The organism is Methanothermobacter thermautotrophicus, assembly GCF_014889545.1.
GTDB lineage: Archaea > Methanobacteriota > Methanobacteria > Methanobacteriales > Methanothermobacteraceae > Methanothermobacter > Methanothermobacter thermautotrophicus_A.
Genome location: NZ_QKOF01000006.1, coordinates 1 through 55,550, shown reverse-complemented (window position 1 = coordinate 55,550; position 55,550 = coordinate 1). Strand labels below are relative to the sequence as shown.

Sequence of the window (55,550 nt, the reverse complement as noted above, 5' to 3'; positions counted from 1 at the left end):
GAAATACCATGACTATAGTGACTATAGCAGCGTTAATTTTACTTGCATTTGATAAAAAAGAGAAGGTGAAATAGCCAACATAAAGTTATCAGCAGGAGATTAAACTTAACTAAATGAAAGTGTTGAACTTGCAGATCCAGCGGGGGAAAAAGATAGACAATTAACACCCCACAATTTCCAAGAGATTTACAGGTTACACTACTGTAATCAACCAATAACCATATAACATTCCGGCCGTGGACAGCGCAGCTCAAACCAGCACTGAAAACAACGAGGAAATGCAGAACATCAAGGGTAAAGGTGCAGATTATTCCTTCAAGATCGAAGTTTTTTCAACTCTTTGTCTTGGGTGTTTCCTTGGCCTTATATTCATCTTCATACGTGACATTAAGAAGAGAGTTCTGAAACCAGGAGACATCGGCTTGTTCATAGCAAACATGCTCATGCTCCTTTTAAGTATTCCTCAAACACATCTAATTGTCTGCTCTGCATGCACCTCTTAAAAAGCTTGAGACAAAAACCTCTGAAAAATTGAAGTGTTATTAAGATGCACAATATTATAACCCAACTTTAGGAAAGGAACCAGACATCACGGATGCTCTCACATGGAACAGTGAGAGACACATGTTACCCCGACCCAAAAATCAAACAATATGGGAGATCCCCAAGTGGATCCCTGATAAAACCAGGCCCCTACCATTTTTCAAGGATTTGAAAAATGAATTACAGGGCCTTTTAAACCATCCTATGGATCACGGAGCAGTATACCATCAAATACCATGACGGCATCCCCCTCCATGTAGGCCCCAAGTTCTGCGCCGTCCTGGTAGACATCTATTTTAAGTTCCCCTCCTGGAAGGTGCACCAGGACACTGTCATCCAGTTTTTCGAGTTTAACACCTGCAATTACACTGGCTGTGGCCCCGGTACCGCAGGCCATGGTGGGTCCGGCGCCCCTCTCCCATGTCACCATGATTATCTCAGAGGGGCTCACGACCTCAACAAAGTGGACATTTATCCTCTCAGGAAAGAGGGGATGGTTCTCTATTGCCGGTCCAAGCCTGTGAAGGTCCACCCCCCGTGCATCGTCAACGAATATTATGGCGTGGGGGTTCCCGACGCTTAGTGCTGTGAGCTTGATGTCCTCGCCCTCAACAGGGAGGAACCTGTCTATGAACTCATACTCCTCAACATCCATGGGTATCTGGTCTGTTTTGAAGGTGGCTGTACCCATATCAACCCTTGAGGAGACCACTGCACCATCCTCGACCTCCAGTTCCACGGTCTTGATACCTGCGAGGGTTTCCACCTCCAGTCTCCTCTTCCTCACTATGGCATTGTCATATACAAACTTTGAGAAGCACCTTATACCATTTCCGCACATCTCTGCCTCGCTTCCATCGGCATTGAATATCCTGAAGCGGATATCACCTTCACCGGATGGAGGCTGGACAAATATAACACCATCAGCGCCCACAGAGAATCCCCTGGTGCATACCTCCCTTACAAACTCTGGCTTCTCCTCCTCGGATATGCACTCCTGGGTGCTCTCATCTATAACCACGTAGTCATTTCCAAGTCCATGCATCTTGGAAAAGAGTATCATCTTCGTCATCAGATCTACCTCTTTAGAAGTCTTGCAGGTACATTCTGTCCCCTTAAGAGGTCAGAGAAGGTCTCCCTCTCCCTGACAACATCAACCTGACCCTCCCTCACAAGGACCTCGGCTGGTCTTGGCCTGGAGTTGTACTGGGAGGACATTGAGAAGGAGTAGGCCCCTGAGTTCATGATGGCCAGGACATCGCCCTCATTAATTTCAGGAAGCGGCCTGTCCCTTGCAAATAGGTCCCCTGATTCACACACGTTTCCAGCCACATCCATCTTCTCAGATGGCTCATCCAGAGGTCTTTCAGCCACAAGTATGTGGTGGTAGGATCCATACATGGCGGGCCTCAGGAGGGTGTTGAAGCCCGCGTCAACACCTGCAAATTTCCTGTAGCTCTCCTTTATGGTGTTGACCCTTGTGAGGAGGTAGGATGCATCCCCAACTATGTACCTGCCGGGTTCCAGGCACATCATGGGTCTTCCAAGACCGTACTCTGAGAGTTTATCCTTGAAGAGTCCTGTTATCTTTGATGCGAATTCATCGATATCCAGGGGTTCCTCCTCAGGTGTGTAGGGTATCCCGAGCCCACCCCCAAAGTCTATGAACTCGAATTCAACCCCTGTGTCCTCATGAACCCTTCCGGCTATGTCCATGAGGGTTTCAACGGCCAGCATGAAGGGCTCAGGGTCCAGTATACCTGAGCCTATATGAGCATGTATCCCCACAGGCTCAAATCCAAGGTCCATGGCCATCCTGTAGACCTCCGGGGCCTCCCTATCCATTATACCGAACTTGCTCATCTCTCCGCCGGTGATGCAGTGCTCGTGGTGCCCTGCCCCCACGAGGGGGTTCACCCTGAAGGATATCCTGAGACCCTCAGGGGCGATCTCTGAAAGCCGGAGGAGCTGTGACCTTGAATCCACGTTTATCCTGACACCTGAATCTACGGCGAACTGCAGTTCATCGTCCCTGACGTTGTTACCTGTGTAGAGTATCCTTTCAGGGTCAAAACCAGCCAGGAGGGCAGTGTAGATCTCTCCAGTGGATACCGCATCAATTCCGCTCCCCTCCTCCTCCAGTATCCTCATGACTGCAAGGTTGGTGTTGGCCTTGCAGGCGTAGAATATCTGGAAACGTGAATATTCACCTGAGAATGCCCTGTGGAGCCTCCGGTAGTTCTCCCTTATCCTCATCTCATCTATTACATACAGTGGGGTGCCGTATTCATCTGCAAGTTCAACTGCATCTGCACCGCCAATCACAAGATGTCCCTTATCGTTAACCTCAATATCAGGAAACATTAGTGGTGATCCTCCTAAATTTAATGATATGTAGACGAGGGGGTTCTAGTAACTCCCTAACTACTAAAGTTTAATCAAATCTTTATCCAAATGACAATATAAGTCCTTAGGGTGTGAAAATATGAAGCCGTTTATTCCAGTTGTAAGGGCCCTTATAAGGGGCGAGAATGGTGTTTTAATGCTCAGGAGGTCCAGAGAATCCGGCACAAACCCATCCCTCTGGGAGCTCCCGGGGGGTAAGGTGAGGGCAGGGGAAACACTTGATGAGGCCCTTTCAAGGGAGGTCCATGAGGAGACGGGTCTCATGGTCAGGCCCCTGCATCTTCTAGGGGCATATGAGCAGATGTTCCCCCAGAAGGTATCAGTGAATATAATATTCTCTGTGGAGGTCAAGGGGGGTGCCCTTGAGCTGAGCATGGAGCATGAGGACTTCTGCTGGTTCAGGTCAGGAGACCTTGAATTTTCTCCCTGGCTGAGTGAATTCAAAGGTGATAGGCCAGACCTCTTCAGGTGCGAGAAGCTGGAGCTATCAGAGATCTGAGATCACATGACCCAGTACATCCACAGCCGCATCAATCTCCTCCTTCTTTATTACCAGGGGCGGCACGATCCTTATGACGTTGCCGGCTGTGCAGTTTATCAGGACCCCCATCTCCCTTGCAGCGTCAACCAGCCCTGAACAGTCACCATCGATCTCAATTCCAATCATGAGGCCGACACCGCGTATCTCCCTGACGGCATCACATCCATGGAGGACCTGCCTGAGCCTTCCAAGGAAGTATGAACCCATCTTAGCTGCCCTCTCAGGTAGCTTCTCGTCCATCAAAACTTCGATGGTGGCTATGGCTGCAGCGCATCCCAGGGGGTTTCCCCCGAAGGTGGATCCATGGTCACCGGGTTCAAATGCCCTTGCAACCCTCTCATTTGCAAGTACAGCTCCTATTGGATAGCCGCCCCCCATGGCCTTTGCCACGGTTGTTATATCTGGCTCTATGCCAAATAACTGGGATGCAAACATTGCCCCGGTCCGTCCAAAGCCTGTCTGGACCTCATCGAGGATCAGGAGCACATCATTCTGCCTTGCAAGTTCCTGAACATCCTTCAGGTAGCCCTTGGGTGGGACTATGACTCCCCCCTCACCCTGCACAGGTTCCAGGATTATGGCTGCTGTTTCATCACCTATAGCATCCGCCATTGCCCCAATGTCGCCGTAGGGGACATGTTTAAAGCCTTCAGGCAGTGGTTTGAAGGGTTCGCTGTACTTCTTCTGACCAGTCGCAGTTACGGTTGCAAGCGTCCTTCCATGGAAGGAGTTCTCAGCTGCTATTATCTCAGATTTGCCCGTGAACTTCCTTGCAAGTTTTATGGCCCCCTCGTTGGCCTCTGCACCACTGTTTGCAAAGAAAACCCTGTCATGTGGGGATATGGCCGTTAGAAGCTTTGCGAGTTCAACCTGCTCCCGGGTATAGTAAATGTTGGATGAATGGATGAGCCTCTGGGCCTGGTGGCAGATGGCGAGGGCGACCTTCGGGTGGGCGTGGCCGATACTGTTAACAGCGACCCCTGCAAAGCAGTCTATGTAGGAGTTGCCCTCAATGTCCCATACAGTTGCCCCCTTTCCATGGGACAGTACAATGGGCTGCCTTGTATATGTCTGCATGATGAATTTACCTTCAAGTTCAATTATTTCCTCTGAATCCATGATATCACCAAAAATTTATAATGGGGAACTGTATTAATGTTGAACCTAAACTGATAATAAATATTTATGTTAAGGTGGTTAAATGAAAAGGGCTGTTATTGAAACCGTTAAGGGTGAGATAGAGCTGATCCTCTTTGAGGAGGATGCCCCAAACACGGTTGCAAACTTTGAAAAGCTTTCAAACAGTGGATTCTATGATGGACTAACCTTCCACAGGGTCATACCCGACTTCGTGATCCAGGGTGGGTGTCCGGTGGGCGATGGGACAGGTGGCCCCGGTTACACCATAAAGTGCGAGATAAATCCAAACAGGCACGTTAAGGGGGCCCTCTCAATGGCACATGCAGGGAGAGACACCGGCGGCAGCCAGTTCTTCATAACATTATCACCCCAGCCCCACCTTGATGGTGTCCACACCGTCTTCGGGAGGGTTGTAAGGGGTATGGATGTTGTGGAATCCATAGAAAGGGGAGACCAGATGCTAAAGGTCAGGGTCTACGACGAATGAATCGTTCCCTGATATCACTCAAGGGGGATTTCGCCCCTCCAGAACCTCCTGAGGACCCCTGCATAGTGTTCTGCAATTTCCTCTGCTATTCTGAGGTGGTTTTCATCGTAGTTTTCTGGTGGATCGGCTGCGACTATCTGGCCGAGTATTCCCTCTGAATCCTTAACAGCCACTGAAAGGAACTTTGAAACCCTCCTGTGCCCATCAGGTATGCCATGGGCTGCCGGGTGCCTGGCAGGGTCGTTTGTGAAGAATGATTCCCCGGTGTCAAGGGAGTAGCCGAGGAGGCCCCCGTACCTGCCGCTGGCTGGAAGTTTAAAGCGTGCCTCCCCCATCTCCTCGTAGTGTCTGCAGTATTCTGTGAGGTGGGAGAATTTTATGCCGACACTGTCCCTGTTCTCGGGGTCAACATAGGCAACGTAGCAGTAACTGCTCCCAGTCCTCCTCTTTATTTCATCAAAAACAATATCTGAGGCTTCCCTTACCGATGCTGCAGACTCAATCCTTTCCTTAAGATCCATTACTATTCCTCCATTTCCTTTATCTCCCTGTAGAGGTGGTGCCTGGGCCCTATCCTCCCAAGCACCCTACCCTCAATTTCATGTATGGGGTGTGCTCCCTGATCTGTTATGATCCTCACTCCCTCAATTCTTTCAACCCTAAGGACATTGGGTCCCAGCAGGACCTCATGGCCTATCCTGATCCCGGATACACTGTCCCGGACAACCAGGTACTCCTGGCGCCTCCTGATTATCTTCAGGTCCCCGGTGCACTCCCTGTCCCTCATCCTCAGGAGCACAAGATCAAGTCGATCCTTCCCAAGGGTTTCGGCCAGGTGGGCCCTGAGTTCCTCCTCAAGGGCTGATCGGAGCCTTATCCATGCATCTGCCTCACGGCACCCTATATTCTCCCTTGTGGACCTCTGGGGGCACTTCCAGCAGTACCTTTCATCGAGGGCCCTCCTCAGGTCCTCAAAGGATTTCCTTGCGGTTCCTTTGAATCTGGCAATTATCTGCTTCATCTGGCTCCTTGCCATATAATTCCCCACCATCCAGCAGGCTGTATGCAATGCTTACCTGAGCCTCTCAAGCAACCCGGATCTTCTGGCATGGTTGAAAAGATAGAGCTGCACATAGCCAGCCATCTCACCGTACTCCCTCTGGGCGAATTCCACCATCGACCTGTCATTGAAGTTCCTGCCAGGGTAGACGTGGTTCATGATCCTCCTGATCCATACATCCACCGGGAAGGCCTCTGTCTTCCTGAAGCCATAGAGTAGTATGCAGTCAGCGACCTTGGGGCCCACACCCGGGAGTTCAAGGAGGAGCTCCCTTGCATCATAATAGTCCATCCCATCGATACTGCTGATATCCATCTCCTCTGCGAGTATCCTTGATGTCTCCCTGATGTATGGTGCCCTGTAGCCGACACCACAGGATCTGAGGCCACTGAACCTGAAGTCAGAGGGGAGGTTATCCTCAGACCTCTGGAGGTCCTCAAGGGAGTCCTCAGCCACGCCTGCCAGTACATGGGGGGATGGGAAGGTGTGGAAGGTCTCACCATTGAAGGTGTGGGCCTCTCCCCAGAGCCTCCTTATGTCCTCTATGGACCTTGTCCATCTCACAACCGAGCAGTTTGCTGATGCTATTGAGGATATCACACACTCAAATGGGTCCTTTGCAAGGAACAGCCGCAGCCCCCTTGATGATTCAAGCGTGTATGATAAATTTTTATCCTCGAGGAATGTGTAGAAATCTTCAATATCAAATTTCAGGTCGAATATGTACTCAATCTTTTCCCTGAGAGGCCTCTGAGGTACATCCACGTAGGGTCTGACCCTGAGCATTTCAGCCTCATCCCTGACCTCAACCGGGCAGGGCCTCCCCTCGATGATGAGAAGTTCCCTGAAGGCGCCCTCAACCTCCCTCCAGGGTGGCTGGGAGGTCTGGCCGCTCCTCTGGGTCATCTCAAGGTCAAAGTCCCCAACATATATCCTCATTGATCCCCCCCCTTACACTACAGTCTTATGGGGACTCCCCTTGCTCTGAGGTACTCCTTCACCACAGGTACAGGGTATTCATTGAAGTGGAATATGCTTGCAGCAAGTGCAGCGTCTGCCATTCCATCCGTGAATGCCTCATAGATGTGTTCAGGTTCCCCTACACCCCCTGATGCGATCACAGGTATGTCAAGGTTCTCGCTCATGGTCCTTGTGAGGGGAATGTCGTAGCCCATCTTTGTACCGTCACGGTCCATTGATGTGAGTAGAATCTCACCTGCACCTCGATCCTGGCATTCCATTGCCCAGTTCACCGCGTCAATACCTGTGAATTCCCTTCCACCGTAGATGCTGCACTCGTACCAGCAGTATCCGTCATCAACCTCTATTATGAACCTTTCATCTGATTCTCTGGGGTTTTCGATGTACCTCCTCTTGGCGTCTATCGCAACGACGCACGCCTGGGACCCCACCAGGTCTGAGGCCTCATTGATGAGTTCCGGGTTCTTTATTGCGGCTGTATTGGTGGAGCACTTGTCCGCCCCTGCCTTCAGCATCTTGACGTAGTCCTCTGGTTCCCTTATACCTCCACCGACACATATTGGTACAAAGACGTTCTCTGTGGTGGCCTCTATCACATGGGTCATGGTCTCCCGTCTCTCATGTGATGCCGTGATGTCAAGGAACACTATCTCATCGGCTCCATCCTCATAGTACCTTGTCGCGAGTTCAACTGGGTCCCCTGCGTATCTTATCTGTTTGAATTCAACTCCCTTCACGACCCGGCCATTTGGAACCTGGAGGTCACAGTCAAGGCATGGTATTATCCTCTTTGCAAGCATTTCAATCGCCATCAACAACTCTGAGGTGTCCGAATCTACGGTGCATATTTATCACGTGAATCCTTATATCAGCATGCTCATATTCTTAATTAAGGGGCATTTCCTATAAAGCTGTCTGCTGTCCCTGTTTTTAGGTCTTCATCTAGATGAGAAAATATTTAAATGGTTAACTTTAAATAGAGATGTGTGTAGGGGGCCCGTAGTCTAGCCTGGAATATGACGTGGGACTTCGGATCCCAAGGTCGGGGGTTCAAATCCCCCCGGGTCCGCTTTTTTTATTAACCTTTAAAACAGGGGATGCAGACGATTCTGCCATTCTTTATTCTTGCACGGTGCTCTGAGACGGGTTCACCGCATTCTGCACATATGACTGATCCATATATCCTTGCCTCCTCGGGGGGTTTCTCTGAAACATTCCTGACCTCAAATAGTTCATGTGGATCCATTTCAAGTATCTTCCCTGTCATTTCAGCCCTGTCTGTAACCCCAAGTTCCTTCATGAGCTGATTCATTGGTTTTTTAAGTGATACCCTGATTCCATGACCTGTTTTCCTGTTGAAGAATGTGTAAACATGTTTCCCGTAGTCCCTGAATATCAGGTTGCCCTTTCCAAAGGTGCATCCTGTCATGAACTGGATGGCGTCGATGCTGCAGCTATCATTCTCAACAACCGCCACTATTTCCTCATCCTCTGACCTTCCGAATCTCTCAGCTACGATCTCACCGACCTTGTATCCGATGGCCGTCCCTGCACAGGAGTGACCGTGGAATCCAACTATATCCTCATAATCCATAACTATCACCACCCTATCTCTGGATTACGATTCAGATATAGGTGATGGCGGTAAAGCATGTTTTGTATTATTACCTTTCATTAAATCAACAGAAAAAATGTAATAATATATCTTTATATTGTAAGAATTAGTTAATACGAGACAAATTAGAGGGAGGTGAAATGGATGAGGAGATTATTCATTGTCTCAGTTCTGTTCCTTCTGGCCATGCTTACGGGTTCAGTGGCAGCTGCAGACAACGCAACCTGCGAGGTTGGTGTCCTTGTCAGCTGCCAGTACAGCGATGACAACGGTAGGATCAATCCGACCCTCGAGATCACGGATTCCGGTACAGGCATAGAATACAACAGGACCTACGACCCCTCCAGTGGTTATACAAAGCTGATATTCCAGCATTCAAACATAAGTGCAGCGAACCTCACACTGACTGTGAGGGCGCCAGGCTACGTTACCGTAGAGAGAAGGTTAAACCTCAAACCGAATCCCATGGACCCCCAGGATAGAAGGTACTATGCAAGCATAAACCTCTTGCTAAATGCAACTGAACCATACAGGATCGGTAGAGAGGTGACAGATAAAGCAGATAAACTCCTGAACTTCACCGGCAAGAAGAGGTCCTTATTATAACAACAGCTGGCCTTGTGAAGTACCGTAATATGACTACAGAGGACGTCATAGAAGGAATACTTAACAGGGGCGGTGGCCTGATAAGCTACGGCAGGGCGAACCTGCTTACCCTTCGAAGAACAGCTAAAGACCCACTGTGCACGGCGTTCATAGTGAAAAATGGTAGAAACCTTCTCATGGCATTCTACAGGAACACCACACTTGTGTACCTTGGAACGGTGTCCCAGAACATGACCCCTGCCCAGTGGAACAATCTCACATCAAAGCTGGGGGATGACGCTTTCCCCTTCGCAAGCCTTGCAAACGCGTGGGCCGTCGGGGCACCAGCAGATCTGCTCAAACAGGCCGCATTCCATGGACACATGTGCCTGGGTACCATTAGTGGATATGCCATGAGCAAAACCATCTACATGTACTATCCGTCCATTCAGGACTGGTCAACCGGTTCACCAATAGAGATCACCAACTATGTCACAGTAGGTGTTCCAGGTGGTTCAGATGATGACGCCCTCATACTTGCACTCGATAACACCCCCGGGAAGAGGTCATACCTCGGCTTCGATACAACCGGTGCCGGTGCAGAGGAGAGTATGGGGGCTTCATAAGGTGGAACTCAAGGACAAACACCGGTACCCTTGTGGTCATGAAGTTTGACCAGCAGGCACTCATAGATACCTACAAAAGGGAGACAGGAGTATCGGCGGTTCAGGAACTCAAATTCAATGCCTGGCTCGTTAAAAAGGTCACAGTGGACTCTGCCTCAATTGTAACAATCGTTAAGGAACTCGACAACCTGACAGCCGACCAGTACTACTACTGGCAGGAAGGGAGGTCAACTACAAGCAGGTTAATGAGACCCATGGACTGGATATGAACTACATAAACAGCCTCAATCTACCAAACGCCACCAGGGCAAATGTGAATGCAACATGGAATCCTGTGAGCTATGCTGAGATCCGTGAGATAGGTAAAAGGGCGGCTGAGATGGCTAAGGAGATATTCCTGGCTGAAAGAGGAATAAAGCTTGAAAGGGATGACCTCAATTTAGCGGTCCTCACATCAGCCGGTTACGTCTACCTCAACGGAACTCCGACCGATGGCTGCTACGACGGAATATTCAGCGTTCTTGGTTCAAGGCTCAGCATGAAAAACCTTCTACCAGCCCACAACCCATTCTACAAACCATTATGGTTCACCTTCGTCTTGAAGGGTGCTGATGGAAAAAACACTGGAGGCCGTGCATATAACCTACAATCCACTGACAGGTGAACTAATTGCCGGAGCAACACCCGGTGGTTTCAGGGTTAATGACATAGGCCCCCGCAGCCCTCAATAATTCGACACGTGATAGCGCCAATTCAAGGATATTCGGTAGTTCCTACTTCAGCATTGAGAGCATAGCCAATGCATGGAAGTACAGTATACCCTATGAGCAGCTGGTAACCTTCCTGTTCCACAACCATGTCTGTCCAGGTGTGCAGCCCGGATTCTTCATCACAGAGTATGCCCTTGAGAACTATCCCCTTGCAGCCGGCCAGCAGTATCAGTGGTTCGGGACCAGAATATACTGCAAGGATGACGCCCTCCTGTACCTCATGGGTGTGAGCCCCGGTACAGGGACCTACTTCGCCAAGAGGGTCCTCCAGGATGAACTCGAATCCCCGATGGTGCCCGGTGGAAGTGAAGAGGGAATACTCATAGTCTGGGATCCAGTTAAGAAGGTTGGTAAGGCTGTGATGATAAGCTTCAAATGGCCAGAGTTCGACCTCAGTGACTGCACCACAAGAAACGCCATGTTCGAGAAGTGGGCTGCTGGCTTCATAATGCTCTGCAGTGGCAAAACACCGTCATATATGACATCCCCAATGGTCCTCACAAAGGAGGTTGAGAAGTGGATAACCGAGGATGAACTCAGGGTGATACAGAGCGGTGCAAACGGTAACCCCCTTGCATACCTGCGTTCAATACCGGCGAGAAACCCTGAAGACCTCATACCGGTGAACAACGGTGGATCACAGAATGGAAACCAGGGCGGTGTTCCTGGTGGTGTTCATGGTGGCTCAAACGGCGGTTCAACCGGTGGTTCATCTGTTACAGGACATGGCGGTCACTCCCCTGGTTTTGAGGCTGCTGCTTCACCGGCCGATGTGAGTGCTGCATCTTCAGTGTCAGAGGAGCCTGCATCAACCCCTGCAAGGGCCTATGAGGTTAAGAATGCTACATCAGGTGCCAGTGGCGGTGACTCCTCATGGTACGTCTATGGTATCGTGGGCGTCCTTGTTGCTGCTGGTCTTGTGGCCTTTGGATTCCTCAGGGGCGGAGCAGGAAAATAATCCCCAATTTTTATTTTTTTAGCTGATATGGTTAAACTCTGCATGGAACTGATTCTTAAAGAATTCTCATGGATGCACAGATAAACTGCATCAGGTTTTATCTGCTGATAAGCTTCAGAGACGTCCTAGTCATTGACTATGGCTTCCTTGAAGAATTCTGGTAATAGTGAACGGTAAAGGGGGCTTCTGAATATCATCTCTATGTTACCATCAAGGATGTAGGTGTAGCAGGAGTCATCATGGGCCCTCATTCCGCGCCCATAGGCCTGCATGAGGGTCATTATGGTCTTGTAGGCGTACCACCTCTGATCCATCCTCTGCCTCCTGTTAACCTGCTTATCACCCAGGTAGGGGAATGGTATCTTGTAGATCACCTGGAAGCGGCACTTGTCATAGGGCAGATCAACACCCTCACTCATGGATGGACTTACAAGTACCAGTGGGTCCCTGGACTCCTCAAAGTACCTCAGCACAGCCTCCCTGTTGGATGCCTTATGATCAATGAGCCTACTGCTGGGTATATTATCCATTATGAACCGCTGGCAGCGATAGTTGTGGGTGTGGATAAGTCCCTTATCGTTTTTATGCCTCTCAAGTATCCTGTTAAGGATGGGTATTGTCTCAGGGGCCGTGTGCCTTATCCTGTTGCGGGACATCTTCCCTGCGATCTTCAGTTCTATGGGTCTCCTGGATGCTGGGAATGGACTGTCAACCCTTACAAAGTATGCCTCCCCCGGATTTATCCCTAACCACTGGCAGAAGAGCCTCTCACTGAGTATGGTTGCGCTCATGAATAGGCGGACCTCAGAGTAGGAGAATAGCCTGTCATGTGCATAGTGATGTACCCTGAGGGGTTTGAAGGAGACTGAGTCATCATCGGCGTCGATGACCCAGTTCTTTGGTTCATCCTCCAGGCTCATCCTGAGCTCTGAGAGCCTCTTTATGGTCCTCTTTATCCTGTCCCTCCTCCTTCTTGACATTGAATCCAGTTCAAGGTCACTGTAGTGGTCCGCTATTGCCTCAATCTGGAGAACCCATTCTGCCGGGTCATCCTCCCTCAGCATCGATGGGGGTATTGTCCTTTTGATATCCTTGCTGAGGCGTTTGTTTGATATGGTCACCTCGAGCCTCTTCATGAGCTTGTCCTCAATGTTGTGGGCCTCATCCAGTATCATGAGGTTTCTCCTGTCAAAGTGGCCCACATAGTTGAGTTCAAGGAAGGCGTAGTCATAGTTCATGAGGGTTATGGGACTGTTTATGGCCTCAGCCTTCTGTTCCCAGTACTGGCAGTGCTCATCGGTCTTGAAGAATACACTGTTACCATAGGAGTCCTGGAATGCCTCCTCCCCCAGGAGTGTCTCACCCCTCACAACACCGTAGGGGCACTGGAACTTATCTGATGAGGGCAGTGTCTGGCATGTTCCCATGTCACAGGTTGATTCCAGGTTGTCGTTGAGGCAGAAGAAGTTATTCCTTCCCTTGACGACGGGGAACCCGAATTCCCTAGCATACTGGTCCTGGAGCTGTTTGGTCATGGTGAGGATGTATGCTGGCTGGTAGATACCTGCAAGGGTGCAGGCTATTGCTGATTTACCTGTCCCTGTGCCTGCCTCAAGTATAACGTGCCTGTAACCTTCCTCGATTGCCTGGTAGATGTCATTTATTATGTCAAGCTGTCCCGGTCTTGGCTGTGGAAATGGGAAGTTCTCTATGATTTCATGGGGTATGTGGGGGTACCTCCTCTTTAGGTCCTCGTTGAGGGTATCTGATTTCTCAGGAGGCTTTATGATGTTCCTGAAGAATGATAGTCTGCCCTTACCCCTGCATGTGCAGTTATCCCTCATCATTCCACAGTCGGGACAGAAGAGTGGGTTTTCCATGGACCTATTTAAGGGGGTGGAAGTATATAAGTTTAGAGAGTGTCACAGAAAAATAATGATTTATAAGGGCGAGGGTCTGGACATTTTCAGTAACAACAACCAGACCCCTATCATCTCTACAGAGTATTAAAGGTGTTCTAATGCATGGAAAACTCATTGGTGTGGGTGTGGGTCCAGGGGACAGCGAACTTCTGACCCTCAGGGCTGTGAATGTACTCAGATCTGTCCCGGTTATATGCGCACCCCGTTCATCATCAGAGAGGGAGAGCATAGCCCTATCAATAGTTGAGGATATCCTCGCTGAACGCATGGATGACTGCAGAATAATTGACCCGGTCTTTCCGATGACCGATGACAGGGATGAACTTGAAAGTCACTGGGATGCTGCGGCCAGAATGGTTGCAGCTGAACTTGGGGATGGCAGGGATGTGGCCTTCATAACACTGGGGGATCCATCCATCTACAGTACCTTCAGTTACCTGCAGCGTCGCATTGAGGATATGGGCTTTGAGACCGAGATGGTGCCGGGGGTCACCTCCTTCACGGCATGTGCAGCCGCTGCTGGTAAAACACTCGTTGAGGGTGATGAGATCCTCCTTGTGGTACCCAGGGTTGATGATCGCTTTGAGAGGGTGCTTGAGGATGTTGATGCCTGTGTTATCATGAAGACGTCACGCCATGGAAGGAGGGCCATGGAGGTTGTTGAGTCTGATCCCCGTGGGAAGGATGTTGTATCGGTGGCCAACTGCAGCATGGATGATGAGGTTGTTGAGAGGGGATTTGCCTCCGGTGGAGGGTACCTTGCAACAACCATTGTGAGGTTCAGGGAGTAATCCTGAAGGAACACCTCTGTATAGAAACCAAAAAAATCAGCTTTCAGGAACAATCCTGAAGGAGCACCTCCCATCACCACGGGCATAACACTCAGTCTCCTCCACAAGGACCTCTCCTTTGAAGTAATGGCTGAATACGGCCTCAAGTATCCCTGAATCCAGGGCACATGCAGATTCACCTATCTGGGGCAGAAGTCCGCACTCAAAGCAGTCGTAGGCTCTTATCACAAGGGGTTCGGTGCTCTCAACCTCAAGGACTCCGAGGCGGTTTATCATCCAGAACCTCCTCAGATTTTCAAGAAGATCCTCAAGGTCCTCTGAGGCTATCCCCTGGTAGATTACCTGCCCAATTCTTCTCCCTGCCTCATGGAGGACAGGGTCGATGTTGATACCCTCCTTTATGAGTTCAACCCTGAGGACATGGAACATCAGTCTGAAGAACTCGAGGGGGTCGCCTCTTCCTGTGAGGTGTTCTGCAAGGAACTCTGTTTTTTGCTCATCCAGTTCATCCATCCTGTTCCTTGTGAGCTTACCAAGGTACCTTGAGTTTATTCCGAAGCGCTTTCTTCTCCTGTCTTCAGGGTCCGGCATCTCAACTATAAGGCCCATCCTCCTGAGGTCAGAGAGGTGTTTCGATACCGTGGACTTTGATCTGCCTGTGATCCTGACTATATCCTGGAAGCTGAGTTCCCCCTTTTTAAGTTCAGAGAGTATGAGCGACTTAACAGGGCTTTCTATTACCTCGATTCCGGTCTCGGTTGAGAATATTGTGAAATTATGCCTCCTCTTCATTGACCCATCCTATGTCTGAAGTAGTATATTACCGTTTCAATACCATGAAACAGAAAAAATTATATAGAAGTTTGTATAGTATAGTACATTCGATGATATACGAACTAAATATATGGTGATACAATGAAGGCAAGGTCAGAGAAGATAGCAGATGGAGTATACTGGGTCGGTGTCCTTGACTGGGACATCAGAAACTACCATGGATACACACTCCATGGGACAACCTACAACGCCTACCTTGTATTTGGAGACGAACACGTGGCACTGATCGACAACTCCTACCCGGGCACCTCTCCGGAACTAATGGCAAGGATGGAGGATGCATTCAAACGTGAGGGAAGGGAGATTAAGGTGGACTACATAGTCCAGAACCACGTTGAAAAGGACCACAGCGGATTGCTGGTTGAACTCCACAGGAGATTCCCTGATGCAGAGATCCACTGCACAGAAGTTGCCGTGGAGGGACTGATCAAGCATTATCCTGCCCTTGAGGGCACAGAGTTCCGCACAGTGAAGACCGGAAATTCCATTGACCTCGGAGGGAAGACCCTCACCTTCCTTGAGGCGCCACTGCTCCACTGGCCAGACAGCATGTTCACCTTCCTTGATACCGGCATACTGTTCTCAAATGACGCCTTCGGGCAGCACCTATGCTATCCACAACGACTCGACACTGAGATACCAGAATACGTCCTCATGGATGCAGCCAAAAAATTCTATGCAAACCTCATAACACCCCTGTCAAAGCTTGTGCTCAGGAAGTTCGATGAGGTCAAGGAACTCGGCCTCCTTGAGAAGATAGAGATGATAGCACCCTCCCACGGTCAGATATGGACCGACCCCATGAAGATAATAGGGGCATACACTGACTGGGCCACCGGTAAAGTGGAGAAGAAGGTCACCGTCATCTACGACACCATGCACCACTCCACAGCCCTCATGGCCCATGCGATAGCCGAGGGTGCAATGAGCGAGGGCGCTGATGTGAGGGTGTATTACCTCCATGAGGACGACCGCAGCGAGATCGTGAAGGACATACTTGACAGCCACGCCATTGCCCTCGGAGCGCCCACAATCTACGATGAACCCTACCCAAGCGTTGGTGACCTCCTCATGTACCTCCGTGGCCTGAAATTCAACAGGACAGGTAAGAGGAGGGCCATGGTATTCGGCTCAATGGGTGGCAGGGGAGGTGCCACCGGGACCATCCGGAAACTCCTCGCGGATGCTGGATTCGATGTTGTGGAGGAGGATGAAGTCTACTATGTCCCGGACCAGGAGGAACTCGATGCATGCTTCGAAGCAGGGAGAAGGCTTGCAGGTGATGTCAATGAATGAAAACATCACAGGTGTCTGCAGGGGCACTGAAATTGAGAAGGTTGTGGATGCAAACTTCAGGGGAGAGTGCAGTGAGGTCGGTATCTACCTTGCAATGGCAAGGCAGGCCCAGCGCGAGGGCCTCCCCGAGGTTGCAGAGGTCTTAAGGAGGATAGCCCTCGAAGAAGCCGAGCATGCAGCCCACTTTGCAGAGCTAAATGGTGTGATCATGGGAAACCTCCGGGAAAACCTTGAGATGATGCTTGAGGGGGAGGAGGCAGCTAACAGGGAGAAACGTGAGGCAGCCCTCAGGGCAAGGGAATGCGGTGTTGATGAGGCACATGACTTCTTTGATGAGAGTTCAAGGGACGAGGGAAGGCATGCGGCCATGCTGAAGGGACTCCTAGAGAGGTACTTCCAGGGATAACCATGAAGATCTGCAGGATATGCGGCTATCAGATCCCTGAGGGTGAATTTGAGCTGCTGGATGATGGATGGGTGTGCCCCTGGTGTGGTGTTGGGAAGGAGGAGTTTGAGGATTCCGCGGAGTCCATGGGGGGTCAGGACCCCCTCATACTCCTGTTCAGGGCCATGACTGTGGGACTATGGAAGGTCCTGGGGAAGGGGTCCCAGGCAGTTACAAGGAAAATGGGGTCCGTGATTGCAGAGAACATCAACCCAGGGGATGATCCCCTGAAATCAGTTACAGAATACTTCATTGAACATGGATTTGCAGCATCAATCAGCCGTGACGCTGAAAACATCCTAAATGTGAAAAACTGCATGTTCTATGGATTCTGCCGCTCCCTGGAGGATGATGGTGTGCTGTTATCAACATGTCCCTATGCAAACACAGCTGCTGCAGCCCTTGAAAGAAGCAGAGGATACAGGTATCGTATAAAAAGAAAGGAAGGGGAGCATGGACACATCATTGAACTTTCACAGATATCAAAAAAATAGGTGCGCTGAGATTCAGAGTGTGGTTTGAGGCAGTGAATCAAAAATCGGCGTAGGGTCTCTCCATGCCAGCACGCTTCAGTATATCCTCCGCATGTCTGAGGGACCCTTCGCTGCCCTCAAGCAGGAGGTGAACGGACCCCTCAGCCCCATGGACGCCTCCAGCTCCAACCGGTTCTGCCTCCACACCGGCCAGAAGCCTCAGGGCGTCCACCTCCGTGAAGACCTCCCCGGGTACAGGTAACAGTCCGGGGCCCCTGGTGCCTGCAGAGTTCATTTTGAGCGCTATAGTGTCAAGTTCACCGTGTATCATCTTTTCAAGCCCCACCGGGACTATAAGTTCTGTTTTTCTGCCCACAGCTGCCTGGAGTGCTGGAAACACGGTGCCTCCCATGGGGTTACCTATGTAGACCGCTGCCCTTCTTGAGCTGTATTCAAGGGCGTTGGCTCCCTTTAGGACCACATCACCCCTTCCAAGTTCATCTGCCACATCAAAGATTGTGATCCCTGGCTCCCATCCACCATTCCTGATCACCACATCACCCTGAAATTCATGGTCGAGACTTTCCCCCCTGAAGTAGGGGGGCCTTATGATTCCCCTGTGAAATCCGCGACGGTCAAAACCGTCCTCTCCCAGCTGTCCAAGGATCTCCTCGGCTATGTAACCATTGGTTGTCCCTGCAATTATGACCAGCGTACCCTTCTCAAGCACCCTCCTGATGGATGGGTGTTCAAGCATCCCCCAGGCTATTAGACGTTTACCCGCCGCTGGAGTCACCAGGAAATGTTTCATCTCAATCAATCCCGTGGTCTGCCATTCACCCTTTTCAGTTTTTCACAGGCATCCTCTGCTGCAAGGATTATGGGATCTATTACCATTGAGACAGGAGGCGCATAGGAGAACTCAGTCTCAGAGAGTTCAGAACATGTGAGTCCCTGGGAGATGGCAAGGGACATGGTATCAACCCTCTCAGCTACCCTCTCCTTTGCAACCATCTGGCATCCGATTATCCTTCCACTGAGGTCACATATCATCTTAACATCTATCCTCTCGGCACCAGGGTAATATCTGGCCTTTGTGAGGGCCCTCTTCTTACCTGATACCACCTTTATACCATTCTGGAGGGCCATGACCTCTGTGAGGCCCACTGCACCGAATTCAAGTTCCCCTATCTTTGATACCATGGCGTTAAGTACTGGCCTGAAACTTGCATCAATACCCACTATGTTCTTTGCAGCCACCCTTGCCTGTCTGACAGCAGTTGAACCCAGGGGTGACTGGGTCCTGAATCCCGTGACTGCATCGTACACCTCAACACAGTCACCAACCGCGTATATGTCAGGCACACTTGTCTGCATCCTCTCATTGACCTTAACAGCCCACTGCCCGATTTCACAGCCAGCCATTCTGGCAAGCTTAGTCTCAGGCCTCACACCTGTGGCCAGGACAACAAGATCCGCCTCAAGGCACTCATCTCCAACCACAACGCCCTCGACCCTCTCATCACCCACTATCCGGTCAAGGGCCTTGCCGAGGATAACCCGGATGCCCTTCTCCTCAAGGTAACCCTGAACTATGGCTGCCATGTCCGGATCCAGGGATCTGGGGACTATCTGGGGGAGCATCTCTGTTACGGTAACCTCAAGGCCCATCCTCAGGAGGCCGTAGGCTATCTCAAGGCCTATGAGTCCGGCACCCACCACCACTGCACTCTTACTTTTTGATGCCCATTCGGTTATCCTTTCACCATCTGTGAGGGTCCTTATGGTGAATACACCCTCAAGGTCTGTGCCCTCGACCGGTGGTATGAATGGTGATCCGCCAGTCGCAAGGACAAGGACGTCGTAGGGTATCTCAGTGACCCCATCCTTTCCCCTGTAGGTTACAGTCCTTTTTTGAGGGTCTATTGACTCGACCTCTGTTTCAGTGAGGATATCTATGTTCCTCTCCCTGTAGTCCTCGGGAGTGTGCATAACTATATCATCAAAGCATTCCACCTCACCGCACATAACGTAGGGTATTGCGCAGGGGGAATATGCCACGTGCTTATCACGGGTTATGACCTTTATATCTGCTTCCTTATCATATTTCCTTATATTTGAGGCCGTTGAAAGTCCTCCAGCCCCACCGCCAACTATAACAACTCTCATCTATCCCTTTCTCCTAGGAGTTATCAAATATACATCTCTTCTTCATTTTATAAATAATTCAGATATATTTATAAATTTGAATACATTAATAGTGGTGTGGTACTTGTAAGGGAGCATCAAACATGAAGATTAAGGTTCTATTCATATGCAGGAATAACTCAGGGAGGTCCCAGATGGCTGAGGGGATACTCAGGGCCATTTACGGTGATCACTATGAGGTTCACAGTGCTGGCAGTGACCCGAAGGAGATCAGCCCCCTGACCATACAGGTCATGAAGGAGATTGGTGTGGACATTACTGGCCACAGACCAAAGAGTCTCAGGGAATTTGAGGGTGAAAAATTTGACATCGTTGCAAGCCTCTGCGATGAGGCATGCCCTGTATTCCTGGGTGGGGAGAGGTACCTTCATGCTAAATTTCCTGACCCCAGGGGTGCAGATATTGATACCCTCAGAAGGGTCCGTGATGAAATCTCTGAGTGGATAAGGAAGGAGTTCAACCCTGAAAAGTGATCTGGAGAGAGGTGATTTCATGCTCAAGGTTGCCATCGTGACAGACGGGCCCTACGGTGAAAGGGCCTATGAGAACATAGCCCGTGAATTCGAAACACTGTTCATTGAACTTGAGTCTCCCTGCGGCATATTTGCAGATGATGTTGATATACCCGCCGATAAACTCAAAGCCATAGTGTCAGCAGATATTGTGATAACCTACATACTCCACCCTGACCTCACCCTGGAACTCGTTGACCGCATTCACAGTGACGTCGACTGGATAATCATAGGGGCCTGGAGGGGTGAGGGATTCAGGAACCAGCTCCTGAGTTACGGGAACGTGACAGCCCCTGAGAACATGTGCGACCTGGAGGAGAACGGTAACCCCTCCTTTGATGAATTCGTGTCAAGGTTTGGAAGGCCCCTGGTTGAGGTGGACCTTGAAGGGGACAGAGTTAAGGAGATAAGGGTCCTTAGATCTTCTCCCTGTGGAGCCACACTCTTCGTTGCAGAGGAACTTACCGGTGCGGATGCCCAGGATCTCCCATTAAAGGCCGGGCTGAAGGTACAGCTCTATCCCTGCCGTGCCCCCAAGATGAGGCTATTTTCAGATGATGAGTGCAAGAAGGAGATGGCTGCCAGGATGCACAGTGAGGCCTTCGAGAGGGCCCTTCGGGATTAATAGATCTTGATTAAGTCTGAAAAGCCTGATGGGAGATAGTATCATCACTGATAAACTATCATTATTATTCATAATAAATTATTTATTTTATGGCCATCAAGATAGAACCATGGAAAAAAAGATCCTCACAATAGTCGTCACAGAGGGGCCCTACCGTTACCAGTATGCAGATATAGCATTTGAGATGGCTGAAAGCGCAATCAAAAATGGTTACGATGTCAGAATATTCCTCTACATGGACGGGACGCATATACCGAAAAGGAACCAGGCCCCCCAGTCATTCCCTAATACTGCAGAGAGACTCAGGTCACTTGTAATGGACGGGGTCCAAGTAATATCTTGCATAAGATGTTCCACTGCAAGGGGGTACACATGCTCAGAAAGGCCTTACATAAAGGGCGTTGAAATAAAAAGCGTTTATGATCTTGGAGAATGGATAAAGGAGAGTCACCGAGTTATAACCCTGGGATGTTAGCATGAAATCCGCCCTCATAATAATCGACAGAGCCCCCTATGGATGCGAAAACGCGTTCAGTGGCCTCTATATTGTCATAGCCTGTCTTAACAGTTCACTGGATGCTGATGTCCTCCTGATGGAGGATGGTGTCTATGCTGCAGTGGCTGATCAGGTCTCAGAGGCCATTGGATACCCAAATGTTGAGGAACTCACCTACCTTATATTCCCCGAGGGGAGTGTCTTTGTGCATGAAAGATCCCTCAAGGAGAGGGGTCTTGAAGAGGAGGACCTTGTAGAGGCTGCAGAGATAATAAATGACGAAGAACTTCATGAAATACTATCTGCAAAATCTGAAACCGCAATTCTTAAAATATGAGGTGTCCTGATGGATATGGAGGAAATCAAAAAGGAAGTCCTGCCCGATGGATCCCTTGTGAGGGAGGTTATCCTTAAACAGGTAAAGCCCTGCGTGGCGAGTGAGGGTAAAATAAGGGTTCTCATGGAACTTAACGCTGATATCGGGGATGTGATACCCATAATTGCAAACATGTACCCTCCAGGTGCAGTGAATTATGTTAAAAAGAAGAACATACTCACCCTCACAATCTATGATAGACTCATAAGTCTTTACCCCTCAGGAAAGGTGAGCATGAACAAGACACAGGACGTTGATGAGGCCTTTGATATCATAGAGGAGATTATGAAAAAGATAAACGATGCCTATGAGGCCTATAAGGAGGGGGTGCGCGGAAGGGATCTAAGCCGCATCGGCCCCATGGATGTACACAGATGCCTGCCAGGCAGCAACTGCGGTGACTGCGGTGAATCCACGTGCATGGCATTTGCAATGAAGTTGCTAAACGGTGAACAGAAGCTTGACAGCTGCCTGCCACTTAAGGAGCCCTGGATGCAGGAGAAGGTCCATTGCCTCGAGGAGGTGCTCGGCGAACATCTTATGGAGACCCTTGGCTGGAGCGGTTACTGATGGGATCTGTGGGTTTTCTCGTGACAAAGAGCCCCTCGGAGCTCAGCTTCAAAACCTTTCTGGACCTCCTGGATATCTGGGATGAAGATGACCTGAAGGTTTACCTGATAGCCAACGGAGTATACGCTGCAATGGAAGGAAACAAGTACTCCCACACCATCAGGGAGATTTTGAGGGCCGGGGACGTTTTTGCAAGGAAGGAAGACCTCATGGCGAGGGGTATAACCCAGGGTATGCTCATAGATGGTGTTGAAGTGCTTGAAGGCTTTGACAGGGTCGTTATTGATATAATGGAAGACCTTGAGATGGTATTCACATTTTAAAGCTGCCTAATCTTTGGCCTTCTTCGCACCCCTTATACCTCCACGGGATACCATTTGATCACCTCCATAATGGTTAATTGATGAATGCATCCGGTTCAGTAGCCCAGCAAAGTCCCGGCAGTGTATATGATGAAGGATGCTGTCCAGGCCACGAACACTGAGTATAACACTGAGAAGAGGGCCCACCTTGTGCCTGCCTCCTCCTTTATAACGGCCAGTGTCGCCAGGCAGGGTGTATAGAACAGCACAAATACCATGAATGATAGGGCTTCAAGTGGTGTGAAGGCTCCCTGTATGGTTGCTGTGATATTACCTGCACCGTAAACTGTTCCAAAGGCGCTTATAACAAGCTCCTTTGCTGCAAAGCCAGATATTATGGCTATTGATGACTGCCAGTCCCCGAATCCGAGTGGATGGAAGATGGGCGCCACCATGGAGCCAAGTCTTCCCAGCAGGGATGATGAAACATCTGCCCCTGGAAAGCCTGAAAGGAACCATATGAACACCGAACCTGCAAGTATTATGGTTCCAGCCTTCTTTATGAACTGGATGGTCCTCTGGTATGTGTGAATCAGGAGCGTCCTGGGCCTTGGGATCCTGTAGGGTGGAAGCTCCATAAGGAATAGTGACCCTTCACCCATGACCAGTTCACCCAGCAGGCGTGCGGTTATTATGGCCACTGCAATGCCCATGATATAAAGGGAAAATATGACCCATCCCCGGTAGATGACAGGAAAGAGTGCTGATGTGAAGAGCACGTAGACCGGGAGCCTGGCACTGCATGACATGAAGGGTATCATGAGGCTTGTGAGAATCCTCTCCCTCTCAGAACCTATTGTCCTTGTTGCCATTACCCCGGGGACACAGCATCCGAAGCCAAGCATCATGGGGATGAATGACCTGCCGCTCAGACCCGCCAGTGAATTCATTACACGATCCATGACAAAGGCTGCCCTTGCCAGGTATCCTGAATCCTCAAGGAAGGTGAGGAGGAGGAAGAGTATGAATATGTTCGGTGTGAATACAAGGACTGAACCGACACCCCCGATCACGCCATCGGATAGCATTGACAGCACAAACTGGTCCCCGGGGGCTCCCTGAACTGCCTCTGCAAGGTGGGATACACCAGTATCAATCAGTTCTGTGAGTGGAGCCCCTGCAGTGAATGTGAGCTGGAAGATCAACCACATCACCCCCAGGAGAATCGGGAGCCCCAGGTACCTGTTGAGGACAACACGATCTATAATTTCAGAGACCGTTACCCTGTCAATGGGGGGTCTTCTGAGGGACCTCTCCAGGAGACCCTCTATGAGGCCATGCCTTGCATCTGAGACCATGATGTCGGCATCAGCAGATTGCTCCTCCTCAAGGATCCGGCGAATCCCTTCAAATCTCCCAAGTATATCCTCCCCAACCATTGAGGCCACCTTTTTATCACCTTCAAGAAGTTTTATTAGGACCCATTCAGCTGGAACATCCAGCTCAATATCTTCAAGGAGTTTAATGAATTCCTTAATGTTATCTGACCTCAAAAACTCGTATCTGATCTGTGGAGGGGTACCTTTCACCTGTTTTATGGCTGCTTCAAGTAATTCATCCTGGTTACCCTCGGTGGCCTCAATCTTTATGACCGGCACACCCAGCAGTTCCTCAAGTTTATTCTCATCAAGGCTGTATCCCCTCTTCTCTGATTCACTGTTAAAATTCACTGCTATGATGGTGTTGAGGCCGAACTCAAGTATCTGAAGTGTGAGGTAGAGGTTCCTCTCAATATTGGATGCATCAACCACGCTGATTATGAGGTCCGGTTTCTCATTAAGGAGATAATCAATGACCACCTCCTCCTCTGGGGATCCTGCTGTGAGACTGTAGGTCCCTGGGAGATCTGTAATTTCAATATCATTTCCCCTGAAGTTCAGGTATCCTGTTTTTTTCTCAACTGTCTTCCCTGGCCAGTTTCCAACGTGCTGATTGAGCCCCGTAAGGTTATTGAAGAGGGTGCTCTTTCCAACATTCGGGTTTCCTGCAAGGGCTATTCTTAGCATTTTTAATCCCTTACCCCTATCCTCGATGCTTCCCCCTTACGGATGGAAAAGGCGTGGCCCTTCACCCTCACCTTGAGGGGGTCTCGCAGGGGTGCGGAGTTCTCAACCGTGACCAGCGCCCCCCTCCGTATTCCCATAACCATTAATCTGTGCCTTACATCAATGGGAAGGTTAACTGATGTCACAGTCACCCTTTTACCTTCCTTTATTCTGTCGAGTGTTGTTTCCATGATACCACCTTTAGGAAATCCTAAAATTTAGTTACAACTAAATCATATATAAATTTTTAGGTTTGACTAAAACCTGTGGATTAAAAAATAAAATAATGGGATTCAGGATCTTCCCTGGTGGAAGTAACCAAGCCCAAGGAGGCACACAAGACCTATAACACCAATTATTGCGTAGATAGGTGTCTGATTGCTTGAAGAAGCACTGTTGCTTGAAGCTGCCACCTCATAGGCCTTCCCAGACCCTTCAGATGTTCCTGACTGTTCTGAAACTTCTGATGACTCCCCAGCAGCATCTGATGATGAACTGGATGCACTGCCTTCATTTCCGGCGGAACCTGAATCCGGTTTACCTGTCTCGCCGACCCCATTACCCTCATTTACTGATCCTGGCTGTGAAACATCAGAACCAGGGACATCAATGGACTTCCCTGTGGCTGCAGCCATTGAAGCTGCAAATTTCTTAAGGGCCGCCTGGTTGAGGGATGATAGCTTCACCACCCAGCTATTGAAGACAAGGTTTGCGCAGGTGTGGTGACAGCATACAACACCATACTCATTAACCGCCACGATGTACTCATCGGCAAGCCTCTGCAGTGTAGCTGAATCCGTACTCCAGAGGCCCCTCCGGTTGGCCTCCAGTAGCCAGGCCACTGTTGAGGCATAGGAGTAGGGTTGAAGACTCTTAAATCTGCTGCTTACCTGGGGATCAAGTACATAGGTCTCTGCAACCTTCTGCCACATCCAGTCCTGGACCAGATCAGGTGTGACTGCACTCCATCCGAAGAGATGCCCTATCTCCTTTGATATCTGATGAGCACCTGAGAATCCCTGATTCAGCATCCCTTCGATCCATTTAGGGTTGTAGGTTCTTGTCCTGAGCTCCGCTGCAATGAAGTCTGCCAGTGTCTCTATTCTTGGTGTGAACCTTGTATTGGCGATGTATGATGCAATACTTCTTCCTGACATCGCCCCTGCAGCCATCGTGAGACCTCCAAGGTACTGATAAACGTCGTCATTGTCAAGAACACCGTAGACACTGTCCCTCACCTGCACCGTTGCATCCACATTGGATAGCTGCTTCATGAAGACATCCTTTGCATCAATGGCGTATATGTCCTTTCCATAGATGAATCCCATATGATTCAGATAGGTTTCAAGGAGCTGTGACTGATTGTTCCACTTTGCAGTTGATTCCACCACTTCAGGCAGGCCTGTACCGTAACTTCCAGGGGCACTTCCAAATATCCTTGCACCGGCAAGGGTATCTGCTGCCTGTAACCCCCGGGCAGTATAATTCGCCAGGTCTGCAAGGTAGTGTTTCCTGAGGTAGTTGCTTTCCAGAGGCTCATTCAGTTTCATGACAAGCCTTATTGATTCGTCCATCCTGTCGATGCTGTAGGCGAATGTGTCCCTGAACAGTCCACTGATGGTGACCAGGACATCTATTCTCGGCCTTCCAAGCACCTCAAGTGGAGTTACACTTATACCTGTGAATCTTCCTGATTTATCCCATACCGGTTCAGCTCCAATGAGTCGCAGGACCATTGCTATTGTCTGACCACCTGTCCTCATGGTCTCGATTGCCCAGAGGACCACCCCAACAGATTCAGGGTACCTGCCATTCCTTGAAAGGTAATCTGCAATGAGGTCATCTGCCATCTTCTTACCGATCTCCCAAGCAGCCCTATCAGGTGCAAGTCTGGGGTCAAAGGAGTAGGAGTTCTTTCCAGTGGGCAGGAGGTCCGGTATCCTTATGGGATCAGCCCCCCGACCCGGTTCAACAAACCGACCCTCAAGGGCCCTCAGAAGGTTTGTGATCTCCTGATCACTGGCCAGTTTCTGCCTCACTTCATTCCGGAACTCTGTTGTATTCCTTGATGCAGGATCAAAGCTCACTATTGCCTCCACCATTGCATCAAGGAGCTCTCCATTGAGGGGTTCCCCGAAGACATGTAAACCGTAGGGTATCAGTGTAGATGATAGCTCATCAAGTCTGTGCTCAATTCGATCAAGGGCCTCTTCAAAGGAAGAGTTGAGGTCAAGGTTAAGTTCCCTGTGAAGGTCCAGTTTGACCGTGAGATTTCTGATTTCCTCGGCGATTATCAGCTTTCTCTGGGGGTCCTCGGAGGTATGGTAAAGGTTAATTTTGTGTTCAAGTTCCGAGAGATCCCCATAAAGGTCGCTCACCACCATTGGCGGGATATTATGGTTTATGAGAACCGCGTAGCCACGCCTCTTTGCCTGAGTCCCCTCCCCCGGATTGTTTACGATGTAGGGGTAGATGTGTGGCAGGTCCCCTATCATCACGTCGGGCCAGTCAAGGGATGATAGACCCACTGATTTCCCTGGCAGCCATTCGAGGGTTCCGTGTGTGCCAAGATGTATAACTGCGTTGAAGTTTTTCTGGAGCCAGAGATAGAATGCCAGGTACTGATGGTGTGGTGGGAGTGTTGTTGAATGTATGAGGTCAGCTGCATCCTCCCCGAATCCTCGCATTGGCTGGGGGCCGAGGAATACGTTACCGAGCATGACGCCGGGGATCACTATGCTGCCATTGTAGACCATGACGTTTCCAGGGGCAGGCCCCCATGTCGCTGTTATGTTATTTCTCAGGGTTTCTGGCAGTAGACTGAACCAGGCAAGGTATTCAGATACTGGAAATGTGATTGCGCCGGCCCTGACAACCTTCTCAAGTTCTCCAGGGGCCCAGGAACCCACATTAAGGCCCGGTCCGAGGAGTATGTTTATCACCTCTGCAGTGGATTTTTCCTCAACATTGTAGCCAGAACTCCTTAGCGCCCTCAGTATGTTACTGATACTCTCTGGTACGTTGAGGTAACTGGCACTGATACCATCCTTACCCCCACCAATGTTGTAGTAGATGAGAGCTATCTTCTTCTCTGAATTTGGGAGTTCCCTTAGTTTTATCCAGTTGATAAGCCTCTCTGTGAGTCTCTCTATCCTGTCGGGTATTGGAACATAGTATGTATAACGAAGCCCTGTTTGAGGGTCTGTCTCCTCAACACCGCCGCCGATCATTATTGGCTCTATCCTTCCATCAATCTCTGGAAGTGCTATCTGCCAGTAAACCTCAGATGAAAGTCCTGATATGCTCTCGTTCCATGCCCTGAGATTTGAGGCATAGACAGCGGCGATTGCAGGTAAATCGAGTTCCCTGAGTATGGCCGTGGAGTTCAGGGGATCACCGTTGTACAAATTGAATCCCATGCATGTTATGAGACCGCTGATCCTGGGGGTCCTGTTACCATCCAGGAAGAACTTTTCAATAAGGTTCCTCTTTGTAGCTGTGTCGGCTGCAAAGCCAAGGATCACATTGTAACCCTTCCTCTCCAGGCTCTCGAGTATGGCAGTGTGCATTCTCATGTCACTCCCACGGTAGTATGTATCGAAGGTGATGATACCTACCCATGGTTTTCCTGCCCTGTAGTGGCCGCTCTGAACATACCAGGAGTAGTAGCGATCCCATTGCGTGAACTGTTCCCCTGCGTCAGGGTGGTATACAAATGATTTCACCGCGGGGATGGCTGTTAAATTCTCTCCACTCCTTAGCTGCATTCCAGCATCCCTCAGAAGGAGGAGCATCATTCTCTTGAAGTTCTCGGGGCCTCCCTGATCCCAGATGTACTTCACTGTTGAGTTGTCCACACCCACACGGGGATCGTTCTGGAATGTGTTACCGGTTCCTATGGCAACTATCTTCCTGGCCCCCGTAACATTAAGGATTGGATTAACCTTCACAAGGGTGTTTGGAGAGCTTATCATCTGAATCAGGATAACGTCAGCCCTTCTGCCTGCCTCCAGTGCCGCCATGTCTATCTGCGGATCGTTCCTCAGAAGTTCATCGTTTGTGAACATTGAAAGATTGAATCTGTAGCCGTCCTGTCCTGCAAGTTTATAGCCTTCAACTATTGCCTTTGTACTCGAAGTTGACCCTGTTATTATGAGGATACTGTAATGAGATGAATTTGTTGTAATGTTAGTGCTGCTACTGTTATCAGCCGCTGAAACACCTCCTGCAAGCATGATTGTCATGAGTAAAATCACTGGAATAACTGATCTTCTCAAAAATTTCACCTCCATTATATTTTATTTCAAATCATGTTTGCTTTAATAAAATATAAAATTTTCTTTAATATAAATAACATTTACTTTAATATAAATCCATAAAGTTAAATATACTGATCTATCAATATATTATTCATGATCAGTGAAGCAACAGGAAAAATGATGTCTATCCTGGATCTCAGTTACTCCCCGGTGGGTGTGAAATTCACCGATGAGATACCGGAAAATGCGGTTATACTGAGAAAACACAGGTACTGCCAGGCCCTCATGAAGGCACGGAAGGGTGAAGTGGTTGTTCTCCCGGGCCATGAAATAACATGCCCCGCTGCTGCACGGGCCCTTGGTTTCAGTGAACTCCCTGAGAAACTGAAAAGCGGGAGGGGCCTTGTGGGATTTGGAATTGTTGATAAACCGGATACCGGGGCAAGAATGTTTCAGGACATGCCCAAACTTGAATGGGACGGGCAGAGCATACTCCTTTACCCCCTTGACAGGCAAGATGAAGAACCGGATGTTGTGGTTGTGGAGGACCGGCCAGAGAAACTCATGTGGATAGCCCTGGCATACCTCAACCTCAGGGGAGGGGAGAGAATACAGAGCTCAACGGCGGTTCTCCAGGCTGTCTGTGTGGATGCCACACTCATCCCATATCTGACATCAGAGCTCAACATCAGCCTGGGATGCTACGGATGCAGGGATGCCACAGATATCGAAGCAGAGGATGCGGTGATTGGATTTCCAGGTGATATACTCCTGGAAATCGTTGAGAAACTTGAATATCTGAATGAAAGGGCCATACCCCGTTCAAGGGCAAAGAATGCCCTTAAAAATTTGAGAGGTGATTGAAATGGCATGGTTTGCTGGATACCCACGTGAGAAGATAGAATGGTACCCAACCATTGATCCTGAAAAATGCGTTAAATGCGGTATGTGCATGAACTGTGGACAAAAGGTATACAAGTGGACAAAGGAGGGTCCTGTGGTTGCACAGCCCTACAAATGCGTTGTGGGATGCACAACATGCGCAACCCTCTGTCAGGGAAATGCCATAACATTCCCGGACAAGAATAAACTGAGGGAACTCTACAAGAAAGAGGGCATATGGGCAAAGGTTAAAAGGGAACTCATCAAGGAGGGTAAACTGGAACCCGAGGAATGAGGGATCAGATGAAACTCACATACATACCCTCAGCATACATCACCCACACCGGTAAGATGTATGAGATCATGGTTGAAGTTCCGGGTGTGAAGAAGGGTGATATTCACCTTGAAATGACAGAGCAGGGTTTCTGTCTAAATGCTGAAGGTGAAAGGTTTAAGTACAGTGGTTGCTGGTCACTTGCACACCGTGTGAAGCCAGAAACTGCTTCTGCAGGTTTCTCAGATGGTCTGCTAAGAATAACTGTTGAACTTGCAGAGGACGTTAAGGGCCTTGAGATCCCCGTGAACTGAACCTTATAAATTTATTTCTTTTTTATATCCACATGGGACTGTAAACAGGATATAACCGGGGACTGCACATATTACTGATTATGAGAAAAAAGATGGTTGGGATCCGCTGCCAGTGCAGTGACCCTGTGGTGAAGAGGAGGGGTTCCGGTATGAGGACCGTGATGTGCCCCCTCTGTGGCAGGATATACCTTACAGACCGTGCGGACCCTGTCTGCTTCAGCTGCAGGAAGGGCAGGTCCTGATAGATGGCCAATAAAATCAGAACATCAAAAAAATAAAGGTCCTGATGGGAAGGAGAGGCAATCAGAACATCATAAGAAGTCCCCGCCCGGTTCCCCAGATTATACTCACCGCTATGATGAGTATAACAAATATGGATACGTAGCTAACAGCAGGCTTCACGACCCTTTCAGGTAACCTGTACCTCAGGAGCTCCTCGAACATGAGGCCCCCGTCCAGGGGCTTCGCAGGAAGGAGGTTCACCGTACCAACCGCAAAGTTGAGGAAGAATATCCAGAAGAAGAGCTCCTCAAGATATGTAAGGGCAAAGGGGACACTGTCCCCGAATACTGAAGCAACAGAGTCCCTCACCCTGAGGTGGTTGCTGGTCCTGATACCCATGTAGGCCCTGCTTGAGTTGTTGGGATTCCTCCCGGTCTTCAGGTGAAATGTCCCCTGATCCGTGGTTATGTTGATAACCTCTCCAACTCTTATCGTTTTGAGTGCCGCGCTGTAGGTTGTCAGGTTATTTGTTGGCATGCCATTGATGCTCTCAATCACAAGCCCTTGGGTCAGGACCTTGCTCGCCGGGCTTCCAGGTACAACACTGTCTATCTGGACACCGTCTGGCTGGAATGCCGCTGGCATGGCATATGTTGAAATCCCGAAGAAGAGGGTAAAGCATATACCTGCAAGTATAAGATTTGCCACAGATCCGGCAGCATATATCCTCAGCTTAGAGATGGGCCTGATCTTTTTGATGTCGTCCTCGTCAGGTTCAACGAATGCGCCTGGAAGTATTGCGAGGAGAAGTAGGCCTATGGATTTTATGCGGACACCCTCCACCCTTGCAAGTATACCATGGGCAAACTCATGGACCACGATGACCGTTGCAAGTCCAATTATACCATAACCTAGGGGCACGTAGACCGGTGACCCGGGTATGTCAACACCCGGCACTATTAGTGACGCCTGTGGAGTCACAAAGATGTTCTGGAGAGACATTATAAGCATGTAGAGCATGTAGAACATGAAGAAGAAGGCCACGGGTATCCCTGCATTCAGGATCCATCGCCATAGTCGTGGATGTCCTGCTGCAATGTCATCTATGAATCCCCTGAGCCTCCTGGTCCTCCTCATAAGCAGGGGCCCATGTACCTCAATCTTAAGCCTGTCCCTGAATAGGATGGCCATTGTCCAGATTAGAATAAATGCGATTAGATAAAACCATAAAGCGTTCATATCCGATAACACCCTCTTACTTTAATGGTTGTTGCAGCACCCATATAAATCCATCACAGCCTTGGTGTGCATTTCCTCAAGATCATAGGATCATCATATTACCATTGAATCAAACAGGAGCACTTCACACTCCTCTCCAGCTGATATACCCTCAAGGTTCTCATCTATGACTATGTATGCGTTTGAATCCACCATTGATCTTATTATACCTGATCCTCTGCTCTGCACAGGTTCAACCTTCTCATCATCCGCCCTCGCCCTCAGGTATTCTGTCCTTCCAGGCCCAGAGGCAACCTTGGCCGTGCACCTCCTTTTAACTGTCCTATGCCTGTAATCAAGGTGCTGCATCCTCAGAAGGTAGTACCTTGCAAATACATCGAACTGTACCATGGCTGCAACAGGGTAACCTGAGAGCATGAATACCGGTGTTTCAGAGACCACACCAAATGCAACCGGTTTACCTGGTCTCAGGGCCACCCCATGGAATAAAACCTCACCCAGGCCATCTACAGCATCCACAACCACATCCCCGCGGCTTATGGCTGTTCCCCCTGTTGTTACTATAACATCATATTCAGCAGCAGCGGATTCTATCTCCTTCCCGACGATGTCGATATCATCCGGAAGGTGCACAGGGTCTGCAGACCCCCCTGCACTTTCAACCAGTGCATTTAATGTGTAAAGGTTGGAATTGGGTATCTTACCGGGCTCAAGGTCATCGGATGGATCCACCAGCTCATTCCCTGTGACTATAACCCTGACTGACGGCCTTCTGAAAACCTTAACCTTACTGTGACCTGCTGATGCTGCCATTGCGATTTCCTGTGGCCTTAGAAGGGTTCCCTCACTCAGTACTGCAGTCCCACACCTCACATCCTCGCCTGCCGGTGCCACATTCTCAGAAGGAGCCACAGGCCTCACAACCATGATCTCTGATCCATCCTGAATGGTGTACTCCTCCATTACAACAGCATCAGCACCCAAAGGGATCGGGGCTCCTGTAGCGATCCTTACAGCCTCACCGGGACCAACCTGGACCTTTGAAACCTCGCCGGCGCCTATTGAGTCCCTGACCCTTAAGGTGGATGGGGTACCTGGAGATGAACCGAAGGTGTCCTCAGCCCTCACAGCATAGCCGTCCATGGCGGACCTGTCAAAGGGTGGCGAGTCAAACCTTGACACCAGGTCCTCTGCAAGGACCCTGTGGTAGGCATCGAGAAGATCCACTCTTTCGGGTCCCGTGAACCTCTGGTTCTCATCAAGAATCCTGAATGCATCCCTTACCGGTAAGAGTTCTGATAGGAACATGTGATAATCACCGCTTAACTACTCTCTCATACCTATATATAACGGACCCTGATATATTAATTCAATGAATTGATGTGCTTGGTAGAGAACATGATATCGGTGCGATGGACTTGCGGGGAGGCTCCATGATAGAGGTTGAATCTGTGAGTAAAAGTTTCGGGAGGATAAGGGCCCTTGATAACCTTAGCTTCAGTGTGGGTGAGGGTGAACTCATGGGTATCATCGGCCACAACGGGGCCGGTAAGACCACCGCAATACGTATAATAGCTGGTATACTCCATCCTGACTCCGGGACCGTCAGGGTGGGCGACCATGACGTTACAGAGGACCCCCTCAGTGTTAAGTCCATGATAGGTTACCTGCCAGAGGAGCCCAACCTCTATGAGCGCTTCAGGGCATGGGACCTCCTCAGGTACTTCGGTGAGCTATACGGTGTCTCCAGGGATGTGCTTGATGACAGGATAGCTGAGCTGCTTGAACTGGTTGGTATGAGCGAGAGGGCCATGGACCCCATCAACACCTTCTCCAAGGGCCTCCGGCAGAGGATAAGTATAGCCAGGGCCCTCATACATGACCCTCCCCTCATAATATTCGATGAACCAACCATGGGTCTTGATCCGGCAACTGCATTCTCAATAAGGGAGTTCATACGGGACCTTAAGGGATCAAAGACCATGATACTCTGCACCCACTACATGGAGGAGGCTGAGTACCTCTGTGACAGGGTTGCAATAATAAACCAGGGCAGGATACTGGACATTGGGACACCTGATGAACTCAAATCAAAGGTCCGGGGGGACCTTGTCCTTGAGGTGAAGGTCAGGGACATCTCCCCTGTAATTGAGGATGATCTTATGATGATCCCTGGTGTAAGATCCGTTGAAATTGATGGCAGAACAGTCACGGTATCCCTTGAAAACCGTAGGGCCATATCAGGTGTTATAATGGAACTCGGGGACAACGTTTCAGGGGTTAACACCAGGGAGGCCACACTCAACGATGTTTTTATAGAGAGCCTGAGGGAGTCAGGATGAGTCTACTTAAGGTGGCGAAATGGGAACTGAGGAGCACCCTTAGAAGCCGGAAGTTCCTCTTCATATTCCTGTTCCAGATAGCTGTCCTGATTTTAACACTGTTCATGTTCAGTGGATTCACCAATATAGTTGAGAAGGGCGAAAGCCTCACACCATCCCTAAGTGGATTTGCAGAGCTCGGTGTCATTGATCCCTCCGGCCTGATCAAGGGACAGCTTAACCCTGACGTCCTTGATATTCATGAGGGATGGGATGCCGGATCCGTGCTCGTCGTTAACAGCTTCACAGGCATACCCCTCAATGCAACCCTCTACCTTGACTACTCGGATCCCAGGAGGAGCGTGGTGCGGGATGAAGTTGAAGCCGCTGTTGAACGGGCCTCCAGCCTGATATCAGAGGAGTTTGTGAAGTCCCCTGCTCCTGCCCCCGAGGTCAGGGAGGAGACCCATGGGGAGCCGCTCCCGGTTCAGCTTGTGACAAGGGTGATGGTTTCAATCCTCCTCTTCCTCCCGGTTTTCCTGTTCGGTAACCTTGTTGTGGACAGTATTGTGGGTGAGAAGGAGAGGAAGACCGGGGAGGCTCTTCTTGCCATGCCAGTGAGGCGTTCAGAGATCATCCTCGGTAAGTGCCTCTCGGTGATCACTGTACTTGCCCTCCAGATCGGTATATGGATGGTCATCATCCTGGCCTCAGGGTTCCATATTGTCAACCCCCTGGGCGCCTATGTCACAGTCGTTGCCTCCTCGGCTCCCGTTGTAGGGCTCACCGCCCTCATATCCGTCTATGCAGGGAACTACCGTGAGGCCGGTATAGGGATAACCTTAGCCTACATCATATCAGCTGCCTACCTCATTGCCCCTGCCCTGGCATACATGGCAGGTTCATCAGGTTCAGTTTCACCCATGACACTCACAATAAAGATGATATCAGGTCAGGCACTGGGGGCTGCCGACATCATTCCTCCAGCCATCTCAATCATGGTACTCAGCATAATATTCTACGGCCTTGCAGTCAGGCTCTTTGGGAGGGATGATGTGGTATTCGGTCCCAGACCAGGTATACTGAGGTTAATGGTGAAACCATGAAACTGAAGGCCCTGACACTTAAGGAGGCCCGTGATATATTCTCCAACAGGATCTACATGCTTCTAGTCCTTGTTCAGGTTATAATAGTACTGGGGGCCTATGGACTCGCCATTGTGAGCTCGGTTGCTGCCGATCCCCAGCTGATGGAGAGGTGGGGTGGTTCAGGGTTTTTGAAGGTGGGGGTGGTTGATGGTAACAGGCTCCTCACTGAGGGCCTTGAAAGGGAGGGTCTCAGTGTAAGGGAATTCAGTGACATTGAGAGCGCCAGGGAGAACCTTGGATCAGGGGTTGCGGCCATCGTCTACCTGAGTGGAGGGGAGGTGAGGATAGAGGCCGACACCTCCAGTGTGTTCTACACCATCATGAGTGAAAGGCTTCAGGGCGCAGCTTCATGGTATATCAGTCAGAAAAGGTTCAGGGAGTCTGGACTCCCATCCAGGACAATCCAGGCCCTTGAGGAGCCCGTGAAGCTCAGTGTTGTCCCCGTGAACAGGGAGGCCTACAGGCCCCTTGCCCTTGAGAGCTCCTACTTCGTGGAGATAATGTACGGCTTCATCCTCCCCTTCGTTGTCTTCCTGCCCTTCTTCCTGGGGAGCAACATGGTAACTGACAGTGTCGTGGGGGAGAAGGAGCGGAAGACCTTCGAGGTGCTGCTCATGGTACCCCTATCCGAGACCATGATAATCCTCGGTAAGATCCTCCCGTCACTGGCATTCTCATTTATCCAGAGCCTCCTCTGGCTTGGGCTCCTGGTTCTCCTGGGGGTCCCAGTGTATAACATGCCATTACTGGCCCTTCTCCTCCTCATCACAGGCCTTGCATTCATCGGTGTGGGACTATTTATATCAATCCTTGCAGACAGCACAAAGGAGGCCAACTCAGCAATTACCGTCGCCCTGTTCTTTGCAACCTTTATCCTCTTTGTGCCACTATTTATGGATATGGGTGCCCTTACCCCCTTAATAAGGTTCATACCCAGTCTCATAATTGTTAAAATCTCATCAGGGCCCCATCTGAACCCCGGGATTATCCATGATATGGTTCCATCTGCAGTCTTCTCGGTGCTCATCTTCCTGGCAGCTGTTGTCTCCTTCAGAAGGGAAGGTGTTATAAGACTCTGAACAGGAAATATGATCAGAGGCTATAAAAATCTAGTTTTCCAGGACTCCCTAAAGGGGGTGTAAACCCATGTAAAGCATCAGAGCAACCCCGGTCGCCAGGGGGATGACTATATTGTCCTCCACCGGCGTGTAGGCCTCCACCAGCATGCCTGTGAGGGCGCCTGTGAAGGCATAGACCGGTTCAAGAAAGAAAAGTGATCCAATGAATCCAGCTGCAAGGAATGCTGCTGAACCCTCAATGCTCTTATCTGGTTTAAGGGGTAGGGGGTGTTTCCCGTACTCCCTGCCGATTATTGTTGACAGTGAATCTCCGAGTGTTAGTATGATGATGGATGCATTTGCCACAGCCAGGTTGGATCCAAAGAGGGAATAGGTGAGGGCCATGCCAATGAAATAGTAAATGAAGCCCCTCTCAGTATCGTCCCTTCTGCAGCCCCTCAGGATTCCGGAAAAGAATGGGATGTAGAATCTCCTGTCGAGCTGGAATATGATCTCCCCGCATATGGCTGCCCCAAGGGAGATGATTATCATGGAGGGGGTGTCCAGGTATCCTGCGAGGACCACGAAGACTATCCCGGTTGCATGTATCAGCTGCCTGAAGAATTCCCTCCGGTACCTCAAAGGAACACCTATGTGGACATGTATGCCTCAATCACGCCATGGTAGGCATCATCAAGTTCGGAGATGTCCAGGGCCACATCGCCGAATTCAAGGGTGCTGCCGCCGGTGGTTCCGATAACAGCCCATGGGACATCCAGGTCAGCCAGGACGTCCCCGGCTGATCCCCTGAGGGTGAGTATGTATCTTCCGTTGGACTCTGAGAAGAGGGCCTCATGGACATTCCTGAAGCTGCCCGGGATCTTCATGGGGTCTATCCTGGCCCCGATGCCGCACTTTATGGCCATCTCAGCCAGCGCCACCCCTATTCCTCCAGCTGAACAGTCATGGACCGCGGTGACCTTATCACCGTGCTCATGGATTATCTTCTTAACTGCCCTTGCAGCTTCAAACTCTGCCTTAAGATCTGTTGCAGGTGGTTTTCCATCCACGATGCCGTGAACTGTCCTCAGGTACTCTGATGCACCCAGTTCCGGCCCTGTTTCCCCGATGACCACTATCTCATCCCCCTCATCCTTGAAGTCCATGGTCTTTATGCTGTCAAGGGAGAGCTTACCAGCCACGCCCACCACAGGGGATGGGTTCACGGTGACGCCCTCTGTCTCATTGTAGAAGCTCACGTTACCACTTATAACGGGGGTGCTGAAGGTTTCTGCCATATCAGCCATGCCCCTCACGCACTCCCTGAACTGCCAGAAGACCTCGGGCTTCTCTGGGTTGCCGAAGTTGAGGCAATCAACTATGCAGACAGGCCAGGCGCCCATGGATACAACGTTCCTTATGGCCTCCCCAACCGAGGCCGCGCCTCCACCATAGGGGTCGAGCTTCGTGTGGATGCTGTTGCAGTCGACGGTGAGTGCAACCCCTGTTTTGTCATCAACCCTCAGGACTGCTGCATCGTCCCCTGGTTTTACAACGGTCCTTATCTGAACCTCGTGGTCGTACTGCCTGTAAACCCAGCGCTTGCTTGCAATGTTAGGTGATGATAGGAGCTTCATGACCGCATCCTTAAGTGGGGGGTGTTTAACCTCCACCTGCCCCTCGGGTAGCCGGGGCTTCCTTGCCTCCCGCTCAACAACTGGAGGGTCAGCCAGGAGCTTTGCTGGTAGATCAGCTATAACTTCGCCCCCACTCTCGACTATCATCCTCCCGGTGTCTGTAACCTCCCCTATAACAGCTGCGGGTAACTCATATTTCCTGCAGATGTCCATTGCAGCCTCAACATCATCCGGTCCCATCACGAAGATCATGCGCTCCTGTGACTCTGAGAGCATGATCTCATAGGGGGTCATCCCCTCCTCCCGCAGGGGTATGGCTTCGAGTTTAACCCTTGCGCCGTTGTCACACTTGGCAACCAGTTCGGAGATGCAGCAGGTAAGGCCTCCCCCTCCAAGGTCCTTCACCCCTGAGACCTCTATCTCATCCATTATCTCGAAGCTTGCCTCCATGACCATCTTCTTTGTGAAGGGGTCCCCAACCTGGACGGCGGGGCGGTCCTCGAGTTCAGAGGAACTTGTGAGCTCCTCAGATGCGAAGGTGACCCCATGTATCCCGTCCCTTCCTGTCCTTCCACCCATCAGGAGGAAGACATCTCCGGGATTGGGGGCGATTCCACGCTTTATCTCATCCCTAGGTACAAGTCCAGCGCACATCACATTGACGAGGGGGTTCAGCTGGAAGTTTTCATCGAATTCAACCTCACCTGCGACTGTTGGTACACCCACACGGTTTCCGTAGTCTGATATCCCCCTGACAACGTGCTCAAAGAGGTACCTTGACTTCTGGTCCTCAAGGTATCCGAAACGGAGTGAGTCAAGGAGAGCAACAGGCATTGCCCCCATTGATATTATGTCCCTGAGTATTCCGCCTATGCCTGTACCTGCGCCACCATAGGGTTCTATGGCAGAGGGGTGGTTGTGACTTTCAATTCCAATGGCCAGTGCCAGTTCATCCGTTATTTCCACAACACCTGCATCATCACCGGGGCCGATTATGACACCTTCGCCCTCTGTAGGGAAGAGGCCCAGGACCGGCCGGCTGCTCTTGTAGGAACAGTGCTCCGAGAACATAACATCCAGCATCCCGTACTCGAGGGGGTTAGGGTCCCTTCCAAGCTCCTTCCTTATAAATTCCATTTCAGAATCGGTTAAAACCATTTTCACACCTTACTTGCAGGTTTTATTGATATTATAAGGTTTTCATCTGATATCTTCCATTCCTTGGTGTATTCGAGTTCAGAGTAGTCAAAGGAGAGTGTGGCTGCCCTTACCTCGTTCTCTATGAACTCCCTCTGGGGTTCCGTGAGTTCCCTGAATTCTTCGCTGCATTTAACTGAGACCTCTATGGTGGCCTCAACGTCCAGGTCAAGGTCCTTCCTCATATCCTGGATTCTCCTTACAAGTTCACGGGCCATTGCCTCGCTCAGGATCTCAGGTGTGAGTTCTGTGTCGATGAACACACTTCCCCCATCGAACTGGGCGCTCACTATGTTCTCTGGAAGCTCTGTTTCAAATATTATATCCTCAGATGTGAGTTTGAATTTCTTACCATTAGCTTCAACCGTGAACTCGCCATCAGATTCCAGTGCAGCCTTCACTGCTGATCCGTCTGCAGCTTCAAGTTCCCTCATCACCAGGGGCATGTCCTGCCTCAGCCTGGGACCCAGGGTTGCAGGGTTTGGTCTGGCGATTATCTTCATGTCAGGGAACTCAGTTGCTGTTTTGATGGACTTTGCATTGGCTTGCTCCGCTATAACACCCTTAAGGGCCTCTGCAGCCCTCAGAGCCTCTTCATCCTCAGACACGACCACAATCTCCCTGACAGGCCATCTGAGCTTGTACCTTGCGGTGTCCCTGGCCCTTGCGCAGGCCTCTATTATCTCCCTGACGGTATCCATATCGGCCTCAAGCTGGATGTCAACTGCCCCCTCATCCATGGTCCAGTCAAGCATGTGTATGCTCTCTGGTGAATCCGGTTCGGCTCCCCTGACAAGGTTCTGGTAGATGTCCTCGCATACGTGGGGTGCCACCGGTGACAGGGTGATTATGAGTGTCTTGAGGACAGTGTAGAGGGTGTGGTAGGCTGCGAGTTTATCGGGGTCATCCCTTTCTATCCAGGTTCGACTCCTTATCAGCCTTATGTACCAGCGGCTGAGGTCCTCGACTATGAAGTCATGGATTTCACGGGTGGCCCTGTGGAAGTGGAGGTTTTCAATGGCCTCTGTGACCTTAAGTGTCACGGAGTTGATCCTTGAGAGGATCCAGCGGTCCTCATCCCTGAAGCTAAGATCCTCAACCCTGTGGTCCCCTGGCTGGAACCTGTCAAGGGACATGTAGGTCGTTGCGAATACATATACGTTCCACAGGATGTTGAACATCTTGTTGACGTTCCTGAGCTCATCCCATACAAATTTGAGGTCCTCCCATGGCTTGTTTGCCCAGAGGAGATAGAACCTCAGGACGTCGGCTCCATACTTCTCTATGACATCCTCGGGTTCAACAACGTTTCCCAGGGATTTGCTCATCTTACGGCCCTCTTCATCCAGGGTGAATCCGTGCATGAGGACCCTCCTGTAGGGGACCTCGTCCAGGGCGATGACACCGCATCCCAGCTGTGAGTAGAACCATCCGCGGGTCTGGTCATGGCCCTCGGTTATGAAGTCGTAGGGGAACCATTCCCGGAAGAGTTCCTTATCAGAGGGGTAGTGGAGGGCTGCCCACCCAGCCACCCCTGAGTCTATCCAGACATCCAGGACGTCGGGTGTCCTCTTCATCCTCCCGCCGCATTCACCGCATTCAAGGACTATCCTGTCCACGTGGGGCCTGTGGATGAAGTCCCCCTCGAGTTCTCCCTCAACTGCCAGCTCCCTGAGTTCATCTATGGATCCAACCACGTGTATGCTGTCACATTCCTCACATATCCATATTGGTATGGGTATTCCCCAGTACCTCTGCCTTGAGATGGTCCAGTCGCGTGCATTCTCTATCCAGTTCCTGAACCTGCTCTCCCCTGCCCATGATGGGACCCACTGGACCCTGTCAAGTTCCCTCAGCATCTTATCCTTTATCTCGGTTATCTTGAGGAACCACTGCTCTGTTGCAAGGTATATTATGGGTGTTTTGCACCTCCAGCAGAACCCGTACCTGTGGCTTATGGTCCCGGCCCTCAGGAGAAGACCCTTCGATCTGAGGTCCTCTATTATGTCTGCGTCGGCATCCTTGACAAATTTGCCCTCATATTTCCCTGCCTCATCTGTGAAGACACCGGCCTCGTCCACTGGACATACTATCCTGAGTCCATAAACTTTACCTATCTCGAAGTCCTCTGGACCATGGCCCGGTGCTGTGTGGACGCACCCTGTACCCTCTGTCAGGGTCACGTGGTCCCCCAGGATCACCCTGTGTTCGATCTCCCTGTGTATTGGCACCTCATCATCCAGGGGGTGCCTGTAGGTTAAACCTTCAAGTTCAGCCCCCCTGACCTTCTTTATGATCTCAGCCTCTTCACCAAGCACCTTCTCAACCAGTGCCTCTGCCATTATGTAGGTTTCTCCATCAAGGCGTGCATGGGCGTATTCAAAATCAGGGTGAACCGCCACCGCCATGTTCGCAGGGAGGGTCCAGGGGGTGGTTGTCCATACCAGTATGTGGGTGTCCCCTGAGACAGGGAACTTCACGTAGATCGATGGGTCCTCCTTATCATGGTAGTCTATCTCTGCCAGGGCCAGGGCTGTTTCACATCGGGGGCACCAGGTTATAACCCTCAGATCCCTCACAAGGAGGTCCTTCTCATGGGCCCTTTTGAGGGTCCACCAGCAGGATTCCATGTAGGCAGGGTCAAAGGTGACATAGGGGTCATCCCAGTCCATCCATACCCCGAGGCGCTGGAACTGGCCTGTCATGACGGCCTTATTCTCCACGGCAAATTCCCTGCATTTATTGACGAATTCCTCGATTCCGATCTTATCCTCAATGTCCTTCTTGCTCCTGACACCCAGGAGTCCCTCGACCTTGTGTTCGATGGGGAGGCCATGGGTGTCCCATCCAGGTTGCCTCCTGACATTGAACCCCTTCATCGACTTGAAACGGAGGTATGTATCCTTCATTATCTTGTTCCATGCTGTTCCAAGGTGAATCCTTCCACTGCAGTAGGGTGGACCGTCAAGGAATGAATAGCGTGGCCTGTCCTCCCTCAGTTCCTTCACCCGTTCATAGATGTCCCTTTCTTCCCAGAAACTCTGTACCTTTTCCTCGATCCTTTGGGGTCTGTAGGATTTTTCGGCTTCCTGGATTGGCATGTGCTTCTCCCTCAGCTGGATATTAGAAGGTCCTGAGCTGTCCCTTCACTAGCATCTCGGTTATGCTGGGTATGTCCTCCAGCCAGGCGTCCATGACGCCTGAAACCTTCCCTGTGACTTCTTCCATTCTGTACCCGTCCTCAAGAATCAGCTGGGCCGTTGCAGCCTTGGGGTGGTCAATGGGTTTTCCTATCTGGCTCAGTATCATTATGTGGACCTGTTTAACACCCTCAACACTTTCAACTATATCCCCTGCCATCTGGTTTGATAGGAGGTTGTAGATCTTACCCACATGGTTTATGGGGTTCTTACCTGAGGTCGCCTCCATCGACATGGGCCTGTTGGGTGTTATGAGTCCATTGGCCCTGTTACCCCTTCCAACTGATCCATCGTCACCCATCTCTGCTGATGTTCCGGTTACGGTGATGTAGACTGAGGGTTCATCATCCTCACAGCGGTCTGCAGTGTTCACAAAGACCTCAAGGTTCCTGTCTGTGAGTTTTGAGGCTATTTTGAAGACCTCATCCTTCACAATATTCTTGACCTCCAGGTACTCCTCAAGGTCTGAGACGTACCTGTCAACCATTGCACAGGCGACTGTGAGTGTTATGTTGTCATTCTCCCTCAGACCCATGACCTTTATGTCCTCACCAACTGCAGGGTGCTTCTTCTTGAATTCAGGGGAGTTAAGGAGGTTCTCTGCCTCCATGACTATCCTCTCTGTCTCTGAGAATGGGGCGAATCCGACCCCAAAGGAGGTGTCGTTTGATAGGGGTGCTCTACCCTTCCTTGCAAATACATCCCGGAGGTCCCCTGACCCGTGGCCGATCTTGCACTCAACCACGGTGCATGTTTCAACGTCAAGGTTCAGTATGTTCTCCTTGAGGTACTCCTTGGCAGCTGATATGGCTATCCTGTCGAGGCCTATCTTCTCACCATCAACCTCTGCTATACCCCTTCCTGTGAGGAGTATCTCCATGGGTTTTATGACCTCTCCGCCTCCAAACTGGGGAGCTGACTCGCCGGCTGTTATCTGGACCTCGTCTGTGTTGTGGTGCATTATTGCGCCGAACCTGTCAAGGTAGGCGTTGCATAGGGCCCGGCTCACTGACTCAGCAATCCCATCACTTATACTGTCAGGGTGCCCTATGCCCTTCCTTTCAACTATCTCCACCTTCTGGTCCTCGATTGGTGTCTGGTTAAGGGGTTCAACGATAATATTTCTCACAATGATAACCTCCTGATGAATATCCACAATAATGGTTTATGGTTTTGAGATGATGATATAAATAAATATAGACATCCTGTTCATGGAGAAATTTATGAGGGGGAGAAATTATGATGAAAACAGAGGTCATTAATAAGACGCGGGGCACCACTCTGGGCGCCGTCAGATTTGCCAGAACATTCATGTCACGTTTCAGGGGATTGATGCTCCGCAGGGACGTTGAAACAGGACTGGTACTGGAGATACCTGAGGGTAGGGGTCGGTACGGATCAGGGATACACATGTTCTTCATGCTTGTCCCCCTTGACATCCTGTTCCTTGATGGGGATATGAGGGTGGTTGACACTGCAACCCTCAGGCCGTGGCAGCTATACAATCCTGCAGAACCTGCAAAGTATGTTATAGAACTCAGAGAGGGGAGTATCAGGGAATCAAAAACCGAGGTGGGGGATGTACTGGAATTCAGGGCCCTTTAATCCTGAAAGGACCGGTCCAACCCCCCTCAAGACAGCGGCAAATCAAGAGCAGATTTAGAACTAGCCGGCACGTTTCATTATCTCAGAAATGGCTACCTCAGCCACCCGCCTTACCATCGGGCTCTCATCATCAAGGAGCACCTCAAGGTCAGGGATTGAGTCCTCATCACCAAGTATCCCGAGTGCCAGGGCACATGCATACCTGACTCCAGCTTTATCATCCGAGAGGTGCCTCCTGATGGGTTCAACCGCCCTGGGATCATCAAAGGTTGCAAGGGCTAGTGCTGCAGCCTCCCTCACATGGTAGTCCTCATCATCAAGGGCTTCAATGAGTGGACCAACGGCACGCGGGTCAGCCACCTCTGCAAGGAGTTCCACTGCATCCTCACGCACCACCCAGTCAGGGTCCTTGAGTTCCTCCAGAAGAAAGTCTATTCTCTTAACCTCCAAATAAACACCCCCATACCTTTCTATGACTTTAAAATAAATTAAGTTTTTGGCAGGGGACTATGAGATTTTAGTGAATTGGAAGGGATGTTTTTTCTGGAAAAGGTGGCAGTATCACTGAATGGATGGTATGTTACCTGGAATGTCCTCCGGTCTCTCAAAAACCTTTATGCCATCCATTGAAGCGAGTCTTGCCGTATTCCTTATATCAACTTCCCTCATGTGTATGGTTATGATCCTGCCCCCTGAGACAGCTCCGTGGGGACAGGCCCTTCTGCATGCACCGCAGCCCCTGCAGCTGAGTAGTCTTATCTCAACACCGGGGACTATGGCGTCCTCAGGGCATGCTGCAGCCGCAAGGCATGGTTCGCATCCCCTGCAGAGCTCAAGTTCAAGTTTTGATGGGAGCACTGTCTCAACGTCGCCCTCCTCAAGGTCAACAGGTACGCAGTAAACCGGCACCCCCCCCTTGCCTGCCTGGGCCACCGCATTGGTGACAAGGGTGTCTGCTATGCCGTGGACGATCTTGGCCACGGTGTTGGATGTTACAGGTGAGGCCACCAGGAGGTCATATCTGCCCATGGAGAGCCTCCCTGTTATGGGGAAACTGTAGCCCTCCTCCCCTTCGGTGATCAGTTCCCTGTAGTAACCTCCTGAAAGTCTTTTAACCCTTTCAAAGAGGCCGTACATCTTCAGGACCTCCTCCGCTGCACCAGAGAGCAGTATGGTCACATCGTGTCCCCCTTTAACTGTGGCCTCCAGTGCCTCGACGCTTTCCAGGAGGAGGTGACCGGCCCCTGTGAATGCCCAGGCAATCCTCATCTACTGGATCTCCATGTACTTGTAGGCCTCCGACTCCTCAAAGGCGTAGTGGACACGGGTATATGATGACATGAACTCTGCAACCTCATCCCTGACATCCTTTCCGTCCATTACAACCCTCTTGATGTACTCTGCAACCTCTGACATCTCTGACTCCTTCATACCCCTCCTTGTTATCTCCTGTGTACCTATGCGTATCCCTGATGGGTCGTCTGACCTGTTCACATCATCCCATGGGAGCAGGTTCTTGTTGAGTATTATATTGTTGGCCTCGAGCCTCTTTGAGATCTCGGCTGCCCTTCCAATGTCAGAGACATCCATCACCACCTGGTGGGACTCTGTGAAGTCAAGGTGCTCACATAGCACGTTGAATCCAAGTTCATGAAGGTTCTCGGCAAGTTTCCTGGCATTCTTAATTGTCTGGGCTGCATATTCAGCACCGAATTCCAGCATCTCTGCCGTTGCTATGCCAAGGCCTGCCACGTGGTGGAGGTGGTGGTTGCTCACAAGGCCCGGGAACACCGCCTCATCTATGTCAGCTGCAAGTTCCTCCCTGCAGAGGATTATACCGCCCTGTGGGCCCGGGAAGGTCTTGTGGGTGCTTCCAACAAGCATGTCGGCGCCCTCACGTAGTGGGTCCTGGAAGTAGCCCCCTGCAATGAGGCCCAGGACATGGGCACCATCGTACATTATCCTTGCCCCCACCTCCTCGGCGGCCTCAAGAGCCTCCTCCACAGGGTGAGGGAAGAGGAAGAGGCTTCCGCCGAAGAGTATTATCCTTGGTTTAACCTCCAGTATCTTCTTCTTCATTGCATCGGCGTCTATGTTCATGTTCTCAAAGTCAAAGGGGTGTGTGTATATCTGGAAACCCCTTACACCGGCTGCGCTGACCTTGGCATGGGATATGTGGCCGCCATAGGGGACCTCCATGGCCATTATTGGGTCGCCGACGTCGGCTGTGGCGAAGAAACAGGCAAGGTTTGCCACCACGCCTGATGTTGGCTGGACGTTCGCATGTTCCGCCCTGAAGAGCCTCTTTGATAGTTCAATTGTTAACTCCTCAATCTCATCGATGTACCTGCAGCCCTCATAGAGCCTTTCACCGGGGAGGCCCTCTGCGTATCGGTGGGATAGATCCGATAGGAGGGCCTCCTTCACCCTTGAACTTGTTATGTTTTCACTTGCTATGAGGTTGATGCTTGACTCCATCCAGCTGTTATGGTCCTTCATAAGCTGTCTGATCTTCTCGGTGTAATCCTGATTTGTGACCATGAAAATCATCTCCATTAGGAAATAGTTGCAATGACAATATAAAAATTGGTGTTAAATTCCATGCCCCGCTGCAATGACAATATAAATAACTGGTTTTTGGTGGGGATTCAGAAACAGATCCTTTTCAGGATATCGTGTCAGTTTAGAAAAATAAAATGAGTTGATGGGGTGAACCCATCTATTTTGCCTGTTCGTTGAGTGCAGCTTCGATCTGGGCCATGATCTGCTTGGTCCTGAAGTGCTGCTGGTCCATGGCACCTGATGGGCATGCTGCCACACAGGTTCCGCATCCCTTACAGAGGGCCACGTTAACGTTTGCATGGCCTTCCTCTATGCTTATGGCACCGAATGGACACAGTTCGATGCAGACCTCACATCCACCGCAGACATCAGAGTCTGTCACGGCAACGATTGGCTCGATTTCCACTTCACCCTTAACCATTGGTATTGCTGCACGTGCAGCTGCACCTGATGCCTGTGCAACAGCGTCAGGAATGTCCTTTGGACCCTGAGCCACACCTGCTAGGTACACACCGTCTGTCAGGGTGTCAACAGGCCTGAGTTTTGGGTGTGCTTCCATGAGGAATCCATCTGCAGATTTGGATAGACCGATGGTCTGTCTGAGTTTTTCAGAGCCCTCTGGTGGTACGAGTCCAACACCGAGTACAACCATGTCGTAGTCGTACTCTGTGACCTTACCGAGGAGTGTGTCCTCTGATCTCACTGTGAGTGTCAGGTCAGGGTTCTCGATGATCTCAGCAGGTCGACCCCTGATGAACTTGATTCCATATTTCTCCTGTGAACGTTTGTAGAATTCCTCGAATCCTTTACCGAATGCCCTTATGTCCATGTAGTAGAGTGTAACCTCGGTGTCAGGCATCTTGTCCTTTATGAGCTGTGCGTTCTTCATGATGTACATGCAGCAGACACGGGAACAGTATGGTTTTCCGATCTGCTCGTCCCTTGAACCGACACAGTGTATGAAGGCAACCCTCTTGGGTTTTTCACCGTCTGATGGTTTGATGACCTTACCATCGGTTGGACCTGAGGCGTTGATCATCCTCTCAAGTTCAAGACCGGTTATTACGTTTGTGTGTCTGCCGTAACCGTATTCAAGCTTCTCGGTTGGGTCGTAGGCATCGTATCCTGTGGCCACGATTATTGTACCCACTTCGATTTCGATCTCTTCTGGTTCCTGGTCATGCTTAACGGCTCCCCTCTCACAGATCTCATCACAGAGCATGCACTCTATACAGTAGTCCTTGTCGATGGTTGCGCAGAGTGGAACTGCCTGTGGGAATGGTATGTAGACCGCCTTGGTCATTCCGATTCCCTCGTCGAAGTAGTTTGGCATTTCAATCGGACATACCTCGACACAGGAACCGCATCCGGTACACAGATCTTCATCTATGTATCTTGGTTTCTTCTCGATTTTGACCTTGAAGTTACCTATGTAACCGTCAACTTCCTTAACCTCGGCGTAGGTTATGAGTTCTATGTTGTCGTGTTTACCGACGTCCACCATTTTAGGTGCGAGGATACACATTGAACAGTCAAGGGTTGGGAATGTCTTGTCGAGCTGACCCATCCTTCCTGAGATACTTGGCCTCTTCTCAACCATGTAGGTCTTGAATCCCATGTCAGCCAGGTCAAGGGCTGTCTGTATACCTGCAACCCCACCACCGATGACCAGGGCCTTGTCATCCACACTGACCTTTGATGCTTCCAGGGGTTCCAGGAGCCTTGCCTTGGCAACAGCCATCCTCACAAGGTCCTTGGCCTTCTCTGTTGCACCCTCAGGGTTGTCCATGTGGACCCAGGAGTCCTGTTCCCTGAGGTTTGCGAATTCGAAGAGGAACTGGTTGAGACCTGCCTCCTCAACACATCTCCTGAAGGTTGGTTCGTGGAGCCTTGGGGAACATGCAGCCACAACAACCCTGTTCAGTCCGAGCTCCTTGATGTCCTTCTGTATCTCCAGCTGGCCTGGGTCTGAACAGTAGTACTTGTAGTCCTTTGAAACTACAACGTTGGGCAATTTTGCAGCGTAGTCCCTGACAGCTTCTATGTCAACCACACCGCCGATGTTCACACCGCAGTGGCAGACGTAAACACCAATCCTTGGTTCTTCCATTGTTTCTTCTTTTTTTTCTTCTGCCATTAGATCACCTTGCATAGGGGTATCTAGCAATGATAGTCATTTGATGTAAGGTATACCACAGTGCTAAATAAATATTTCTATCAAAAACTTTAAGTAAGGTTTATATACTATTACACTTTTCTCAGTTTTTTTTCGGGTATATTAAATAAATGTTTATTTTGTGTGTATTTTGCTATGACTTTTTAGAGCACAACTGACCAGAGGGGTAACGACACGAGGCTGAGGATGGTGCTCATGAATATGCAGGATGATACCAGGTCCACATCCAGGTCATTCTCAATTGCAAGTACCGCTGCAAGCATTGCAGAGGGCATTGAAGCCTCAAGTACCGTGACAGAGAAGTTAATTCCCCTGAATGCAAGGACATATGCGATCCCAGCCGCAATCAAGGGGGATACGAAGAGCCTCAGGGCGCTTACAAAGGCTGCATCGGTCACAGAGTCCCTTAAAAACCTGAAGTTGAGTGTAAGGCCCAGGGATATCATTATGAGTGGTACCGCCGCCCCTGAGAGGTATCCAAGGATTTTTCCTGCAATCCCTGTGGGGAGTCCACAGATGTTGAAGGTAACCCCAAGCAGGAATGCCCAGATGGGTGGGAAGGACAAGGCCCTCCTCATGATCCTTGAACTGCCGCCGGATCGGTGGGAGAGAAGAAGACCGAGGGATGTGAACATGAGCGTGGTGCCTGTATCATAGAATATGGCCCTCACCAGTCCCTCTGACCCGAATATCCCTGCTGTGACAGGGTAACCCAGGAACCCTGAGTTCATCATGGCTGCAGCTACCATTAATCCCCACCTTTTACCCGGGTCCAGACCCCTTCTGCTGGCCCAGAGATATGCCATTGCCCCTGCAATGATTCCGGTAATCATACAGATGAGGGGTATGAGTGCCAGGGTGGAGATCCCCGAGAGGTCTGCACGGTAGATGGAAGTGAATATGAGGGATGGTATGGCCACGTTGATGACAACCCTGTTGAGGGTGGATGCATCCTCCTCGCCGAGAACCCGGAGGACCTTGAGGATGTATCCGATGAGGACAAGGACCAGGACCGACAGCACTGTCTCAGTGGAGCCCATAAAAATCAAAAAAGGAGTCAGGTTTAATCAACGATACCCGCGGTTGTTATCTTGAAGACGCACTCGCCCTCGGGCAGGTGGGGACTGTCAACCAGCCTGGCTATCCTCTTACCTGCAAGTCCCTTCTTGAGCCAGATACGGTAGGTCGCGGCGTGACCGAGCACGTGGCCACCTATGGCCTTGGTTGGGCTTCCAAAGAATGCGTCCGGTCTGGCCTGGACCTGGTTTGTGACAAATACCGCGGCGTTGTAGGTGTTTGCTATGTTCTGGAGGGTGTGAAGGTGCTGGTTGAGTTTCTGCTGCCTTGTTGCAAGGGCCTCCCTCCCCACATACTCGGCCCTGAAGTGGGCGGTAAGGGAGTCCACAATCACAAGACGTATGTTCTTACCCTCCTGGATGAGTTCATTGACCTTCTCTGCCATGAGGATCTGATGGCTGGAATTGAAGGCCCTTGCAATGTGTATCTTATTCAGAACCTCCTCGAGGTCAAGTTCAAAGGCGTTTGCTATCTGCTCAATCCTCTCTGGACGGAATGTGTTCTCTGTGTCTATGAAAACAGCCTCCGCATCCAGTCCACCCTTATCCTCAGGAAGCTGAACAGTGACTGCAAGTTCATGGGACAGCTGACTCTTACCTGACCCGAATTCCCCGAAGACCTCGGTTATTGCCTGTGTCTCTATCCCGCCACCTATCAGTTCATCGAAGGCCTTGCTTCCAGTGGTGATCCTCCCCACATCCTTCCGTCTCTCCATGACATCGAAGGCTGTTTCAAAGTCTATCTTCTCGGCCCTTCTGGCGGCCTCTATCACCTTCTCAGCCACGCCCTCACCGATCTCCGCCTTAACAGAGAGTTCCTTGGCTGTGGCTGTTGCAAGACGCATCATATCGCCGAAACCTGCGTCCCTTAATTTCTGTGCTGTTTTAGCCCCTACATTTGGTAGATCTTCCAGTTCAACCATTTTAATCTCCCTTAAATCTTTAATGATAATCTGGATAGGTTAAAGTTCCACCTTCACAACCTTTCTGGGTATGAACCTTAGCTCCTCGCTGTAGACATCCATGTCTGCATTGCCGATAACCCTTACAGTTACCCCATTAAGATCCTCCACACGTTCTTCAAGTGCAGATTCATCGGCAGACTGGTTGATAATGTTCACAACTTCCTCTGTTGACATTCCAAGGATATTCTCTGCCTCCCTCCCAAAGAAGGTTATCATGACCTCTCCGGTGTCGTCCATGATCCTGCCAGGTATCATGAGGAGGTAGCGTGGTTCGTCCACCAGGGCGCCGCAGAAGTTGCATATGTTCTCCTCGCTGAGATCAAGCCTTTCCTTGCAGGATGGGCACTTTATTGAAAGGACGCGTCTCCCTGACATCTCGGTCAGCTCGCCCTCTATGAGGACGTTCCTTGAGTTCTCCTCCAGATCCCCGATGGCGACCTGGGGGTATAGCATCTCCTGTAGTTCATTGAAGGATGGGAGGTCCCCTATGTCCCTTTCAGTGGCCGGTTCAATCCTTGAACTTCTTCCTATGCTGAGTTCAAGTCTTTCCCCACCCATATCATCGCGGTAAACCACGCGGGGATTTTCTATCTTCACGGGGTCCCCTATGCTCAGAGGTTTCTCAGCAGCGTCGTCCCATAGGCTCGCCCTTATTGATCCCGTGCCATCGGCGAATTCAACCGTCCTCACAAGTCCGGGGGTGCCGTCACCCCTCTGAAACTCCCTGGGTTCAAAGAGGTCAACGACCCTTGCAATTATCCTTATGTTCCTGTCGTCCTCCTCAAGGTCAGCTATCTTCTTTGTCTGGTAGAGCATCTCCTCAAGTTCCTCAAAGGATGGTAGGTCCTCCATATCCTCTGGTAGTGGTTCAACTATCCTTGTTGTTCTACCGGCGCTGATTTCCACGCTGTAGAGTCCAAGCCTTATACGTGCGTTCTCTATTCTAACTGCATCACCAATTTTCAGGGGTTTTTCGGCCTTTTCATCCCAGAGGCTGACCCTTATTTTGCCTGTCTCATCGGCGAGTTCCATTGACCTCACGATTCCGGTCCCCTCGTCCCTCTCAAATTCCCTGGGGTCGCTGAGGCTGAAGATCCTTCCAACAACGTCGACTTCCTCTCCCTCATCCTCCATCTCAAGTATCTCAGATATCTTCATTGGCCTCATCTGTTCCCTGTACTCCTCCAGTACCTTCAGAAGTGTGCCGTCAGATTCAGGGTTAACTGTTATGCGGGTGTTGAAGTTGGTGTTTATCCTGTAGGACTGGTTGAAGTCATCGAACTCGACATTGGCCCCTGCTATCCTGATGATATCCCCCTTGTTTATTTTGATGCGTGTATCCTCATCCCAGAGGGTCACCCTCGCAGACCCGGTGTCATCTGCAATTTCAATGGACCTCACGGAACCTGTTGTGCCGTCGTTTCTCTCAAATTCCACCGGGTCATTGACCTTTGTCACAAGGCCCATTACAGTAACGTTTCTCATCTCATGGAGGTCCCCTATCTTCACAAGCTCCTCCCTGAATTCAGGTACATCGTATTCACCGGGAATCACCCTTGTGAGGCTGGTGTGGGTGAGGGTAACCTTATCGTCCCTTCTCCTGGTCTGGGCCCAGAGTATCTTCACTGCATCACCCTCCTTCAGTCCCAGTTCCTTGACGAGGCTGACGTCATTGTTCCAGAGGGTGTAGGTTGTTGAACCCGTTGAATCCATGATGTCCAGGGAGATGAACCTGCCCTCCCTGCCATCCCTTTCAAAGGTCCTAACACGGGATATTCCGGTTATCCTCGCTATGACGCTGACCTCCTCATCCTCCACCAGATCAGCTATGGGGGTTATCTCCTCCCGGTACTCAGGGAAGTCAGGGTACTCCTCAGGGTCAAGGACCTCCACGGTGGATCTTGGCATGAGGTGGGCCTCCTTTCTCCCGCCGAATCCTCCCCTTATTTTAACATCCTTTATCCGTATCACGTCGCCCTCCCTGAACTTCTTGAGGAGCTTTATGTTCTCTGTCCAGAACACGGCCCTGAGCTCCCCTGTGTTATCTGCGAGTATTACATTGGCGAGTTTCCCCTCCCTTCCCTTCCGGGTGGTGAAGGTTCTGGGGCTCGATATCTTCATGACCCTCCCTGTCACCGGTGTTTCGGCTCCCTCCTCAAGCTTGGATATTGTGTCCATCCTGTGCTCGGGTTTCTCGGACAGCATGGTGTTTTCTTCCTTCAGGATCTCATCAACGACTGTCGATGCGATTGCAAGGTCATCCATGAATCCGATGTCACCCAGTTCCTCTTTCCTTTTCTCTATGAGTTCATGAAATTCCTCGGGGGAGATCCTGTCCTTAATTCTTTCATATTCCCTCTTCAATTCTTCCTTCATTTGGGTCCCTCACTTGGTTAATAATATCACCTCCTGTCTATAAAAGACTTGGTGAGGTTCTGAAAACTAATAACTTATTACTATATATTTAAATCTTATTATCAAAGTATTTATAGGGACTGGTGAAAATATAGATGTAAAATCCAGACGAGTTTTTCAGTATGAAGGTAAAATGCAGTTATCCAGTGAACATGTGGGGACATGAGAAGGTTGAAGATGCTCTAATTTTCACAGAGTGCCCCATGGACCACTTGCTGGAACCCTTATGAACCCTTCAATTATTCTGCTAAAGGAGGATAGAAGATGTCTATGACTGTTTCTGAGAAGATACTTGCCAGGGCTTCAGGAAAAGATAAGGTAGAGGCCGGTGAAATAGTTATGGCGGATATAGATGTTGCCATGACCCACGACCTGACGGGTCCCCTGTCGGTTGAATCCTTCAGGGCGATAGGTGAGGACAGGGTCTGGGACCCTGAGAGAATCGTTGTGATATTCGATCACCAGGTCCCTGCAGACTCCATTGAAGCCGCCCAGAACCACATGATAATGAGGGACTTCGTGGAGGAGCAGGGAATAGGTAACTTCTATGATGTCCGGGAAGGCGTCTGCCACCAGGTGCTCCCTGAAAAGGGACACGTTGTGCCTGGTGAGGTCGTGGTGGGTACGGACTCCCACACCTGCACCCATGGAGCCCTCGGAGCCTTCGCAACAGGTATAGGTTCAACAGATATGGCCATGGTATTTGCAACAGGAAAACTGTGGTTCAGGGTCCCTGAAACCCTGAGATTCGAGGTTACAGGGAAACTCAGGGAACACGTGTATGCCAAGGATGTCATACTGAACATAATAGGGAGGGTGGGTGCCGATGGAGCCACCTACATGGCATGTGAATTTGCAGGTGAGACCGTCGCAGAAATGAGCGTATCAGACCGCATGGTCCTCTCAAATATGGCAATAGAGATGGGCGGGAAGACAGGGATAGTGGAACCCGACGAAAAAACCCTGAACTATGTTAGGAGGAGGTCAGATAAACCCTGGAGGGTATTCAAAACCGACCCTGACGCACCATCCCTCAGTATCATGGAGGTGGACGTTGCTGACCTTGAACCCCAGGTTGCCTGCCCCCACAACGTGGACAATGTTAAACCCGTCACTGAAGTTGAGGGGACAGAGATAGACCAGGTCTTCCTTGGTTCATGCACAAATGGGAGGCTCAGTGACCTCAGGGACGCCGCCGCCATACTGAAGAACAGGAAGGTCTCAGACAGGGTGAGGATGCTCGTGATACCCGCATCCAGGGAGGTATACCGCAGAGCCCTCGATGAGGGGCTGATTGAGATATTCGTGGATGCAGGAGCCCTTGTATGCAACCCCTGCTGCGGGCCGTGCCTTGGAGGACACGTTGGACTCGTTGGGCCGGGAGAGGTGAGCCTCTCAACCTCAAACAGGAACTTCAGGGGCAGGCAGGGAAGCCCCGAGGCAGAGGTCTACCTGTCATCAGCAGCCGTGGCAGCCGCATCTGCAGTGAAGGGCAGCATAACCCACCCTGGGAGTCTGAAGTAGAGGTGATGTTAATGAAAGGAAAGGTCTGGAAGTTCCCGGACGACGTGGACACCGACATAATCATACCTGGAAGGTACCTTGTAATGAGGGACCCTGAGAAACTGAAGGAACATGTGATGGAGGGGCTGGACCCTGAATTTCCGTCGAAGGTGAAGCCAGGTGACTTCATCGTCGCCGGAAAAAACTTCGGGTGCGGTTCATCAAGGGAGCACGCCCCCCTTGCCCTGAAGGGTGCCGGGATAGCCGCTGTAATCGCAGAGTCCTTTGCAAGGATATTCTACAGGAACGCCATAAACGTTGGAATACCCCTCCTTGAGGCCCCTGGAATAACAGAGAAACTCAGTGAGGGTGATGAGATAGAGGTGGACCTCGAGAGGGGTGTCATAATAAGGGGGGATGAGGAATTCCCCTTCAAGAAACTCCCTGACTTCATGGTTGAGATACTCGAAAGCGGAGGCCTGATACCCTACCTTAAGAAAAAGGGAGACTTTAAAGGGTGAAATCAATGAAGATAGCAGTCATACCAGGTGATGGAATCGGAGTGGAGGTGATGGAGGCAGCCCTCCACGTCCTTGACTCCCTTGACATGGAATTTGAATTCATGGAGGCTGATGCAGGGGATGCCTGCCTTGAGAGGACGGGGACGGCACTCCCGGAGGAGACCCTCGAAGTCGTGGGAGAATCCCGTGCAACCCTCTTCGGAGCCGCAGGTGAAAGCGCAGCCGACGTTATAGTCCGCTTGAGGCGTGAATTTGACCTTTTTGCGAATTTGAGGCCTGTTAAGTCCCTTCCTGGGGTCCCCTGCCTCT

Annotated in this window: 58 protein-coding genes and 1 tRNA gene (1 of these 59 running past the window's edge); 31 read left to right on the top strand and 28 right to left on the bottom strand. The window is 50.5% G+C overall.

Translation table 11 applies throughout. From position 1 onward, the window contains the following. Both DNK57_RS04560 and DNK57_RS04555 read left to right on the top strand, forming a co-directional pair. Positions 1-74: the final stretch of a hypothetical protein gene (locus tag DNK57_RS04560; RefSeq protein WP_192961873.1), read on the top strand. It extends 271 nt beyond the left edge of the window; 74 of the gene's 345 nt are visible here — the last part of the coding sequence; the start codon falls outside the window, past its left edge; the stop codon is at positions 72-74. Positions 75-236: 162 nt separating this feature from the next. Next, a complete protein-coding gene (locus tag DNK57_RS04555) occupies positions 237-503 on the top strand; it encodes a hypothetical protein (protein ID WP_192961872.1) in 267 nt (88 codons plus the stop codon). A gap of 242 nt (positions 504-745) precedes the next feature. Here the strand turns inward: DNK57_RS04555 and dapF are convergent, their stop codons facing one another. Both dapF and lysA read right to left on the bottom strand, forming a co-directional pair. Next, positions 746-1,615 (bottom strand): diaminopimelate epimerase, encoded by an 870-nt coding sequence (gene dapF, locus DNK57_RS04550; protein WP_192961871.1) that lies wholly within the window; start codon positions 1,613-1,615, stop codon positions 746-748. A gap of 5 nt (positions 1,616-1,620) precedes the next feature. Then, entirely contained in the window at positions 1,621-2,907 is a 1,287-nt protein-coding gene (gene lysA / locus DNK57_RS04545) for a diaminopimelate decarboxylase (RefSeq protein WP_192961870.1), read from the bottom strand. Positions 2,908-3,028: 121 nt separating this feature from the next. Between lysA and DNK57_RS04540 the strand changes: the two genes are divergently transcribed. Next, complete coding sequence (locus DNK57_RS04540; protein ID WP_192961869.1) at positions 3,029-3,448, top strand: NUDIX domain-containing protein; 420 nt, start codon at positions 3,029-3,031, stop codon at positions 3,446-3,448. Here the strand turns inward: DNK57_RS04540 and DNK57_RS04535 are convergent. After that, positions 3,437-4,609: an acetylornithine transaminase gene (locus DNK57_RS04535; protein ID WP_192961868.1), complete on the bottom strand. Its 1,173-nt coding sequence runs from the start codon at positions 4,607-4,609 to the stop codon at positions 3,437-3,439. The genes DNK57_RS04540 and DNK57_RS04535 overlap by 12 nt on opposite strands. 82 nt (positions 4,610-4,691) lie before the next feature. Here DNK57_RS04535 and DNK57_RS04530 point away from each other — a divergent pair, with 82 nt between their 5' ends. Next, a complete protein-coding gene (locus DNK57_RS04530) occupies positions 4,692-5,117 on the top strand; it encodes a peptidylprolyl isomerase (protein WP_192961867.1) in 426 nt (141 codons plus the stop codon). 14 nt (positions 5,118-5,131) lie between these two features. Here DNK57_RS04530 and DNK57_RS04525 read toward each other — a convergent pair whose 3' ends face one another. Genes DNK57_RS04525 through hisF form a run of 4 tightly spaced genes read right to left on the bottom strand, consistent with a single transcriptional unit; the run spans position 5,132 to position 7,958 of the window. After that, complete coding sequence (locus DNK57_RS04525; protein WP_192961866.1) at positions 5,132-5,638, bottom strand: GAF domain-containing protein; 507 nt, start codon at positions 5,636-5,638, stop codon at positions 5,132-5,134. Positions 5,639-5,640: 2 nt separating this feature from the next. Continuing rightward, positions 5,641-6,153, bottom strand: a complete 513-nt coding sequence (locus DNK57_RS04520) for a hypothetical protein (protein WP_192961865.1) — start codon at positions 6,151-6,153, stop codon at positions 5,641-5,643. Positions 6,154-6,189: 36 nt separating this feature from the next. After that, positions 6,190-7,116, bottom strand: coding sequence for a DNA glycosylase (locus tag DNK57_RS04515; protein WP_192961864.1), 927 nt, complete (start codon positions 7,114-7,116; stop codon positions 6,190-6,192). 17 nt (positions 7,117-7,133) lie between these two features. Further along, positions 7,134-7,958, bottom strand: a complete 825-nt coding sequence (hisF, locus tag DNK57_RS04510; protein ID WP_192962296.1) for an imidazole glycerol phosphate synthase subunit HisF — start codon at positions 7,956-7,958, stop codon at positions 7,134-7,136. 193 nt (positions 7,959-8,151) lie between these two features. Between hisF and DNK57_RS04505 the strand changes: the two genes are divergently transcribed. After that, positions 8,152-8,227: transfer RNA gene (locus DNK57_RS04505), tRNA-Arg, on the top strand. 9 nt (positions 8,228-8,236) lie between these two features. Here the strand turns inward: DNK57_RS04505 and DNK57_RS04500 are convergent. After that, positions 8,237-8,752 carry an FmdE family protein gene (locus DNK57_RS04500; RefSeq protein ID WP_192961863.1) on the bottom strand — a complete coding sequence of 172 codons (516 nt, stop codon included), beginning with the start codon at positions 8,750-8,752 and terminating at the stop codon, positions 8,237-8,239. A gap of 165 nt (positions 8,753-8,917) precedes the next feature. On the opposite strand from DNK57_RS04500, the gene DNK57_RS09085 reads away from it, so the two are divergent. From DNK57_RS09085 to DNK57_RS09065, 5 genes are all read left to right on the top strand, one after another. After that, positions 8,918-9,379: a hypothetical protein gene (locus tag DNK57_RS09085; RefSeq protein WP_226891066.1), complete on the top strand. Its 462-nt coding sequence runs from the start codon at positions 8,918-8,920 to the stop codon at positions 9,377-9,379. A gap of 14 nt (positions 9,380-9,393) precedes the next feature. Then, a complete protein-coding gene (locus DNK57_RS09320; RefSeq protein WP_320056868.1) occupies positions 9,394-9,984 on the top strand; it encodes an FmdE family protein in 591 nt (196 codons plus the stop codon). Positions 9,985-10,022: 38 nt separating this feature from the next. After that, a complete protein-coding gene (locus tag DNK57_RS09075) occupies positions 10,023-10,253 on the top strand; it encodes a hypothetical protein (protein ID WP_226891065.1) in 231 nt (76 codons plus the stop codon). Then, positions 10,250-10,648 (top strand): hypothetical protein, encoded by a 399-nt coding sequence (locus DNK57_RS09070; RefSeq protein WP_226891064.1) that lies wholly within the window; start codon positions 10,250-10,252, stop codon positions 10,646-10,648. The genes DNK57_RS09075 and DNK57_RS09070 overlap by 4 nt, the downstream gene beginning before the upstream one ends. Positions 10,649-10,854: 206 nt before the next feature. Then, positions 10,855-11,712: an FmdE family protein gene (locus tag DNK57_RS09065; RefSeq protein ID WP_320056867.1), complete on the top strand. Its 858-nt coding sequence runs from the start codon at positions 10,855-10,857 to the stop codon at positions 11,710-11,712. Positions 11,713-11,837: 125 nt separating this feature from the next. On the opposite strand, the gene DNK57_RS04490 is transcribed toward DNK57_RS09065, so the two are convergent. Then, entirely contained in the window at positions 11,838-13,592 is a 1,755-nt protein-coding gene (locus DNK57_RS04490; protein ID WP_192961862.1) for a helicase C-terminal domain-containing protein, read from the bottom strand. Positions 13,593-13,732: 140 nt separating this feature from the next. Between DNK57_RS04490 and cobI the strand changes: the two genes are divergently transcribed. Then, a complete protein-coding gene (gene cobI / locus DNK57_RS04485; protein WP_192961861.1) occupies positions 13,733-14,425 on the top strand; it encodes a precorrin-2 C(20)-methyltransferase in 693 nt (230 codons plus the stop codon). A 36-nt stretch (positions 14,426-14,461) separates the two neighbouring features. Here cobI and DNK57_RS04480 read toward each other — a convergent pair whose 3' ends face one another. After that, positions 14,462-15,217, bottom strand: a complete 756-nt coding sequence (locus DNK57_RS04480) for a V4R domain-containing protein (RefSeq protein WP_192961860.1) — start codon at positions 15,215-15,217, stop codon at positions 14,462-14,464. Between the two features lie 123 nt (positions 15,218-15,340). Between DNK57_RS04480 and DNK57_RS04475 the strand changes: the two genes are divergently transcribed. From DNK57_RS04475 to DNK57_RS04465, 3 genes are read left to right on the top strand one after another with little or no spacing between them, the layout of a single operon-like run. After that, positions 15,341-16,555, top strand: coding sequence for an FprA family A-type flavoprotein (locus DNK57_RS04475; RefSeq protein WP_192961859.1), 1,215 nt, complete (start codon positions 15,341-15,343; stop codon positions 16,553-16,555). Continuing rightward, positions 16,548-16,961 (top strand): ferritin-like domain-containing protein, encoded by a 414-nt coding sequence (locus DNK57_RS04470; RefSeq protein ID WP_192961858.1) that lies wholly within the window; start codon positions 16,548-16,550, stop codon positions 16,959-16,961. Before DNK57_RS04475 ends, DNK57_RS04470 begins: the two co-directional genes overlap by 8 nt. 2 nt (positions 16,962-16,963) lie before the next feature. After that, positions 16,964-17,494: a rubredoxin gene (locus tag DNK57_RS04465; RefSeq protein ID WP_192961857.1), complete on the top strand. Its 531-nt coding sequence runs from the start codon at positions 16,964-16,966 to the stop codon at positions 17,492-17,494. A 37-nt stretch (positions 17,495-17,531) separates the two neighbouring features. On the opposite strand, the gene DNK57_RS04460 is transcribed toward DNK57_RS04465, so the two are convergent. Together DNK57_RS04460 and DNK57_RS04455 are read right to left on the bottom strand one after the other, a co-directional pair. Beyond that, the gene (locus tag DNK57_RS04460) at positions 17,532-18,284 is read right to left on the bottom strand and encodes a hypothetical protein (RefSeq protein ID WP_226891164.1); all 753 of its coding nucleotides are present in this window, start codon (positions 18,282-18,284) and stop codon (positions 17,532-17,534) included. Between the two features lie 5 nt (positions 18,285-18,289). Further along, positions 18,290-19,642, bottom strand: coding sequence for an FAD-dependent oxidoreductase (locus DNK57_RS04455; RefSeq protein ID WP_192961855.1), 1,353 nt, complete (start codon positions 19,640-19,642; stop codon positions 18,290-18,292). 122 nt (positions 19,643-19,764) lie between these two features. Here DNK57_RS04455 and DNK57_RS04450 point away from each other — a divergent pair, with 122 nt between their 5' ends. From DNK57_RS04450 to tusB, 6 genes are all read left to right on the top strand, one after another. Next, complete coding sequence (locus DNK57_RS04450; protein WP_192961854.1) at positions 19,765-20,154, top strand: arsenate reductase ArsC; 390 nt, start codon at positions 19,765-19,767, stop codon at positions 20,152-20,154. Positions 20,155-20,173: 19 nt separating this feature from the next. Continuing rightward, positions 20,174-20,818, top strand: a complete 645-nt coding sequence (locus DNK57_RS04445) for a DUF166 domain-containing protein (RefSeq protein WP_192961853.1) — start codon at positions 20,174-20,176, stop codon at positions 20,816-20,818. Positions 20,819-20,927: 109 nt separating this feature from the next. Beyond that, complete coding sequence (locus DNK57_RS04440) at positions 20,928-21,293, top strand: DsrE/DsrF/TusD sulfur relay family protein (protein ID WP_192961852.1); 366 nt, start codon at positions 20,928-20,930, stop codon at positions 21,291-21,293. 1 nt (position 21,294) lies between these two features. Then, entirely contained in the window at positions 21,295-21,651 is a 357-nt protein-coding gene (locus DNK57_RS04435; RefSeq protein WP_192961851.1) for a DsrE family protein, read from the top strand. Positions 21,652-21,660: 9 nt separating this feature from the next. Next, complete coding sequence (locus DNK57_RS04430; protein WP_192961850.1) at positions 21,661-22,260, top strand: (Fe-S)-binding protein; 600 nt, start codon at positions 21,661-21,663, stop codon at positions 22,258-22,260. Next, positions 22,260-22,583 (top strand): sulfurtransferase complex subunit TusB, encoded by a 324-nt coding sequence (gene tusB, locus DNK57_RS04425; protein ID WP_192961849.1) that lies wholly within the window; start codon positions 22,260-22,262, stop codon positions 22,581-22,583. The genes DNK57_RS04430 and tusB overlap by 1 nt, the downstream gene beginning before the upstream one ends. Before the next feature lie 95 nt (positions 22,584-22,678). On the opposite strand, the gene feoB is transcribed toward tusB, so the two are convergent. The 3 genes from feoB to DNK57_RS04410 all read right to left on the bottom strand — a co-directional run bounded on the left by feoB (position 22,679) and on the right by DNK57_RS04410 (position 28,953). Beyond that, positions 22,679-24,628 (bottom strand): ferrous iron transport protein B, encoded by a 1,950-nt coding sequence (gene feoB / locus DNK57_RS04420; protein ID WP_192961848.1) that lies wholly within the window; start codon positions 24,626-24,628, stop codon positions 22,679-22,681. 2 nt (positions 24,629-24,630) lie between these two features. Then, entirely contained in the window at positions 24,631-24,858 is a 228-nt protein-coding gene (locus tag DNK57_RS04415; protein ID WP_192961847.1) for a FeoA family protein, read from the bottom strand. 102 nt (positions 24,859-24,960) lie between these two features. Then, entirely contained in the window at positions 24,961-28,953 is a 3,993-nt protein-coding gene (locus tag DNK57_RS04410) for a cobaltochelatase subunit CobN (RefSeq protein WP_320056879.1), read from the bottom strand. A gap of 126 nt (positions 28,954-29,079) precedes the next feature. On the opposite strand from DNK57_RS04410, the gene DNK57_RS04405 reads away from it, so the two are divergent. The 4 genes from DNK57_RS04405 to DNK57_RS04390 all read left to right on the top strand — a co-directional run bounded on the left by DNK57_RS04405 (position 29,080) and on the right by DNK57_RS04390 (position 30,638). Further along, entirely contained in the window at positions 29,080-29,790 is a 711-nt protein-coding gene (locus tag DNK57_RS04405) for a DUF169 domain-containing protein (RefSeq protein WP_192961845.1), read from the top strand. 1 nt (position 29,791) lies between these two features. Continuing rightward, positions 29,792-30,103, top strand: a complete 312-nt coding sequence (locus DNK57_RS04400) for a 4Fe-4S dicluster domain-containing protein (protein WP_192961844.1) — start codon at positions 29,792-29,794, stop codon at positions 30,101-30,103. An 8-nt stretch (positions 30,104-30,111) separates the two neighbouring features. Continuing rightward, a complete protein-coding gene (locus tag DNK57_RS04395) occupies positions 30,112-30,396 on the top strand; it encodes an Hsp20/alpha crystallin family protein (RefSeq protein ID WP_192961843.1) in 285 nt (94 codons plus the stop codon). A 92-nt stretch (positions 30,397-30,488) separates the two neighbouring features. Beyond that, on the top strand, positions 30,489-30,638 hold the full coding sequence (locus DNK57_RS04390) for a hypothetical protein (RefSeq protein WP_192961842.1): 150 nt from the start codon (positions 30,489-30,491) through the stop codon (positions 30,636-30,638). Positions 30,639-30,699: 61 nt separating this feature from the next. Here DNK57_RS04390 and DNK57_RS04385 read toward each other — a convergent pair whose 3' ends face one another. After that, positions 30,700-31,755: a site-2 protease family protein gene (locus DNK57_RS04385; RefSeq protein ID WP_320056866.1), complete on the bottom strand. Its 1,056-nt coding sequence runs from the start codon at positions 31,753-31,755 to the stop codon at positions 30,700-30,702. 195 nt (positions 31,756-31,950) lie between these two features. Continuing rightward, positions 31,951-33,165 (bottom strand): molybdopterin molybdotransferase MoeA, encoded by a 1,215-nt coding sequence (locus DNK57_RS04380; protein ID WP_192961840.1) that lies wholly within the window; start codon positions 33,163-33,165, stop codon positions 31,951-31,953. 125 nt (positions 33,166-33,290) lie between these two features. Between DNK57_RS04380 and DNK57_RS04375 the strand changes: the two genes are divergently transcribed. The 3 genes from DNK57_RS04375 to DNK57_RS04365 are packed head-to-tail and all read left to right on the top strand — an operon-like array spanning position 33,291 to position 36,405. Then, the gene (locus DNK57_RS04375; protein ID WP_192961839.1) at positions 33,291-34,199 is read left to right on the top strand and encodes an ABC transporter ATP-binding protein; all 909 of its coding nucleotides are present in this window, start codon (positions 33,291-33,293) and stop codon (positions 34,197-34,199) included. Next, entirely contained in the window at positions 34,196-35,284 is a 1,089-nt protein-coding gene (locus DNK57_RS04370) for an ABC transporter permease (RefSeq protein ID WP_192961838.1), read from the top strand. The genes DNK57_RS04375 and DNK57_RS04370 overlap by 4 nt, the downstream gene beginning before the upstream one ends. Next, on the top strand, positions 35,281-36,405 hold the full coding sequence (locus DNK57_RS04365) for an ABC transporter permease (protein WP_192961837.1): 1,125 nt from the start codon (positions 35,281-35,283) through the stop codon (positions 36,403-36,405). The genes DNK57_RS04370 and DNK57_RS04365 overlap by 4 nt, the downstream gene beginning before the upstream one ends. Positions 36,406-36,453: 48 nt before the next feature. Here DNK57_RS04365 and DNK57_RS04360 read toward each other — a convergent pair whose 3' ends face one another. Genes DNK57_RS04360 through DNK57_RS04345 form a run of 4 tightly spaced genes read right to left on the bottom strand, consistent with a single transcriptional unit; the run spans position 36,454 to position 43,547 of the window. Then, the gene (locus DNK57_RS04360; RefSeq protein ID WP_192961836.1) at positions 36,454-37,026 is read right to left on the bottom strand and encodes a diacylglycerol/polyprenol kinase family protein; all 573 of its coding nucleotides are present in this window, start codon (positions 37,024-37,026) and stop codon (positions 36,454-36,456) included. Positions 37,027-37,034: 8 nt separating this feature from the next. Continuing rightward, positions 37,035-39,179, bottom strand: coding sequence for a phosphoribosylformylglycinamidine synthase subunit PurL (gene purL, locus DNK57_RS04355; RefSeq protein ID WP_192961835.1), 2,145 nt, complete (start codon positions 39,177-39,179; stop codon positions 37,035-37,037). A gap of 2 nt (positions 39,180-39,181) precedes the next feature. Further along, positions 39,182-42,319: an isoleucine--tRNA ligase gene (gene ileS, locus DNK57_RS04350; RefSeq protein ID WP_192961834.1), complete on the bottom strand. Its 3,138-nt coding sequence runs from the start codon at positions 42,317-42,319 to the stop codon at positions 39,182-39,184. Between the two features lie 22 nt (positions 42,320-42,341). Further along, on the bottom strand, positions 42,342-43,547 hold the full coding sequence (locus tag DNK57_RS04345) for a methionine adenosyltransferase (RefSeq protein WP_192961833.1): 1,206 nt from the start codon (positions 43,545-43,547) through the stop codon (positions 42,342-42,344). Positions 43,548-43,657: 110 nt separating this feature from the next. On the opposite strand from DNK57_RS04345, the gene DNK57_RS04340 reads away from it, so the two are divergent. Then, entirely contained in the window at positions 43,658-44,023 is a 366-nt protein-coding gene (locus DNK57_RS04340) for a DUF192 domain-containing protein (protein WP_192961832.1), read from the top strand. Positions 44,024-44,083: 60 nt separating this feature from the next. On the opposite strand, the gene DNK57_RS04335 is transcribed toward DNK57_RS04340, so the two are convergent. The 7 genes from DNK57_RS04335 to DNK57_RS04305 form a co-directional block, all read right to left on the bottom strand. Beyond that, complete coding sequence (locus DNK57_RS04335; protein WP_192961831.1) at positions 44,084-44,473, bottom strand: HEAT repeat domain-containing protein; 390 nt, start codon at positions 44,471-44,473, stop codon at positions 44,084-44,086. A gap of 111 nt (positions 44,474-44,584) precedes the next feature. Continuing rightward, a complete protein-coding gene (locus DNK57_RS04330) occupies positions 44,585-45,292 on the bottom strand; it encodes a dihydromethanopterin reductase (acceptor) (protein WP_192961830.1) in 708 nt (235 codons plus the stop codon). Continuing rightward, positions 45,293-46,564 carry a serine hydroxymethyltransferase gene (gene glyA / locus DNK57_RS04325; protein WP_192961829.1) on the bottom strand — a complete coding sequence of 424 codons (1,272 nt, stop codon included), beginning with the start codon at positions 46,562-46,564 and terminating at the stop codon, positions 45,293-45,295. It lies immediately after the preceding gene. A 178-nt stretch (positions 46,565-46,742) separates the two neighbouring features. Continuing rightward, positions 46,743-48,722, bottom strand: a complete 1,980-nt coding sequence (gene hdrA / locus DNK57_RS04320; protein ID WP_192961828.1) for a H(2):CoB-CoM heterodisulfide ferredoxin reductase subunit HdrA — start codon at positions 48,720-48,722, stop codon at positions 46,743-46,745. Between the two features lie 182 nt (positions 48,723-48,904). Next, positions 48,905-49,801 (bottom strand): AEC family transporter, encoded by an 897-nt coding sequence (locus DNK57_RS04315; RefSeq protein ID WP_226891062.1) that lies wholly within the window; start codon positions 49,799-49,801, stop codon positions 48,905-48,907. 23 nt (positions 49,802-49,824) lie between these two features. Next, entirely contained in the window at positions 49,825-50,760 is a 936-nt protein-coding gene (gene radA, locus DNK57_RS04310; protein WP_191216268.1) for a DNA repair and recombination protein RadA, read from the bottom strand. A 39-nt stretch (positions 50,761-50,799) separates the two neighbouring features. After that, positions 50,800-53,178, bottom strand: coding sequence for an OB-fold nucleic acid binding domain-containing protein (locus DNK57_RS04305; RefSeq protein WP_192961826.1), 2,379 nt, complete (start codon positions 53,176-53,178; stop codon positions 50,800-50,802). Between the two features lie 303 nt (positions 53,179-53,481). On the opposite strand from DNK57_RS04305, the gene hacA reads away from it, so the two are divergent. From hacA to DNK57_RS04290, 3 genes are all read left to right on the top strand, one after another. After that, positions 53,482-54,741: a homoaconitase large subunit gene (gene hacA, locus DNK57_RS04300; protein ID WP_192961825.1), complete on the top strand. Its 1,260-nt coding sequence runs from the start codon at positions 53,482-53,484 to the stop codon at positions 54,739-54,741. Positions 54,742-54,752: 11 nt separating this feature from the next. After that, a complete protein-coding gene (locus DNK57_RS04295; RefSeq protein ID WP_192961824.1) occupies positions 54,753-55,241 on the top strand; it encodes a 3-isopropylmalate dehydratase small subunit in 489 nt (162 codons plus the stop codon). Between the two features lie 5 nt (positions 55,242-55,246). Beyond that, positions 55,247-55,550: isocitrate/isopropylmalate family dehydrogenase (locus DNK57_RS04290; RefSeq protein WP_264291555.1), on the top strand; the 304-nt coding region annotated here is incomplete at its 3' end.

Excerpts from the sequence above, each read along its gene's own strand:
- dapF (WP_192961871.1), bottom strand. The coding sequence starts at position 1,615 with ATGACGAAGATGATACTCTTTTCCAAGATGCATGGACTTGGAAATGAC.
- lysA (WP_192961870.1), bottom strand. The coding sequence starts at position 2,907 with ATGTTTCCTGATATTGAGGTTAACGATAAGGGACATCTTGTGATTGGC.
- DNK57_RS04540 (WP_192961869.1), top strand. The coding sequence starts at position 3,029 with ATGAAGCCGTTTATTCCAGTTGTAAGGGCCCTTATAAGGGGCGAGAAT.
- DNK57_RS04535 (WP_192961868.1), bottom strand. The coding sequence starts at position 4,609 with ATGGATTCAGAGGAAATAATTGAACTTGAAGGTAAATTCATCATGCAG.
- DNK57_RS04530 (WP_192961867.1), top strand. The coding sequence starts at position 4,692 with ATGAAAAGGGCTGTTATTGAAACCGTTAAGGGTGAGATAGAGCTGATC.
- DNK57_RS04525 (WP_192961866.1), bottom strand. The coding sequence starts at position 5,638 with ATGGATCTTAAGGAAAGGATTGAGTCTGCAGCATCGGTAAGGGAAGCC.
- DNK57_RS04520 (WP_192961865.1), bottom strand. The coding sequence starts at position 6,153 with ATGGCAAGGAGCCAGATGAAGCAGATAATTGCCAGATTCAAAGGAACC.
- DNK57_RS04515 (WP_192961864.1), bottom strand. The coding sequence starts at position 7,116 with ATGAGGATATATGTTGGGGACTTTGACCTTGAGATGACCCAGAGGAGC.
- hisF (WP_192962296.1), bottom strand. The coding sequence starts at position 7,958 with ATGCTTGCAAAGAGGATAATACCATGCCTTGACTGTGACCTCCAGGTT.
- DNK57_RS04500 (WP_192961863.1), bottom strand. The coding sequence starts at position 8,752 with ATGGATTATGAGGATATAGTTGGATTCCACGGTCACTCCTGTGCAGGG.
- DNK57_RS09085 (WP_226891066.1), top strand. The coding sequence starts at position 8,918 with ATGAGGAGATTATTCATTGTCTCAGTTCTGTTCCTTCTGGCCATGCTT.
- DNK57_RS09075 (WP_226891065.1), top strand. The coding sequence starts at position 10,023 with ATGAAGTTTGACCAGCAGGCACTCATAGATACCTACAAAAGGGAGACA.
- DNK57_RS09070 (WP_226891064.1), top strand. The coding sequence starts at position 10,250 with ATGAACTACATAAACAGCCTCAATCTACCAAACGCCACCAGGGCAAAT.
- DNK57_RS04490 (WP_192961862.1), bottom strand. The coding sequence starts at position 13,592 with ATGGAAAACCCACTCTTCTGTCCCGACTGTGGAATGATGAGGGATAAC.
- cobI (WP_192961861.1), top strand. The coding sequence starts at position 13,733 with ATGCATGGAAAACTCATTGGTGTGGGTGTGGGTCCAGGGGACAGCGAA.
- DNK57_RS04480 (WP_192961860.1), bottom strand. The coding sequence starts at position 15,217 with ATGAAGAGGAGGCATAATTTCACAATATTCTCAACCGAGACCGGAATC.
- DNK57_RS04475 (WP_192961859.1), top strand. The coding sequence starts at position 15,341 with ATGAAGGCAAGGTCAGAGAAGATAGCAGATGGAGTATACTGGGTCGGT.
- DNK57_RS04470 (WP_192961858.1), top strand. The coding sequence starts at position 16,548 with ATGAATGAAAACATCACAGGTGTCTGCAGGGGCACTGAAATTGAGAAG.
- DNK57_RS04465 (WP_192961857.1), top strand. The coding sequence starts at position 16,964 with ATGAAGATCTGCAGGATATGCGGCTATCAGATCCCTGAGGGTGAATTT.
- DNK57_RS04460 (WP_226891164.1), bottom strand. The coding sequence starts at position 18,284 with ATGAAACATTTCCTGGTGACTCCAGCGGCGGGTAAACGTCTAATAGCC.
- DNK57_RS04455 (WP_192961855.1), bottom strand. The coding sequence starts at position 19,642 with ATGAGAGTTGTTATAGTTGGCGGTGGGGCTGGAGGACTTTCAACGGCC.
- DNK57_RS04450 (WP_192961854.1), top strand. The coding sequence starts at position 19,765 with ATGAAGATTAAGGTTCTATTCATATGCAGGAATAACTCAGGGAGGTCC.
- DNK57_RS04445 (WP_192961853.1), top strand. The coding sequence starts at position 20,174 with ATGCTCAAGGTTGCCATCGTGACAGACGGGCCCTACGGTGAAAGGGCC.
- DNK57_RS04440 (WP_192961852.1), top strand. The coding sequence starts at position 20,928 with ATGGAAAAAAAGATCCTCACAATAGTCGTCACAGAGGGGCCCTACCGT.
- DNK57_RS04435 (WP_192961851.1), top strand. The coding sequence starts at position 21,295 with ATGAAATCCGCCCTCATAATAATCGACAGAGCCCCCTATGGATGCGAA.
- DNK57_RS04430 (WP_192961850.1), top strand. The coding sequence starts at position 21,661 with ATGGATATGGAGGAAATCAAAAAGGAAGTCCTGCCCGATGGATCCCTT.
- tusB (WP_192961849.1), top strand. The coding sequence starts at position 22,260 with ATGGGATCTGTGGGTTTTCTCGTGACAAAGAGCCCCTCGGAGCTCAGC.
- feoB (WP_192961848.1), bottom strand. The coding sequence starts at position 24,628 with ATGCTAAGAATAGCCCTTGCAGGAAACCCGAATGTTGGAAAGAGCACC.
- DNK57_RS04415 (WP_192961847.1), bottom strand. The coding sequence starts at position 24,858 with ATGGAAACAACACTCGACAGAATAAAGGAAGGTAAAAGGGTGACTGTG.
- DNK57_RS04405 (WP_192961845.1), top strand. The coding sequence starts at position 29,080 with ATGATCAGTGAAGCAACAGGAAAAATGATGTCTATCCTGGATCTCAGT.
- DNK57_RS04400 (WP_192961844.1), top strand. The coding sequence starts at position 29,792 with ATGGCATGGTTTGCTGGATACCCACGTGAGAAGATAGAATGGTACCCA.
- DNK57_RS04395 (WP_192961843.1), top strand. The coding sequence starts at position 30,112 with ATGAAACTCACATACATACCCTCAGCATACATCACCCACACCGGTAAG.
- DNK57_RS04390 (WP_192961842.1), top strand. The coding sequence starts at position 30,489 with ATGGTTGGGATCCGCTGCCAGTGCAGTGACCCTGTGGTGAAGAGGAGG.
- DNK57_RS04385 (WP_320056866.1), bottom strand. The coding sequence starts at position 31,755 with ATGAGGAGGACCAGGAGGCTCAGGGGATTCATAGATGACATTGCAGCA.
- DNK57_RS04380 (WP_192961840.1), bottom strand. The coding sequence starts at position 33,165 with ATGTTCCTATCAGAACTCTTACCGGTAAGGGATGCATTCAGGATTCTT.
- DNK57_RS04375 (WP_192961839.1), top strand. The coding sequence starts at position 33,291 with ATGATAGAGGTTGAATCTGTGAGTAAAAGTTTCGGGAGGATAAGGGCC.
- DNK57_RS04370 (WP_192961838.1), top strand. The coding sequence starts at position 34,196 with ATGAGTCTACTTAAGGTGGCGAAATGGGAACTGAGGAGCACCCTTAGA.
- DNK57_RS04365 (WP_192961837.1), top strand. The coding sequence starts at position 35,281 with ATGAAACTGAAGGCCCTGACACTTAAGGAGGCCCGTGATATATTCTCC.
- purL (WP_192961835.1), bottom strand. The coding sequence starts at position 39,179 with ATGGTTTTAACCGATTCTGAAATGGAATTTATAAGGAAGGAGCTTGGA.
- ileS (WP_192961834.1), bottom strand. The coding sequence starts at position 42,319 with ATGCCAATCCAGGAAGCCGAAAAATCCTACAGACCCCAAAGGATCGAG.
- DNK57_RS04340 (WP_192961832.1), top strand. The coding sequence starts at position 43,658 with ATGATGAAAACAGAGGTCATTAATAAGACGCGGGGCACCACTCTGGGC.
- DNK57_RS04330 (WP_192961830.1), bottom strand. The coding sequence starts at position 45,292 with ATGAGGATTGCCTGGGCATTCACAGGGGCCGGTCACCTCCTCCTGGAA.
- glyA (WP_192961829.1), bottom strand. The coding sequence starts at position 46,564 with ATGGTCACAAATCAGGATTACACCGAGAAGATCAGACAGCTTATGAAG.
- hdrA (WP_192961828.1), bottom strand. The coding sequence starts at position 48,722 with ATGGCAGAAGAAAAAAAAGAAGAAACAATGGAAGAACCAAGGATTGGT.
- DNK57_RS04315 (WP_226891062.1), bottom strand. The coding sequence starts at position 49,801 with ATGGGCTCCACTGAGACAGTGCTGTCGGTCCTGGTCCTTGTCCTCATC.
- radA (WP_191216268.1), bottom strand. The coding sequence starts at position 50,760 with ATGGTTGAACTGGAAGATCTACCAAATGTAGGGGCTAAAACAGCACAG.
- DNK57_RS04305 (WP_192961826.1), bottom strand. The coding sequence starts at position 53,178 with ATGAAGGAAGAATTGAAGAGGGAATATGAAAGAATTAAGGACAGGATC.
- hacA (WP_192961825.1), top strand. The coding sequence starts at position 53,482 with ATGTCTATGACTGTTTCTGAGAAGATACTTGCCAGGGCTTCAGGAAAA.
- DNK57_RS04295 (WP_192961824.1), top strand. The coding sequence starts at position 54,753 with ATGAAAGGAAAGGTCTGGAAGTTCCCGGACGACGTGGACACCGACATA.